51 protein-coding genes (2 of these 51 only partly in view) are annotated in these 57,671 nt (G+C 71.6%); 43 read left to right on the forward strand and 8 right to left on the reverse strand.

The genetic code is table 11. From position 1 onward, the window contains the following. Positions 1-1,301 carry the final stretch of a DNA polymerase I gene (gene polA, locus ACYVK5_RS08425; protein WP_460703775.1) on the forward strand. Its footprint begins 1,435 nt before the window's first position, so 1,301 of the gene's 2,736 nt are visible here — the last part of the coding sequence; its start codon lies beyond the left edge, outside the window; it ends in the stop codon at positions 1,299-1,301. A gap of 37 nt (positions 1,302-1,338) precedes the next feature. On the opposite strand, the gene ACYVK5_RS08430 is transcribed toward polA, so the two are convergent. Beyond that, positions 1,339-2,256 (reverse strand): class I SAM-dependent methyltransferase, encoded by a 918-nt coding sequence (locus ACYVK5_RS08430; RefSeq protein WP_460703958.1) that lies wholly within the window; start codon positions 2,254-2,256, stop codon positions 1,339-1,341. A gap of 237 nt (positions 2,257-2,493) precedes the next feature. Here ACYVK5_RS08430 and ACYVK5_RS08435 point away from each other — a divergent pair, with 237 nt between their 5' ends. The 10 genes from ACYVK5_RS08435 (at position 2,494) to ACYVK5_RS08480 (ending at position 16,154) form a co-directional block, all read left to right on the forward strand. Beyond that, positions 2,494-4,140 (forward strand): ABC transporter substrate-binding protein, encoded by a 1,647-nt coding sequence (locus tag ACYVK5_RS08435; RefSeq protein WP_460703777.1) that lies wholly within the window; start codon positions 2,494-2,496, stop codon positions 4,138-4,140. A 204-nt stretch (positions 4,141-4,344) separates the two neighbouring features. After that, on the forward strand, positions 4,345-5,352 hold the full coding sequence (locus tag ACYVK5_RS08440; protein WP_460703779.1) for an ABC transporter permease: 1,008 nt from the start codon (positions 4,345-4,347) through the stop codon (positions 5,350-5,352). Between the two features lie 56 nt (positions 5,353-5,408). Continuing rightward, complete coding sequence (locus ACYVK5_RS08445) at positions 5,409-6,335, forward strand: ABC transporter permease (protein ID WP_460703960.1); 927 nt, start codon at positions 5,409-5,411, stop codon at positions 6,333-6,335. Further along, positions 6,332-8,083, forward strand: coding sequence for a dipeptide ABC transporter ATP-binding protein (locus tag ACYVK5_RS08450; protein WP_460703781.1), 1,752 nt, complete (start codon positions 6,332-6,334; stop codon positions 8,081-8,083). The genes ACYVK5_RS08445 and ACYVK5_RS08450 overlap by 4 nt, the downstream gene beginning before the upstream one ends. Positions 8,084-8,253: 170 nt before the next feature. Continuing rightward, complete coding sequence (gene rpsA, locus ACYVK5_RS08455) at positions 8,254-9,735, forward strand: 30S ribosomal protein S1 (RefSeq protein ID WP_460703783.1); 1,482 nt, start codon at positions 8,254-8,256, stop codon at positions 9,733-9,735. Positions 9,736-9,999: 264 nt separating this feature from the next. Further along, positions 10,000-11,232: a cytochrome P450 family protein gene (locus ACYVK5_RS08460; protein ID WP_460703785.1), complete on the forward strand. Its 1,233-nt coding sequence runs from the start codon at positions 10,000-10,002 to the stop codon at positions 11,230-11,232. Positions 11,233-11,407: 175 nt separating this feature from the next. Continuing rightward, complete coding sequence (gene coaE, locus ACYVK5_RS08465) at positions 11,408-12,073, forward strand: dephospho-CoA kinase (protein WP_460703787.1); 666 nt, start codon at positions 11,408-11,410, stop codon at positions 12,071-12,073. Beyond that, positions 12,070-12,747, forward strand: a complete 678-nt coding sequence (locus ACYVK5_RS08470; protein ID WP_460703789.1) for a pyroglutamyl-peptidase I — start codon at positions 12,070-12,072, stop codon at positions 12,745-12,747. Before coaE ends, ACYVK5_RS08470 begins: the two co-directional genes overlap by 4 nt. A gap of 50 nt (positions 12,748-12,797) precedes the next feature. Next, a complete protein-coding gene (gene uvrB / locus ACYVK5_RS08475) occupies positions 12,798-14,909 on the forward strand; it encodes an excinuclease ABC subunit UvrB (RefSeq protein WP_460703791.1) in 2,112 nt (703 codons plus the stop codon). Between the two features lie 243 nt (positions 14,910-15,152). Continuing rightward, complete coding sequence (locus ACYVK5_RS08480) at positions 15,153-16,154, forward strand: TerC family protein (RefSeq protein WP_460703793.1); 1,002 nt, start codon at positions 15,153-15,155, stop codon at positions 16,152-16,154. Positions 16,155-16,190: 36 nt separating this feature from the next. Here ACYVK5_RS08480 and ACYVK5_RS08485 read toward each other — a convergent pair whose 3' ends face one another. Beyond that, positions 16,191-16,931, reverse strand: coding sequence for an MBL fold metallo-hydrolase (locus ACYVK5_RS08485; RefSeq protein WP_460703795.1), 741 nt, complete (start codon positions 16,929-16,931; stop codon positions 16,191-16,193). A gap of 216 nt (positions 16,932-17,147) precedes the next feature. Here ACYVK5_RS08485 and ACYVK5_RS08490 point away from each other — a divergent pair, with 216 nt between their 5' ends. The 3 genes from ACYVK5_RS08490 (at position 17,148) to uvrA (ending at position 20,862) form a co-directional block, all read left to right on the forward strand. Then, positions 17,148-17,384, forward strand: coding sequence for a hypothetical protein (locus ACYVK5_RS08490; RefSeq protein ID WP_460703797.1), 237 nt, complete (start codon positions 17,148-17,150; stop codon positions 17,382-17,384). 154 nt (positions 17,385-17,538) lie between these two features. Continuing rightward, a complete protein-coding gene (locus tag ACYVK5_RS08495) occupies positions 17,539-17,844 on the forward strand; it encodes a YciI family protein (RefSeq protein WP_460703799.1) in 306 nt (101 codons plus the stop codon). Positions 17,845-17,919: 75 nt separating this feature from the next. After that, a complete protein-coding gene (uvrA, locus tag ACYVK5_RS08500) occupies positions 17,920-20,862 on the forward strand; it encodes an excinuclease ABC subunit UvrA (RefSeq protein WP_460703801.1) in 2,943 nt (980 codons plus the stop codon). A gap of 42 nt (positions 20,863-20,904) precedes the next feature. Here the strand turns inward: uvrA and ACYVK5_RS08505 are convergent, their stop codons facing one another. Continuing rightward, positions 20,905-21,780 carry a hypothetical protein gene (locus ACYVK5_RS08505; RefSeq protein WP_460703803.1) on the reverse strand — a complete coding sequence of 292 codons (876 nt, stop codon included), beginning with the start codon at positions 21,778-21,780 and terminating at the stop codon, positions 20,905-20,907. A gap of 469 nt (positions 21,781-22,249) precedes the next feature. On the opposite strand from ACYVK5_RS08505, the gene ACYVK5_RS08510 reads away from it, so the two are divergent. The 20 genes from ACYVK5_RS08510 (at position 22,250) to ACYVK5_RS08605 (ending at position 41,902) form a co-directional block, all read left to right on the forward strand. Beyond that, on the forward strand, positions 22,250-23,341 hold the full coding sequence (locus ACYVK5_RS08510) for a C2 family cysteine protease (RefSeq protein ID WP_460703805.1): 1,092 nt from the start codon (positions 22,250-22,252) through the stop codon (positions 23,339-23,341). A 32-nt stretch (positions 23,342-23,373) separates the two neighbouring features. Then, positions 23,374-23,673 carry a hypothetical protein gene (locus ACYVK5_RS08515; protein WP_460703807.1) on the forward strand — a complete coding sequence of 100 codons (300 nt, stop codon included), beginning with the start codon at positions 23,374-23,376 and terminating at the stop codon, positions 23,671-23,673. A gap of 46 nt (positions 23,674-23,719) precedes the next feature. Continuing rightward, positions 23,720-24,211, forward strand: coding sequence for an OsmC family protein (locus ACYVK5_RS08520; RefSeq protein ID WP_460703809.1), 492 nt, complete (start codon positions 23,720-23,722; stop codon positions 24,209-24,211). Positions 24,212-24,253: 42 nt separating this feature from the next. Then, positions 24,254-24,400, forward strand: a complete 147-nt coding sequence (locus tag ACYVK5_RS08525) for a hypothetical protein (RefSeq protein WP_460703811.1) — start codon at positions 24,254-24,256, stop codon at positions 24,398-24,400. Between the two features lie 58 nt (positions 24,401-24,458). Continuing rightward, positions 24,459-25,922 carry a FecCD family ABC transporter permease gene (locus ACYVK5_RS08530; protein ID WP_460703813.1) on the forward strand — a complete coding sequence of 488 codons (1,464 nt, stop codon included), beginning with the start codon at positions 24,459-24,461 and terminating at the stop codon, positions 25,920-25,922. Beyond that, entirely contained in the window at positions 25,919-26,992 is a 1,074-nt protein-coding gene (locus ACYVK5_RS08535; protein ID WP_460703815.1) for a FecCD family ABC transporter permease, read from the forward strand. Before ACYVK5_RS08530 ends, ACYVK5_RS08535 begins: the two co-directional genes overlap by 4 nt. Continuing rightward, a complete protein-coding gene (locus ACYVK5_RS08540) occupies positions 26,989-27,801 on the forward strand; it encodes an ABC transporter ATP-binding protein (RefSeq protein ID WP_460703817.1) in 813 nt (270 codons plus the stop codon). The genes ACYVK5_RS08535 and ACYVK5_RS08540 overlap by 4 nt, the downstream gene beginning before the upstream one ends. 196 nt (positions 27,802-27,997) lie before the next feature. Beyond that, the gene (locus ACYVK5_RS08545) at positions 27,998-28,795 is read left to right on the forward strand and encodes a siderophore-interacting protein (RefSeq protein ID WP_460703819.1); all 798 of its coding nucleotides are present in this window, start codon (positions 27,998-28,000) and stop codon (positions 28,793-28,795) included. A gap of 263 nt (positions 28,796-29,058) precedes the next feature. Beyond that, on the forward strand, positions 29,059-30,069 hold the full coding sequence (locus ACYVK5_RS08550) for an iron-siderophore ABC transporter substrate-binding protein (protein WP_460703821.1): 1,011 nt from the start codon (positions 29,059-29,061) through the stop codon (positions 30,067-30,069). Positions 30,070-30,208: 139 nt separating this feature from the next. Further along, on the forward strand, positions 30,209-31,024 hold the full coding sequence (locus ACYVK5_RS08555) for a helix-turn-helix domain-containing protein (protein ID WP_460703824.1): 816 nt from the start codon (positions 30,209-30,211) through the stop codon (positions 31,022-31,024). 110 nt (positions 31,025-31,134) lie between these two features. Further along, a complete protein-coding gene (locus tag ACYVK5_RS08560) occupies positions 31,135-32,142 on the forward strand; it encodes an ABC transporter substrate-binding protein (protein ID WP_460703826.1) in 1,008 nt (335 codons plus the stop codon). A 145-nt stretch (positions 32,143-32,287) separates the two neighbouring features. Then, positions 32,288-34,402, forward strand: a complete 2,115-nt coding sequence (gene uvrC / locus ACYVK5_RS08565) for an excinuclease ABC subunit UvrC (protein ID WP_460703828.1) — start codon at positions 32,288-32,290, stop codon at positions 34,400-34,402. A 28-nt stretch (positions 34,403-34,430) separates the two neighbouring features. Then, positions 34,431-35,366 carry an RNase adapter RapZ gene (gene rapZ, locus ACYVK5_RS08570; RefSeq protein ID WP_460703830.1) on the forward strand — a complete coding sequence of 312 codons (936 nt, stop codon included), beginning with the start codon at positions 34,431-34,433 and terminating at the stop codon, positions 35,364-35,366. Positions 35,367-35,384: 18 nt separating this feature from the next. Beyond that, a complete protein-coding gene (locus ACYVK5_RS08575) occupies positions 35,385-36,365 on the forward strand; it encodes a gluconeogenesis factor YvcK family protein (RefSeq protein WP_460703832.1) in 981 nt (326 codons plus the stop codon). Between the two features lie 111 nt (positions 36,366-36,476). Further along, positions 36,477-37,457: a DNA-binding protein WhiA gene (whiA, locus tag ACYVK5_RS08580; protein WP_460703834.1), complete on the forward strand. Its 981-nt coding sequence runs from the start codon at positions 36,477-36,479 to the stop codon at positions 37,455-37,457. Positions 37,458-37,827: 370 nt separating this feature from the next. Next, positions 37,828-38,832: a type I glyceraldehyde-3-phosphate dehydrogenase gene (gap, locus tag ACYVK5_RS08585; RefSeq protein WP_460703836.1), complete on the forward strand. Its 1,005-nt coding sequence runs from the start codon at positions 37,828-37,830 to the stop codon at positions 38,830-38,832. Between the two features lie 175 nt (positions 38,833-39,007). Continuing rightward, a complete protein-coding gene (locus ACYVK5_RS08590) occupies positions 39,008-40,204 on the forward strand; it encodes a phosphoglycerate kinase (RefSeq protein WP_460703838.1) in 1,197 nt (398 codons plus the stop codon). Between the two features lie 42 nt (positions 40,205-40,246). Beyond that, the gene (gene tpiA, locus ACYVK5_RS08595) at positions 40,247-41,041 is read left to right on the forward strand and encodes a triose-phosphate isomerase (protein ID WP_460703840.1); all 795 of its coding nucleotides are present in this window, start codon (positions 40,247-40,249) and stop codon (positions 41,039-41,041) included. A gap of 198 nt (positions 41,042-41,239) precedes the next feature. Further along, positions 41,240-41,482, forward strand: a complete 243-nt coding sequence (secG, locus tag ACYVK5_RS08600; protein ID WP_460703842.1) for a preprotein translocase subunit SecG — start codon at positions 41,240-41,242, stop codon at positions 41,480-41,482. A gap of 60 nt (positions 41,483-41,542) precedes the next feature. Then, complete coding sequence (locus ACYVK5_RS08605; RefSeq protein ID WP_460703844.1) at positions 41,543-41,902, forward strand: RNA polymerase-binding protein RbpA; 360 nt, start codon at positions 41,543-41,545, stop codon at positions 41,900-41,902. Positions 41,903-42,003: 101 nt separating this feature from the next. Here ACYVK5_RS08605 and ACYVK5_RS08610 read toward each other — a convergent pair whose 3' ends face one another. The 5 genes from ACYVK5_RS08610 to tkt all read right to left on the reverse strand — a co-directional run bounded on the left by ACYVK5_RS08610 (position 42,004) and on the right by tkt (position 48,827). Continuing rightward, positions 42,004-42,894 (reverse strand): 6-phosphogluconolactonase, encoded by an 891-nt coding sequence (locus ACYVK5_RS08610; RefSeq protein ID WP_460703846.1) that lies wholly within the window; start codon positions 42,892-42,894, stop codon positions 42,004-42,006. Further along, entirely contained in the window at positions 42,891-43,820 is a 930-nt protein-coding gene (locus ACYVK5_RS08615; protein ID WP_460703848.1) for a glucose-6-phosphate dehydrogenase assembly protein OpcA, read from the reverse strand. Before ACYVK5_RS08615 ends, ACYVK5_RS08610 begins: the two co-directional genes overlap by 4 nt. Before the next feature lie 89 nt (positions 43,821-43,909). Continuing rightward, positions 43,910-45,466: a glucose-6-phosphate dehydrogenase gene (zwf, locus tag ACYVK5_RS08620; protein ID WP_460703850.1), complete on the reverse strand. Its 1,557-nt coding sequence runs from the start codon at positions 45,464-45,466 to the stop codon at positions 43,910-43,912. 90 nt (positions 45,467-45,556) lie between these two features. Beyond that, positions 45,557-46,666 (reverse strand): transaldolase, encoded by a 1,110-nt coding sequence (gene tal / locus ACYVK5_RS08625; RefSeq protein WP_460703852.1) that lies wholly within the window; start codon positions 46,664-46,666, stop codon positions 45,557-45,559. Between the two features lie 52 nt (positions 46,667-46,718). Next, entirely contained in the window at positions 46,719-48,827 is a 2,109-nt protein-coding gene (gene tkt / locus ACYVK5_RS08630; RefSeq protein WP_460703854.1) for a transketolase, read from the reverse strand. Positions 48,828-49,130: 303 nt separating this feature from the next. Between tkt and ACYVK5_RS08635 the strand changes: the two genes are divergently transcribed. The 9 genes from ACYVK5_RS08635 to der all read left to right on the forward strand — a co-directional run. After that, positions 49,131-50,159: a heme o synthase gene (locus tag ACYVK5_RS08635; protein ID WP_460703856.1), complete on the forward strand. Its 1,029-nt coding sequence runs from the start codon at positions 49,131-49,133 to the stop codon at positions 50,157-50,159. Between the two features lie 25 nt (positions 50,160-50,184). Further along, on the forward strand, positions 50,185-51,054 hold the full coding sequence (locus ACYVK5_RS08640) for an HpcH/HpaI aldolase/citrate lyase family protein (protein WP_460703858.1): 870 nt from the start codon (positions 50,185-50,187) through the stop codon (positions 51,052-51,054). 60 nt (positions 51,055-51,114) lie between these two features. After that, positions 51,115-52,056 carry a site-specific tyrosine recombinase XerD gene (locus tag ACYVK5_RS08645; RefSeq protein WP_460703860.1) on the forward strand — a complete coding sequence of 314 codons (942 nt, stop codon included), beginning with the start codon at positions 51,115-51,117 and terminating at the stop codon, positions 52,054-52,056. Positions 52,057-52,182: 126 nt separating this feature from the next. Further along, on the forward strand, positions 52,183-53,094 hold the full coding sequence (locus ACYVK5_RS08650; RefSeq protein WP_460703962.1) for a ParA family protein: 912 nt from the start codon (positions 52,183-52,185) through the stop codon (positions 53,092-53,094). Then, complete coding sequence (locus ACYVK5_RS08655; RefSeq protein WP_460703862.1) at positions 53,078-54,073, forward strand: segregation and condensation protein A; 996 nt, start codon at positions 53,078-53,080, stop codon at positions 54,071-54,073. The genes ACYVK5_RS08650 and ACYVK5_RS08655 overlap by 17 nt, the downstream gene beginning before the upstream one ends. Next, entirely contained in the window at positions 54,070-54,726 is a 657-nt protein-coding gene (scpB, locus tag ACYVK5_RS08660; RefSeq protein ID WP_460703864.1) for an SMC-Scp complex subunit ScpB, read from the forward strand. The genes ACYVK5_RS08655 and scpB overlap by 4 nt, the downstream gene beginning before the upstream one ends. A 113-nt stretch (positions 54,727-54,839) precedes the next feature. After that, complete coding sequence (locus ACYVK5_RS08665) at positions 54,840-55,751, forward strand: pseudouridine synthase (protein ID WP_460703867.1); 912 nt, start codon at positions 54,840-54,842, stop codon at positions 55,749-55,751. Between the two features lie 94 nt (positions 55,752-55,845). Continuing rightward, positions 55,846-56,583, forward strand: coding sequence for a (d)CMP kinase (cmk, locus tag ACYVK5_RS08670; protein WP_460703868.1), 738 nt, complete (start codon positions 55,846-55,848; stop codon positions 56,581-56,583). A gap of 24 nt (positions 56,584-56,607) precedes the next feature. After that, a protein-coding gene (gene der, locus ACYVK5_RS08675) for a ribosome biogenesis GTPase Der (protein WP_460703870.1) crosses the window boundary here: on the forward strand, positions 56,608-57,671 show its 5' portion. Its footprint extends 475 nt past the window's final position; 1,064 of the gene's 1,539 nt are visible here — the first part of the coding sequence; it begins with the start codon at positions 56,608-56,610; its stop codon lies off the right edge, out of view.

Raw genomic sequence — 57,671 nt, forward strand, 5'->3', positions numbered from 1 at the left:
AGGTGGAGGCGGCGCGCGCCGCCGCCGTCGGCGACCTGGCCGGGGTGCTCGCCGGTGAGCTGACGGATCGCGGGGCGTCGCACCTGCTGGCCGACGTCGAGCTGCCGCTGTCGCGGGTCCTGGCGTCCATGGAGCACGCCGGGATCGCGGCCGACGTCGACCACCTGACGGACCTGGAGAAGCACTTCGCGGCCGGCGTCGCCGACGCCGCCGCGGCGGCGTTCGACGTGATCGGGCGGGAGGTGAACCTCGGCAGCCCCAAGCAGCTGCAGGAGGTGCTCTTCGACCAGCTCGCGATGCCGAAGACGAAGAAGATCAAGACCGGCTGGACCACGGACGCGGCGGCGCTGCAGGATCTGTTCGCCCGGACGCAGCACCCGTTCCTGGAGCACCTGCTCGCCCACCGCGACGTCACTCGCCTGCGCACCACGGTCGAGGGACTGCTGCGGACCGTCGCGCCGGACGGGCGGATCCACACGACGTTCCACCAGACCATCGCCGCGACGGGCCGGCTCAGTTCGGTCGACCCGAACCTGCAGAACATTCCCGTCCGGACGGAGGCGGGCCGGCGCATCCGGCGGGCGTTCGTCGTGGGCCCGGGGTACGAGACCCTGCTGACGGCGGACTACAGCCAGATCGAGATGCGGATCATGGCGCACCTGTCCGGCGACGAGGGCCTGATCAGCGCCTTCCGCACGGGGGAGGACCTGCACCGCTACGTGGGGTCGCGCGTGTTCCAGGTGGCCCCCGAGGACGTCACGGCGGAGATGCGCGCCAAGGTCAAGGCCATGAGCTACGGCCTGGCGTACGGCCTGAGCGCGTTCGGGCTGTCGCAGCAGCTCGGCATCTCGACGGGCGAGGCACAGAGCCTCATGGACGACTACTTCGAGCGGTTCGGCGGCGTGCGGGACTACCTCACCGGCGTCGTCGAGGAGGCGCGCGCCACGGGATGGACCGCGACGGTGCTGGGGCGGCGGCGCTACCTGCCGGACCTCACCAGCGACAACCGGCAGCGCCGTCAGATGGCGGAGCGGATGGCGCTCAACGCCCCCATCCAGGGGTCGGCGGCAGACATCATCAAGCTCGCCATGCTGGGCGTGCGGCGCGAGATCGATGCCCAGGGCCTCGAGTCCCGCGTCCTGCTGCAGGTGCACGACGAGCTCGTGGTGGAGGTCGCCCCGGGCGAGCGCGCCGCGATGGAGGGGCTCCTGCGCGCGCAGATGGGCGCGGCCTTCGAGCTGGACGTCCCCCTGGAGGTCTCGGTGGGTGCGGGCCAGAACTGGCACGACGCGGCGCACTGACGGCGCCGGGCGGGGGTCCGCGCGTCCGGTGCGGGTCTCAGTCCTTGCGGGTGACGAAGACGGCCGTGCCCGGGAGGTACCGGCCGCGTTCCGGGCCCCAGCCGCCCCACACCTCGGTGTTCCAGGCGGGCCACTCCGGCTCGACCAGGTCGACGAGGCGCAGCCCGGCCGCCGCGACGTCGCGCACGTGGTCGCCGGTCGTCCGGTGGTACTCGGCGTAGGCGACCCGTCCGGCGTCGTCGGTCTCGACGTACGGGCGGCGGTCGAAGTAGGAGCGCGTCGCGGTGAGCCCGCCCGCCGTCGGGTCGTCGGGGAACGCCCAGCGCAGCGGGTGCGTCACCGAGAACACCCAGCGGCCGCCCGGACGCAGGACACGGGCGGCCTCGGCGTGCACCCGCCCGGCGTCGGGCACGAACGGGATCGCCCCGAACGAGGTGAAGACGACGTCGAAGCTCCCGTCCGCGAACGGGAGCGCGCGGGCGTCGGCCTGCACCCTGGGCACTCTGTCCCCGCCGACGCCGATCACGAGGTTCCCGTCACCGTCACGAGGTTGTCGCGCGTCGGCCGGGAGGGGGGACAGGGAACCTCGTGCACGCGCCGGAGACCGCGTGCTCGTCGCCCGGCTCGGCGTCGGCGAAACGCTCCGCGCCCTGCCCTCGGCGAGCATGTGCCAGGAGATGTCGGTCGCCACCACGCGCGCGCCCTGCCCGGCGAGCCAGCCGGAGCACTGCGCCGCGCCGGCGCCGATCTCCAGGACGTCGCGACCGGCGACGTCGCCCAGGAGGCCGGCCTCGGCCTCGGTGAGGCCCTCGGGACCCCAGCGGAGCTCGTCCGCGAGGAAGCCGTCATGGTCGTCGAGGTACTCGCCGGCGTTGGCGTCCCACCAGCCGCGTGAGGCCGCGCCGCCCTCGTGGTCGGGCACGTCGCGGTATCCGTAGTCGCGCACGGAGGACATCCTCTCGCGACCGCCCGCCAGGCGCGCCACCTGCGCCGCGGCGACGGGCGCCGGCACGGACCTCGCCGAAGGCGGGGGATGGTCCCATAGCATGCCCCCGCCGGTCACGAATCGATCACGATATGGACAACTGGCATACAGCGAAACACCCGCGCAACCCGGGTGTACCTAGAGTCGGGCGCACACCACGCAGCGGCGCGCGTAACCTGCTCGCCGCGTCCGATGGAAGGAGACGCCATGCGTCTGGGTTCACTGCGCCGGCTGGGGGCGCCTGTCGCGCTCGCGGCTGCCGGCGCCGTCGCGCTGTCCGGTTGCGTCGCGAGCGAGCGCGACGACGAGGGTTCCGGCGGTGACGGCACGAAGGACACGTTCGTGTTCGCCGCGTCGGCCGAGCCTGCCACGCTCGACCCCGCCTTCGCCTCCGACGGCGAGTCGTTCCGGGTCGCGCGGCAGATCTTCGAGGGGCTGGTCGGTGTCGCGCCCGGCACCGCGGAGCCCGAGCCGCTGCTCGCGGAGAGCTGGGACATCAGCGACGACGGTCTGGAGTACACCTTCCACCTGCTGGAGGGCGTGACGTTCCACGACGGCACGGACTTCGACGCCGAGGCCGTGTGCGCCAACTTCGACCGCTGGTACGACTGGACCGGCCTCGCCGCCCACGAGAACCTCTCGTACTACTACAAGGTCGTGTTCGGCGGCCCGGGCGACGACAGCAAGTACGACTCCTGCGAGGCGGCCGACGCCGGCACCGCCGTCGTCACGCTGAACGCCCCGGTCCCGGAGCTGATCGCCGCGCTGTCGCTCCCGTCGCTGTCCATGCAGTCGCCGACGGCGCTCGAGGAGTACGGCGCCGACGACGTGCAGGGCACCGAGGACGCGCCGCAGCTGACCGACTACGGCCAGGAGCACCCCGTCGGCACCGGCCCGTACCAGTTCGTCGAGTGGGCGTCCGGCGAGAGCGTCACGCTCGAGGCCTACGACGACTACCGCGACGAGATCGCCGACGTGAAGCGCATCATCTTCACGACGATCGCGGACGGCACCGCGCGCCGCCAGGCGCTCGAGGCCGGTGACATCGACGGGTACGACCTCGTCGCCCCGGCCGACGTGGACGCGCTGGACGAGGCGGGCTTCACGCTGCACAACCGCCCCGCCTTCAACATCCTGTACCTCGGCATGAACCAGGCCGCCGAGCCGCTGGACGACCCGCTCGTGCGGCAGGCGATCGCTCACGCGATCGACAAGGAGGGCCTGGCGGAGGCCACACTGCCCGCGGGTACCGAGGTCGCGACCCAGTTCATCCCGTCCACGGTGTCGGGCTACTCCGACGACGTCGCCACCTACGACTACGACCCCGAGCTGGCGATGGACCTGCTCGCCGACGCGGGTGCCGAGGACCTGGAGGTCGAGTTCAACTACCCGACCGAGGTCTCGCGTCCGTACATGCCGGACCCCGCCGCGATCTTCGAGGCCATCTCCGCGGACCTCGAGGAGGTCGGCATCACGGTCACGGCGACGGCCGAGCCGTGGAGCCCGACGTACATCGACACCATCCAGGGCGGCGAGAACCACGGCCTGCACCTGCTGGGCTGGACGGGCGACTACAACGACACCTACAACTTCATCGGGACGTTCTTCGGCTCGGAGTCCCTGGAGTGGGGCTTCGACGAGTCCGAGGTGTTCGAGGCGATCGACGACGCCCGCAACGCGCCGGTCGACGAGCAGGAGGCTGCCTTCGAGCACGCGAACGAGGTCCTCATGGACTTCCTGCCCGGCGTGCCGATCGCGAGCCCGGTGCCGACCCTGGTCGTCGCCCCGAACGTGATCGACTACCCGATCTCCCCGGTGCAGGACGAGGTGTACAGCAGCATCACGTTCGAGTGAGCGTGACATCTCACGGCCTCCACAGGCCGTAACATCGATGCCCGTGCCCGCGGCCGACCGTCGCCGGGTACGGGCATCCATGTGCCACGGAACGAACCGAAGGACCATTGGCATCGACGTGCGGTGCAGCGCAGGGTGCGGGCCGAGGAACGAGGCACGCGCCCGGAGCGGAACCGCAGGAGATGGCGCGAAGAAAGCGATCACATGCTCAGACTCGTCGGGCAGCGGCTGCTGCTCCTGATACCGCTCCTCCTGGGGCTCTCGGTACTGCTGTTCGCCTGGGTGCGGGCGCTGCCGGGCGGGCCGGTCACGGCCATGCTGGGTGAGCGGTACACGCCGGAGGCGGCGGCCGCGATCGAGGCCGAGATGGGGCTCGACCAGCCCCTGATCGTCCAGTACGGCAAATACCTGCTCCGCCTCCTGCAGGGCGACTTCGGGACGTCGCTGCGCAGCGGCCGTCCCGTGCTGGAGGAGTTCATCAACCGCTTCCCCGCGACGATCGAGCTGACCGTGGTCGCCCTGATCTTCGCGATCGGGGTCGGCATCCCGCTCGGCTACCTCGCGGCGCGCCGCTCGGGCACCGTCATCGACCACACCGCCGTGGTCGTGTCGCTGATCGGCGTGACGGTGCCGGTGTTCTTCCTCGCCTTCATCCTCAAGTACTTCTTCGCCGTGGAGCTGGGCTGGTTCCCGACCAGTGGCCGGATGACCCCGACGATGGTGGCCACACATCCCACGAACTTCTACGTCCTGGACGGGATACTCACCGCCGAGTGGGACGCCGCCTGGGACGCGCTGGTACACCTGATCCTGCCGGGCATCGCGCTGGGCACCATCCCGCTGGCGATCATCGCCCGCATGACCCGCGCCGCGGTGTCCGAGGTGCAGAACGCGGACTACGTGCGCACGGCCCGCGCCAAGGGCATCAAGCCCGCACGCCTGCGCACCGAGCACATCCTGCGCAACGCCATGCTGCCCGTGATGACCACTATCGGGCTCCAGGTGGGACTGCTGCTGTCGGGCGCGGTGCTCACCGAGACGGTCTTCGCGTTCGCCGGCATCGGCAGCTTCCTCGCCGAAGCGGTGTTCAACGCCGACTACCCGGTGCTGCAGGGCTTCGTCCTGCTCATCGCCGTGACGTATGCCCTGGTGAACCTGCTCGTCGACGTGTCGTACGGGCTGATCGACCCGCGCCTGAGGAGGCAGCAGTGAGCGCCAACGAGCTTCCCCCCACCTCGGGGCCCGGCGGCGGCGCGGCGAACGCGCCCCTGCACGAACCGGCGTCGATCCACGGCGACGACGGCGGCACGTCCGGCGCCGACCACTCCGGCGAGGGCGTGTGGCGGCGCGCCTGGCGCACGCTGCGCAGGAACCCCGTGGCGATCGCCGGGTTCGCCATCGTGGCGGCGTTCGTGATCGTGGCCGTCCTCGCGCCGCTGATCGCGCCCTACGGCCCGCACGAACTGCCCGGGCGCTCGGAGATCCGGCCCACGTCCATCCCCGGGCCGTCGGCCGAGTACTGGCTCGGCCTGGACCGGTACGGCGGCGACGTGTTCTCCAAGCTGATCTGGGGCGCTCGCGCCTCCCTGCTGGTCGGCGTCGTCTCGACGCTCTTCGGCCTGACCGGCGGCATGTTCATCGGCCTGCTCGCGGGCTGGTTCGGCGGCAAGGTCGACTTCGCCGCCATGCGCCTGGTCGACCTCATGCTGTCGGTGCCCTCCCTGCTGCTGGCCGTCTCGATCGCCGCGATCGCGGGCCAGTCGCAGATGTCGGTGATCGTGGCCATCGGCGTCGTCCAGGTACCGATCTTCGCCCGGCTGCTGCGCGGGTCGATGCTCGCCCAGCGCGGGCAGGACTACGTGCTGGCGGCCTCCGCGCTCGGCCTGACGCGGCGCTCGGTGACGATGAGCCACGTGCTGCCGAACTCGGTGGGACCGGTCATCGTGCAGGCCACGCTGACCCTCGCGACGGCGGTCATCGAGGCCGCGGCGCTGTCCTTCCTGGGCCTGGGCGGCGGCGAGCCGTCCACGGCGGAGTGGGGCCGGATGCTGACGGCGGCCCAGCAGGAGCTCGCGGTCGCACCGCGCCTGGCGATCCTGCCCGGCGTCTGCATCGCGATCACCGCCCTCGGCTTCACCCTCGTGGGCGAGAGCCTGCGCGAGGCCCTCGACCCGCGGAACAGGACCCGGCGATGAGCGACGAGAAGGACACGATGAACGAACCCACCGCCGCGGCGGACACCGGCCCCGGCGCGGACGCGGCCGACGTCGTGCTGCGGATCGAGGACCTGGCCGTCGACTTCCGTACCGAGGGCGGCGCGGCACGCGTCGTGCGCGACGCGAACCTGACCGTCCGCCGTGGCGAGACGGTGGCGATCGTCGGCGAGTCCGGGTCGGGCAAGACGACCCTCGCGATGGCCGTCCTCGGGCTGCTCGCGAGCAACGGCTCCGTGGCCGAGGGGCACATCTGGTTCCAGGGCGAGGACCTCGGTCAGGCCGGCTCGCAGCGCCTGGCGCGCCTGCGCGGCACCGACCTGGGTCTGGTCCCGCAGGATCCGATGACCAACCTCGACCCGGTGATGCGGATCGGGCGGCAGATCGACGAGGGCCTCATCGACAACGGCCTGCGGACGCGCCGCAACGCGCGCGTCCGCACGGTCGAGTTGCTCGACGAGGTGGGGCTGCCCGACGCCGGCCGCCGCGCCTCGCAGTACCCGCACGAGTTCTCCGGCGGCATGCGGCAGCGCGCGCTCATCGCGATGGGCCTGTCGGGCCGCCCGTCGCTGCTGGTCGCGGACGAGCCGACGTCGGCCCTCGACGTCACGGTGCAGCGGGGCATCCTCGACCAGCTGTCCGACCTGACCCACGAGCTCGGCACCGCCGTGCTGCTCATCACGCACGACCTCGGCCTGGCCGCCGAGCGGGCCGACAAGGTCGTGGTCATGTACCGCGGCGAGATCGTGGAGCAGGGGCCGGCGCGCGACGTGCTGATGAACCCGCGGCACGAGTACACGCGGCGGCTCATGGCGTCGGCGCCGTCGCTGGCGTCGCGACGTATCGAGATCGCGCGCGAACGCGGGCTGGACGACGTCCTCGACCAGACGCTGCTGGCGCACGAGGACGGCGGCGCGGGCGGCGCCGGCGCGCCGCTCGTCAGCGTGCGGGACGTCACGAAGGTGTTCCGCATCCGCGGGCAGGGCCTGCTGGGGCGCGGCAAGGACTTCACGGCCGTGGACGGCGTGAGCCTCGACGTCCCGCGCGGCTCGACCGTCGCGGTGGTGGGCGAGTCCGGCTCGGGCAAGTCCACGCTGGCGCGGATGATCCTCGACATCGAGACGCCGACCGCCGGCACGATCCACTTCGACGGCCGGCCCGCCGGCGGGACGAACCAGGCCGAGCGGATCGCCTACCGGCGCCGCGTCCAGCCCGTGTTCCAGGACCCGTACTCGTCGCTCGACCCGATGTACTCCGTGTTCCGGGCCATCGAGGAGCCCCTGCGGGCGCACCGCTTCGGCGACCCGGACGCACGCCGGGAGCGGGTCGAGGAACTCGCCGAGCAGGTGGCGCTCGGCAAGGGCCTGTTGCGGCGGTTCCCGTCGGAGCTGTCGGGCGGCCAGCGCCAGCGCGTGGCGATCGCCCGGGCCCTGGCGCTCAAGCCGGAGCTCGTGGTCTGCGACGAGGCGGTCTCCGCGCTCGACGTCGTCGTGCAGGCACAGATCCTGCGGCTGCTCGCCGAGCTGCAGGCGGAACTGGGCCTGACGTACCTGTTCATCACGCACGACCTCGCCGTGGTGCGGCAGATCGCCGACCGCGTGCTCGTGATGCAGGACGGCAGGCTGGTGGAGGAGGGCACCGTGGACGAGGTGTTCGACTCGCCGCGAACGGAGTACACCCGGACCCTGCTCGACGCGATCCCCGGCAAGGACCTGGAGCTCGCGCTCTGAACCGCCGGGCGTTCTCGCACCCCGCCGGGGCGGCCGGCCTCTCGCGTTGACCGCCCCCGCCTGCCATGGCTAGGATGTTCGGCGGTGCCGTGCGCCCACTCATGGGCGCCGCACACCATCATCTGTCCTTGTCCGCACTACGTCATGTCCGCATCGGAGCATCGAACTCAATGACCATCTCCACCACGAAGTCTGCGCCTCAGGTCGCCGTCAACGACATCGGCACCGAGGACGACTTTCTTGCCGCCGTCGACGCCACCATCAAGTACTTCAACGATGGTGACATCGTCGAAGGCACGATCGTCAAGGTGGACCGTGACGAGGTTCTCCTCGACATCGGTTACAAGACCGAGGGCGTCATCCCTTCCCGGGAGCTCTCGATCAAGCACGACGTCGACCCCGGCGAGGTCGTCGCCGTCGGTGACGACGTCGAGGCCCTGGTCCTCCAGAAGGAGGACAAGGAAGGCCGCCTGATCCTGTCCAAGAAGCGCGCCCAGTACGAGCGCGCCTGGGGCACGATCGAGAAGATCAAGGAGGAGGACGGCGTCGTCACCGGCACCGTCATCGAGGTCGTCAAGGGTGGCCTCATCCTCGACATCGGCCTCCGCGGCTTCCTCCCCGCCTCCCTCGTGGAGATGCGTCGCGTCCGCGACCTCCAGCCGTACGTCGGCAAGGAGATCGAGGCGAAGATCATCGAGCTCGACAAGAACCGCAACAACGTGGTCCTGTCGCGCCGCGCCTGGCTGGAGCAGACCCAGTCCGAGGTGCGCTCCACCTTCCTGCAGACCCTGCAGAAGGGCCAGGTGCGCCCCGGCACGGTCTCCTCGATCGTCAACTTCGGTGCGTTCGTCGACCTGGGCGGCGTGGACGGCCTCGTGCACGTCTCCGAGCTCTCCTGGAAGCACATCGACCACCCGTCCGAGGTCGTCGAGGTGGGCCAGGAGGTCACCGTCGAGGTGCTCGACGTCGACTTCGACCGCGAGCGTGTCTCCCTGTCGCTGAAGGCGACGCAGGAGGACCCGTGGCAGACCTTCGCGCGCACCCACGCCATCGGCCAGGTCGTGCCCGGTAAGGTCACCAAGATCGTCCCGTTCGGTGCGTTCGTGCGCGTCGAGGACGGCATCGAGGGCCTCGTGCACATCTCCGAGCTGGCCGTGCGCCACGTGGAGCTCGCCGAGCAGGTCGTGGCGGTCGGCGCCGAGGTCTTCGTCAAGGTCATCGACATCGACCTGGAGCGCCGCCGGATCTCGCTGTCGCTCAAGCAGGCCAACGAGGGCGTGGACCCGGAGTCCGAGGACTTCGACCCCGCGCTGTACGGCATGGCCGCCGAGTACGACGAGCAGGGGAACTACAAGTACCCCGAGGGCTTCGACCCCGAGACCAACGAGTGGCTCGAGGGCTTCGAGACGCAGCGCGAGGCCTGGGAGGCCGAGTACGCCAAGGCGCACGCCCGCTGGGAGGCGCACCGCAAGCAGGTCGCCGAGGCGCTCGCCGCGGACACCGACACCGCCACCGAGGCTCCGGCCCCGGCGGCCGCGTCGTCGTCCTCGTCCTCGTCCTACTCGTCGACTCCGGTCGAGGAGGAGGGCCCCGGGACGCTCGCCTCGGACGAGGCGCTCGCCGCGCTTCGCGAGAAGCTGACCGGCAACTGACCTGAGCCCGTCCGACGGCCCGCCGCCCCTCCGGGGGTCGGCGGGCCGTCGTCGTCCACCCAGGGCGGCGGCTTCCTCAGGCCGCGTCGGGTTCTGGACCGGCCCGCTGTGGGGCTCACGTCGCATAGTCCTCACGGACCACGGGCGTATTACGCGTTCCCCGCTACTTGTGATAAAAACCCAAGATCGGCGTCTATGCAGGTCGCCCATATCTTGATGGATGAGTCGATGGACAACTCGATGAATGGCGACGAGTGGAGGGTCATGTCTGACCGGGAACCGCAGCGGAGCGGAGGTCGGGTAGCACTGGTCGACCTGACCGGCGCGGAGGACATGGCCGCGGCACTGCGGAAGCTGCAGGACGAGTGGGGGCCCGTCGCGCCGGTGGATCTCGAACCCGGGGTTCCCGGTTGGCTCGTGCTGGGGCATGCCGAGGTCATGGCGGTGATGCGTAGAGAGAGCCTCTTCGCCCGCGACCCGCGGCACTGGAGAGAGCAGCTACCGCCGGAGTCGAACCTGCACGCCATCCTGTCTCCGACCGGACGGCGGAACCTGTACTTCGCGGACGGCGCGGAGCACCGGCGGCTGCGGCTCCCGGTGGACGAGGCGTTCTCGAGCATGGACGAGGTGCGCACCGCGGCCTTGGTCCGCGGCGTCTGCGACGGGCTGATCGACTCGTTCGCAACCCGGGGCAACGCCGACCTGATCGGCGAGTACGCGGCGGCGGTGTCATTTCTGGCCGTGTCCGGCATGTTCGGGTTCGACGAGGGACAGGGCTTCGCGCTGGTGCGCTGCGCGATGGGGATCTTCGGCCACGGGGGTGACCCCGTCGCGGCTCTCGAGACGATGGACCGGATCGTGCTGGACCACGTCGCCGCGACTCGGGCGCAGCCGGGACAGAACCTCACGGCCCGCTTCATCGAGCACCCGGCATTCGAGGACGACATCGAGATCGGGCACACCATGGTGGTGGCGATCTGCGCGGCCAACGAGATGTTGATCACCTGGATCGCGGCGACGCTGCGCCGCATGCTGACCGACCCCCGGTACACCGGCCGGGTCACCGGCGTGCGCCGCGGTCTGGACGACGCGATGGACGAGACACTGTGGCGTGAGCCGCCCGTCGCGAATCTGCCGGCCCGGTACGCCGTGACGGACTGCACACTCGGCCAGGCCCGCATCAAGGCCGGTGACGCGATCGTGATGGGCGTGGCCGCGGCGAACAACGACCCGCGCGTGCGAGCGGCGGACGAGCCGTTCGAGGCGGGCAACCAGTCGCACCTGGCGTTCGGCGTCGGACCGCATGCGTGCCCCGCCAAGCGGCCGGGGCGGCTCCTGGTGAAGATCGCCGTGGAGAGCCTCATGAAGCGCCTGGACCTGCGGCTGACCGACCCCGAGGTCACGTGGGCGCCCTCACCGTGGTCGCGTTACCCCGCCACGCTGCCCGTTGCCTTCACTCCCGAGCGCACCGCGGCCCGCACGGCGGCCCGCGTCTGACGGCGGCTCGTCCGGTCGCCGGCTGACCGGCCCGGTGGCCCACCGAGGTCGACGTGCTGAGCTTCGAGGCACTGGTCATCGCCGCCCGTGGTACCCGGCCCGATCCTCGATCGGTCATATCGTGGGCGATCGCGCAACCAGGGCGGAACGTCCGGGCGTCAGGCAGGATAGGGGTATGTTCCGAATCGGCCTCACCGGCGGGATCGCCGCCGGCAAGTCGGTCGCCACACGTCGCCTCGCCGATCTCGGGGCCGTCGTCGTCGACCACGACCAGCTCGCCCGCACCGCCGTCGCCCCGGGGTCCGTCGGACTCGAGGAGATCGCCGAGGCCTTCGGCACCGAGGTGATCGGGGCCGACGGCAGCCTGGACCGCCCCGCGCTCGGCCGCCTGGTGTTCGCCGACGACGACGCACGGGAACGCCTCAACGCGATCGTGCACCCCGAGGTACACCGGCTGTCCGCCGAGCACGAGGCGGAGGCGGCGGCGCGGGACCCCCGAGCCGTCGTCGTGCACGACATCCCTCTGCTCGTCGAGACCGGGCAGGCGGAGGCGTTCCATCTCGTCGTCGTGGTGCATGCGCCGGCCGAGCAGCGGCTGGAGCGCCTCGTCGAGGGGCGGGGCATGGACGCGGAGGAGGCGCGCGGCCGCATCGCGGCACAGGCGAGCGACGAGGACCGGCTCGCCGCGGCCGACGTCGTGCTCGACGGCACGGGGCGCGAGGAAGACCTGAACGCACAGGTCGACGCCCTGTGGGAGCGAGCCCAGCGCGAGGTCGCGCAGGAGGCCGAGGCCGAGGCCGACGACGCGGCCCTGCACGACAGCCGGGCGGCGGGCGCATGAGGGCGCTCGTTACGGGGTTCGAACCGTTCGGCGGCGACGGCGTGAACGCGTCGGCCGAGGCGGTGACACGGCTCGCGGCGACCTGGGAGGCGGAGAGCGGACGCGCGGAGACCGGGGGAGCGGCGCTGGACACGCTGCTGCTGCCCGTCACGTTCGGCGGGGCGTTCGCTCCGGTGCGGGAGGCGATGCTGGCCGCGCGGGAGGAGGGCGCACCGTACGACGTCGTCGTCGGTGTCGGGCTGGCCGCGCAGACCGACGTGATCCGTCTGGAGCGGGTCGCGATCAACGTGGCCGACGCGCGCATCCCCGACAACGCCGGTCACGTCCCCGCCGACGAGCCGCTCGTCGACGCGGGGCCCGCCGCCCACTTCACCGGCTTGCCCGTGAAGGCGGCGCTGGCCGCGCTGCGGGAGGCCGGGATCCCGGCGACCGTCTCCAACACCGCTGGGACGTTCGTCTGCAACGCCCTGTTCTACGCGGTGCGCGAGGCGTTCGGCGACGGCGTGACGGGATTCGTGCATGTGCCGCGGATGACGGAGGAGGCGGTTGATGGTGACCCGGGGCTGCCACTGGACACCCTGGCCGCCGCCCTGCGGATCGTGCTGACCACGTCCCTCGCCGCGGCGCGCGGGGAGCCGCAGGAGACGGCGGTCGCAGCCGGGGCGGAGCACTGAGCCCGACGGCTCGGGAGAACACTGTCAGACAGTCGAACTACCGTAGGACCATGCGCCCCGTCACCGATCTGCAACGGACCGTCGCCCCCATCGAGGTCGTCTCCGAGTACCAGCCCGCCGGAGACCAGCCGTCGGCGATCGCCGAGCTCACCGAGCGGATCCAGGCGGGGGAGAAGGATGTCGTCCTGCTCGGCGCCACCGGGACGGGCAAGAGCGCGACGACCGCGTGGCTGATCGAGAAGCTGCAACGGCCCACGCTCATCATGGCGCCGAACAAGACGCTCGCCGCGCAGCTCACGAGCGAGTTCCGCGAGCTGCTCCCGAACAACGCGGTGGAGTACTTCGTCTCGTACTACGACTATTACCAGCCCGAGGCGTACATCGCGCAGTCGGACACCTACATCGAGAAGGACTCGTCGATCAACGACGAGGTGGAGCGGCTGCGGCACAGCGCGACGTCGTCGCTGCTGACGCGGCGGGACGTGGTCGTGGTGGCGTCGGTGTCGTGCATCTACGGCCTGGGCACGCCGCAGGAGTACGTGGACCGCATGGTGCGGCTCGACATCGGCGACGTCGTGGACCGCGACGAGTTGCTGCGCAAGTTCGTCACCATGCAGTACACCCGGAACGACACCGCGTTCACCCGCGGCACGTTCCGGGTGCGGGGCGACACCGTGGAGATCATCCCGGTGTACGAGGAGCTCGCGGTGCGTATCGAGATGTTCGGCGACGAGATCGAGTCGATCCAGACCCTGCACCCGCTGACCGGTGACGTCGTGCGGAGCGAGCAGAGCGTCCACCTCTTCCCGGCCACGCACTACGTGGCCGGGCCGGAGCGGATGGAGCGGGCGATCACCGGGATCGAGGCGGAGCTCGGCGAGCGGCTCGCGGAGCTGGAGGGGCAGAACAAGCTGCTGGAGGCGCAGCGGCTGCGCATGCGCACCACCTACGACATCGAGATGATGCGGCAGATCGGCACCTGCAGCGGTATCGAGAACTACTCGATGCACATCGACGGGCGCGCGCCCGGCACCGCGCCGAACACCCTGCTCGACTACTTCCCCGAGGACTTCCTGCTGGTCATCGACGAGTCGCACCAGACGGTGCCGCAGATCGGGGCGATGTTCGAGGGCGACATGTCGCGCAAGCGGTCCCTCGTGGACCACGGCTTCCGGCTGCCCAGCGCCATGGACAACCGGCCGCTGCGGTGGGAGGAGTTCACCGAGCGCATCGGGCAGACGGTGTACCTGTCGGCGACCCCCGGGGACTACGAGCGAGCGCTGTCGGACGGCGTCGTGGAGCAGGTCATCCGGCCGACCGGCCTCGTGGACCCGCAGGTCGTGGTCAAGCCGACCACCGGCCAGATCGACGATCTGCTCGGCGAGATCCGCGACCGCGTGGAGAAGGACGAGCGCGTGCTCGTGACCACGCTCACCAAGAAGATGGCGGAGGACCTCACCGACTACTTCCTGGAGCGCGGCGTCCGCGTGCAGTACCTGCACTCCGAGGTGGACACGCTGCGCCGGGTCGAGCTGCTGCGCGAGCTGCGGCTGGGCGAGTTCGACGTGCTGGTCGGCATCAACCTGCTGCGGGAGGGCCTCGACCTGCCCGAGGTGTCCCTGGTCGCGATCCTGGACGCGGACAAGGAGGGCTTCCTGCGCTCCGGCCGGTCCCTCATCCAGACCATCGGCCGCGCGGCCCGCAACGTGTCCGGCCAGGTGCACATGTACGCCGACAAGATCACCCCGGCCATGCGGCAGGCGCTGGACGAGACGGACCGTCGCCGGGCCAAGCAGATCGCGTACAACGAGGCGAACGGCATCGACCCGACCCCGCTGCGCAAGAAGATCGCGGACGTCACCGACATGCTGGCCCGGGAGGACATCGACACCCAGGAGCTGCTGGCCGGTGGCTACCGGAAGGCCGCGGGCGGGGGCGCTCGCGGCAGGGCGCCGGTTCCTGGCGCGCCGAAGGAGGGCGCGGCCACGGGCAACCGGCTCGCGGGCGCGGCGGCGAGCGAGCTGGCCGAGCTCATCCAGGAGCTCACGGAGCAGATGCACGGCGCCGCGGCCGAGCTCCAGTTCGAGGTCGCCGCGCGCCTGCGCGACGAGATCTCGGGCCTGAAGAAGGAGCTGCGGCAGATGCAGGCCGCGACGGCGTGAGCCCCGCCCGCCGCGCGACGGGAACGAGAGCCAGCTCACGTTTCGCGTGAAGGCAATGGTCGCGTACACTTTCCGGCAGGAGGGGAGTATCCCGGAACGGTTCGTTTCGTCAGTACGGGTGACAACGATGTCGCCCCGGGCGGACCGGCTCGCTCAGCAGATCGCCTGTCACATGACGGCGGTGTGTTCGCGGGTAGGGAGAGACCTCCGGTGTCTGACGCTGTCCACCGGAGGTTGAATCTCATGAACGTGTCTGTCTGGGCCTGGGGCCTGACCGTCCTCGCGATCATCGCCTTGATCGCTGTCGACTACTTCGGCCATGTCCGCAAGTCCCACTTCCCGTCCATCGCCGAAGCGGGGCGCTGGTCGCTCGTGTACGTCCTGATCGCGCTCGGGTTCGGCGGGATCGTGTGGTGGGCGTGGGGTCCGCAGTACGGCGGGGAGTACTTCGCCGGCTGGGTCACCGAGAAGTCGCTGAGCGTGGACAACCTGTTCGTGTTCGTGCTCATCCTCGCCAGCTTCAAGGTGCCGCGGGAGTACCAGCAGAAGGTGCTGCTGGTCGGCATCACGATCGCGCTCGTCATGCGGACCGTGTTCATCATGCTCGGCGCCACCCTGGTGGCGCACTTCAGCTGGGTGTTCTACCTGTTCGGCATCTTCCTCCTGTGGACCGCGTGGTCGCAGGCCAAGGGCGGCGGCGACGACGAGGAGTACCACGAGAACGGCCTGCTGCGTCTGGTGCGCCGGGTCTTCCCGGTCACGGACTCGTACGTCGGGGACCGGATGGCCGCCAGGGTCGACGGGCGCCGGATGATCACCCCGATGCTCGTCGTCATGATCGCGATCGGCTCCGCGGACCTCCTGTTCGCCGTGGACTCCATCCCGGCGATCTTCGGCCTCACGCAGGAGGCGTACCTCGTCTTCACGGCCAACGCGTTCGCGCTGCTCGGGCTGCGGCAGCTGTTCTTCCTCATCGACGGCCTGCTGGACAAGCTCGTCTACCTCAACTACGGCCTCGCCGTGATCCTGGGCTTCATCGGGATCAAGCTCGTCAACCACGCACTGCACCTCAACGAGGTCCCGTTCATCAACGGCGGCCACGAGGTCGACCTGATCCCGGACATCCCGACGTCGTTCTCGCTGATCTTCATCGTCGTCGTGCTGGCGATCACGACCGTCGCGTCCCTCCTCAAGGACCGCAGCGACCGGCGCGCCGCCGAGCTCGAGGAGAGCCGCAAGGCGTGAGCCGGCCGGCGACGCCCGGCCCGCCGGGCGTCGCCGTCACCGGCCTCGTTCGCGCCACTCGCCGAGGTGCGGACGCTCCGCGCCGAGCGTCGTGTCGAGTCCGTGGCCCGGGTAGACCCAGGTGTCGTCCCGGTACCGGTCGAAGATCCGGGTGGTGACGTCGCCCAGCAGGGTCGCGAAGCGGTTCGGGTCGTCGTGCGTGTTCCCCAGGCCGCCCGGGAACAGCGCGTCGCCGGTGAACAGGTGGGTCCGCCCGGTGACGGCGCCGTGGAAGGAAACGTTGTCGGGCTCGGTGTAGGCCAGCGCGATCGAGCCCGGCGTGTGCCCGCGCAGGTGGATCACGGCGAGCGTGATCGCCCCGAAGGTGATGGTGTCGCCGTCGGACACGGTGATGTCGATCGGGGTGCCGGTGTCGTGGGCGATGGCGGCGGCGTCGTCCGCGCCCGCCACCGTCCGCGCGCCCGTGACGGCGACGATGTCGGCCAGCGCCCCGAAATGGTCGGCGTGCCGGTGCGTCGTGACGACGAGATCGAGCGGGGGGCCGGCGTCGAGCGGGCCGTCGCCCGGCCCGTCGCCCTCGGACATGTCGATCAGGTCCATGAGCGACTGGGGGTCGGCGGCAGCGTCGATCAGGAGCTGTGCGCCGGTCGCATGGCAGGTCAGGAGGTATGCGTTGCTGTCCATGGGACCCACGGACATCTTGTGGATCGCGATGTCGTCCAGCAGGCGGACCTCGGGATCGCAGCCCGTGACAACATCACCGGTGTAGGGCGCCATGAACGGAGTCTGCCAGGGTTCCGGTCGTCCGCGCACCTGGAGGTGCTGCATCCGGTGTGCGCCTTTCCTCCCGCGGGCCCGTGACCGGGCGCGCGGCGCCCGCACCGGGACGTCCGGTATCCGGCGGATGTTGCATATCGGGGCGGATCACGACATCCTGCGGGCGGCCGGTTCTCACCCGGCCGGAGACACGACCGCAACGACGAAAGGCAAGCCTTGAGCCTGAACCTCGACAACCTCGTCGACAAGGACTTCCGCGGCAAGAGCATCAACGAGATCCTCGCCGCCCCGCCGTCGGCTCTGCTCGGCCTGAGCCCCAAGCACGACGAGGCGCTCGCCGCGCTCAAGATCAAGAGCGTCGCCGACCTGGGCAAGTGGCAGCACGCCGTGAACGCCCAGGCGCTCGTGACGCTGGCGCACGCCGAGGTGGCGGAGACCGCGGCGGACGCGTGACCCGCTCGCTCCGCCGCGTGTGCCCGGGCAGGCCCGGGCGCACCGCGTGAGGCGCCGGCGCCCGCCCCCGGGAGGCCGGGGGCGGGCGCCGGTGTCGCCCCTCCGCGGCGGACGACCGGCGTCGTCAGCGGCCCGACCCGGCAGAATGACCCGTATGACGACCTACGCCGTGACCTACGTGTACGCCGACGACGCCGCCGCGCTGGACGCGCACCGCGCGGACCACCGCGCCTTCCTGCGAGGCCTGCACGAGGCCGGGACGCTCCGGGCGTCGGGCCCGCAGCCCGCGGCCACCTCCGAGGACGGTACGACGACGCCCGGCGGCGCGCTCCTCGTCCTGGAGGCGGACTCGCCGGCGGCGGTACTCGGGATGCTCGACGAGGATCCGTTCCGGAAGGAAGGCCTGGTCACAGCGCGCTCCGTCCGCGAGTGGACGGTCGTGATCGGCGGATTCGCCTGAGGAGACGGGCGGCCGCTCACGAACGTGTCGTAGAACACGCGTGCGAATGTCAGACTCTCGGCCTAGGATGCTCGCGTGAGCAATCGGCTGGTCGTATCTGGTGCGCGTGAGCACAACCTCAAGAACGCAGACCTGGATCTCCCCAGGGACGCGCTGATCGTCTTCACGGGCCTGTCCGGGTCCGGGAAGTCCTCGCTCGCCTTCGACACGATCTTCGCCGAGGGCCAGCGCCGCTACGTCGAGTCGCTGAGCGCGTACGCCCGCCAGTTCCTCGGCCAGATGGACAAACCCGACGTCGACTTCATCGAGGGCCTGAGCCCCGCGGTGTCGATCGACCAGAAGTCCACGAACCGGAACCCGCGCTCGACGGTCGGGACCATCACCGAGGTGTATGACTACCTGCGCCTCCTCTTCTCCCGGGCGGGCACGCCCCACTGCCCGGTGTGCGGCGAGGAGATCCGGTCCCAGACACCGCAGCAGATCGTCGACCGCGTGCTCGAACTGCCCGAGGGGACGCGCTACCAGGTGCTCGCGCCCGTCGTGCGCGGCCGTAAGGGCGAGTACGCCGACCTGTTCAAGGAGCTCGGCGCCAAGGGCTTCTCCCGTGCCCGGGTCGACGGCGAGGTGGTCCAGCTCACGGAGCCGCCGTCGCTGGAGAAGAAGCTCAAGCACGACATCGAGGTCGTCGTCGACCGGCTCGTCGCGCGCGAGGGCGTGCAGCGGCGGCTCACCGACTCCGTCGAGACGGCACTCGGGCTGGCCGGCGGCCTTGTCATGATCGACCTGGTCGACCTCGACGCGGACGATCCCGACCGGTTCCGCAAGTACTCCGAGAAGCGCTCGTGCCCCAACGACCACCCGCTCGCGCTCGACGAGATCGAGCCGCGCACCTTCTCGTTCAACGCCCCCTACGGCGCGTGCCCCGAGTGCACCGGCATCGGCTTCCGCCTGGAGGTGGACCCGGACCTCGTCGTGCCGGACGAGGAGAGGTCCCTGCGCGACGGCGCCGTCGTGCCGTGGGCGCAGACCTCCAGCGAGTACTTCGAGCGGGTGCTGACGGCGCTCGCGGAGGAGATGAAGTTCGACATGGACGCGCCCTGGCGCGCGCTGCCGGAGCGCGCGCGGGAGGCCGTGCTGCACGGGCGCAACCACGAGGTGCAGGTGCGGTACCGCAACCGCTGGGGCCGGGAGCGGCAGTACTCGACCGGCTTCGAGGGCGTCATCACGTTCCTGGAGCGGCGGCACCGGGAGACGGACTCCGACTGGTCCAAGGAGAAGTACGAGGCCTTCATGCGGGAGGTGCCGTGCCCCGTGTGCGACGGTGCGCGCCTCAAGCCCGAGGTCCTGGCCGTGAAGGTGGGCGGCCGGTCGATCGCGGAGGTGTGCCGCCTGCCGATCGCCGCCGCGGCGGAGTTCCTCAAGGGCCTCGAGCTGGGGGAGCGCGAGCGGCAGATCGCGGCCGAGGTGCTCAAGGAGATCCACGCGCGGCTCGGCTTCCTGCTCGACGTCGGGCTGCACTACCTCACCCTCGAACGCCCCGCCGGCACGCTGTCGGGCGGGGAGGCGCAGCGGATCCGCCTCGCCACGCAGATCGGGTCGGGTCTGGTGGGCGTGCTGTACGTGCTGGACGAGCCGTCGATCGGGCTGCACCAGCGCGACAACCGGCGGCTCGTCGACACGCTGACCCGGCTGCGGGACCTGGGCAACACGCTGATCGTCGTCGAGCACGACGAGGACACGATCCGCTCGGCGGACTGGATCGTCGACGTGGGGCCGGGCGCGGGGGAGCATGGCGGGCGCGTGGTCCACTCGGGCGACCTGGCCGGCCTGCTGGAGTCGGCCGAGTCCGTGACGGGCGCGTACCTGTCGGGGAAGCGGGAGATCCCCGTCCCGGCCGTGCGGCGGCCCGTGGACCCGGGCCGCAGGCTCACGGTGATCGGCGCGCGCGAGAACAACCTGCGGGACATCGACGTGTCGTTCCCGCTGGGGATCTTCACGGCGGTCACGGGCGTGTCCGGGTCGGGCAAGTCGACGCTGGTGAACTCGATCCTGCACACGGTGCTCGCGAACGAGCTCAACGGGGCGCGGCAGGTGGCCGGCCGGCACACGCGGGTCACGGGCATGGACCACCTCGACAAGGTGGTGCACGTGGACCAGGGGCCGATCGGGCGCACGCCGCGGTCCAACCCGGCCACCTACACGGGCGTGTGGGACCGGGTGCGCAAGCTGTTCGCGGAGACCACCGAGGCGAAGGTGCGCGGCTACGGGCCGGGGCGCTTCTCGTTCAACGTCAAGGGCGGGCGCTGCGAGGCGTGTACCGGCGACGGGACGATCAAGATCGAGATGAACTTCCTGCCCGACGTGTACGTGCCGTGCGAGGTGTGCCACGGCGCCCGCTACAACCGCGAGACCCTCGAGGTGCACTTCAAGGGCAGGACCGTCGCCGACGTGCTCGACATGCCGATCGAGGAGGCCGCCGGGTTCTTCGAGGCGTTCCCCGCGATCTCGCGCTACATGAAGACGCTGGTCGACGTTGGCCTGGGGTACGTCCGGCTCGGGCAGCCCGCACCGACCCTGTCCGGCGGGGAGGCGCAGCGCGTGAAGCTGGCCACCGAGCTGCAGAAGCGGTCCACGGGCCGCACGATCTACGTGCTCGACGAGCCGACCACCGGCCTGCACTTCGAGGACATCCGCAAGCTGCTCGGCGTGCTGCAGTCGCTGGTGGACAAGGGCAACTCGGTGATCGTCATCGAGCACAACCTCGATGTCGTCAAGAACGCCGACTGGGTCGTCGACATGGGTCCGGAGGGTGGCTCCGGCGGCGGCATGGTCGTGGCCGAGGGGACGCCGGAAGCGGTGTCCCAGGTGCCGGAGTCGCACACGGGGACCTTCCTCGCGGAGATCCTCGACGGCACGGTGCTCGTGGGCGCACCGGCGAACGGGGAGTCGCAGGCCGCGAAGGTCACGGGCACCGCGAAGACCAAGGCGCGACGACGCAAGGCCGCCGTCGCGGGGTGAGGGGCGCGGGCGGTGGTGCGCCCACGAGTGCCGTGCCGTCGGTCAGACCACGTCGTAGTCGACCCAGATGTGGACCGCCGTCCGCTCCTCGGCCGTGCGCACCCTGCCGCTGAACGCCTGCGAGGCGAGGCGGGGCTTGGTCGGCTCGATCTCGACCGTGCACGTCTGCCCGGCCATCGCCAGGTGCTCCGCCTTCAGCCGGAACGCGCCGCACCGCCAGCGGGAGTCCGGGCCGGCGGCCAGGTCGAGCACCCGGTGGAACACCTCGAACGAGGCGTAGCTGGCCATCGAGACGGGCAGGGCGGGGAAGCCGTCGAAGTGTCCGCGGCACATCTCGGCCCGGACGTCGAGCTTCGCGTTGCCGCACTGCTCGTGCACGGACACGTCGCTGACGGGCATCGGGGCTGCGTACGGGTTCTCGGGGGAGTCGGCGTCGGTCTCGGCGGGCGGGCCCATGACGCGGCGGAACACCGCGGCCGCCATCACCTTGTACTGCACGTCCATCCGGGCGATGAGGGCCCCGGCGGAGTCGCGCAGCTCCGTGTGGACGACGACCTGCCGGCGGTTGCGCCCCTGGACCACCGCGGTCCCGATCAGCGGGCCGGGAGCGGGTGTCTCGCCGGCCGGGTACATGCGTCCCACGGTGCGGTGCGCGAGGTAGTAGTGGCGCCCGGCGACCGGGCTGCTCGTGGCCGCGGCGGACAGGCCGAGGACGGCCAGGTGGCGGCCGACCTCTCCGACGCCGATGACCTGGGTCTGGCGTCCGGGTGGTGCCTGGATGGGGACGACAGCGGTGACACGCCCGGGCGTGACACTGTGAAGGTCTTCGAGGGCGTAGTACGGTCGGGTGACACAGATCAGCGGTGCGATGTCGTCGTAGGTGGCCGTGGCGTTTGTGGCGTTTGCGCTGGTCGGCACGGAGATCACCCCTGGGGTTCGCCTCGTGTGGGTAACTGCCACTAAGACTCGCATATCCGGCAAAGAGGGCCTAGACCCTCGAACCGTTTGATGTCGCGAGCTCCCTCTCCGCAGGCCGTTCCGCCGGGGGCTGCCCCATCCGTCGAGTGCCAGAAAAATGTGCCAAGCATGCCGCCTCCGGCATACGGTTTCCGGGCGGAAACTGGCTAGATCGTTGACCCTTCGTGACCTTGGCCGCCTGGCTCCGGCGTCGCGGCGAACGACCGGCCAGTGCCACGGAGCCCCCGCCGGCGCGCAGCACCGTGTGACAAACAGCACAACCCCGGCTGGAGGCGCCTCGCGACCAGGGCGGAGGCTGTCTGCCGGTCGATCCGCGACGTCGGCGCCGTGGGCGAAGTGCCCCTCCCTGCTGGTCGTGACGCTCCCCGCGGTGCTCTACAGTGGCCCCCGACAAGGGAGGATGCCGGGGATGTCGGAGATATACGGCGCGGATATCGAGGCGCTGCGAGTGCTGGGAAACACGATGGTCCGGCACGGTGACGTGCTCGAGGCCGCCGTCGGCAGGGTCACGGACGCGGTGACCGCGGCGGACTGGTTCGGCCCGGACCACGAGATGTTCGCCGACGAGTGGCGCACGGTCCACGCCGCGGCCCTGCGCGCGGCCGCGCAGAATCTGTCGGAGGCCGGGCAGCGGGCCATCGAGAACGCGGACGACCAGGAGCAGACGAGCGACTCGTACGACGGCGGCGGTGTCCCCGGCACTGCCCGCGGCCCGGCGCCCGAGGGCACGGACCAGAGCTCGCCCGACGGCCAGGGCGACAAGGCGGCCGGCGACCTCGGCGACATGGAGGACGCAGGGGAGGTGTCCCTCGACGATCAGGCGATCGACGCGAGCGAGATCGATCAGGGCAGTCTCGCCGACTGCTGGTTCCTCGCCTCGGCGGGCGCCATCGCCGAGCAGAACCCGGAGTGGATCCGGGAGCACATCGAGTACGACGCGGAGGACGGCACCTACACCGTGACGTTCTACGAGAACGGCGAGCCCGTGGAGATCACCGTGGACTCGAACGTGTACGAGGACGCCGCCGGGGCCCCGAACGGCGACCCGTCGTGGATCTCCATCTACGAGAAGGCCGCCGTGGAGTTCCTGGGCGGCGAGTACGACGACATCGAGTACGACAACCCCGCCAGGGCGCTGGAGATGATGACGGGCCAGGACACGTCGAGCGACTCGCTCGACCCGTTCTGGGCGTGGCAGGACCCGCCGAGCCTGGAGTCCATCGGCGAGCGCCTGGACAACGGCGAACCGGTCGTGGCCTCCAGCCCGGACGGCGGCGGCTGGTTCGGTGATCCGCCACCGGACCAGGAGGTGGTGCAGAACCACGTCTACACCGTGGAGAGCGTCTCGTCCGACGGCAAGACGGTCACCCTGGTCAACCCGTGGGGCCCGGCCGGTGGCACGGGCGGCGACGGGGAGCACAAGCCGGGGACGATCACCATGACCGCGGACGAGTTCTATGAGAACTTCGAGACGGTGACCTACGGCGGGTCGATGTCGTGACCGACGCCGGCGAGCGAGTGGAAGGAACGGCCATGCCCGACGACACGGGAACGAAGCCGGGGGCGGGTCCCGTCTTCCGGGTGAAGCAGAGCGCCCAGACGCGGATCGGTGCCACGCGTATCGGCGTCATGATCGCCGGTCCCCGCGACGGCGTGCCGACGGCACGTCTCCTCGTCCGGTCCGACGACGGGCAGCGGGCCACGGTCGACGTCGAGACCGGCGGGCGCGTGGACCTGTTCGGCGAGGGCGAGCTGGAACTCGTCGGCGTGGAGGGCGGGCGGACCCCGAAGGAGAAGAGCGCGGTCACGGTCCGCCACATCGCGCCGGCGTGACCGCGAGGCGTGGCCCACGTCACTCCTCGCGGCTATGGTGTGCACCATGAGCGGAGCCACTCATGACTATGCCGTCGACGTGACCTGGACCGGTGCGGGGGAGGCCGGGACGTCGTCGTACACCGCCTACTCGCGTGACCATGACGTGGTGCTGCCGCACAAGCCGGCGCTGCCGGGCACGGCGGACCCGGCGTTCCGCGGGGATCCGGGCCGGTACAGCCCGGAGGAGCTGTTCGTGGCCAGCCTGAGCCAGTGCCACATGCTGTGGTTCCTGCACCTGGCAGCCGTCAGCGGGCTCGTGGTGCGCGAGTACACGGACTCGGCGACCGGCACGATGCGTGTCGAATCCCGCGGGGAGGGGCAGTTCACCGATGTGACGCTGCGCCCGAGGATCGTGGCCGACGACGGCGAGATGGCCACGGACGAGCAGGTCGAGGCGCTCCATTTCCGTGCTCACGACATGTGTTTCCTGGCCCGTTCGGTGAACTTCCCGGTGCTGGTCGAGCCGGTGCCCCTCGCGGCCATCGAACACTCGTGAGGACCGTGTCGGTGGCCTGACCTGATCGTCGCGTCGGTCATGATGTCCACCTTGGTCGTGGGCCCGTTCTACCTCGCCGGCGGGCTCGGGCTCGCACCGGCGGGCATCGGCCTGGTCATGACCAGCGGGCCCGTCTCGATGATCGTGGGCGTCCTCATCCTGGCAAGCCTTCCCCGAAGGACGCGCTGACGGTGGGTGGGCACCACGCAGCACCCGGCTAGTTCTGAGGCAACGCTAACCTAAGCCGGTGTCTCTCACCGACCTGGCCGCCAGCGGCTCCGGCGCCGACCCGCGGGCCGACCACACCAGGGTCGAGATCCCGCGGGGTCCGGCCCCCTGGGCGCTGCGCCTGCTCGCCGCGGTGCTCGACGTCGCCGTGGTCGCCACGCCCGCGGTGATCGGAGCCCTGATCGTCCACTCGTTGCGTGACGTCAACGGCGGCGGACAGATGGACCGGCTCGTCTTCGGGTCGTTCGCCGCTGCCGCGACGGTCGCGACCTACGTCTGGAACCTCGGCTTCGCGCAGGGCCGCACCGGCTCCTCGGTCGGCAAGACATGGTGCGGCCTGGTCGCGCGAGGACCGAGCGGGCAGCCGCTCGGTGTACGGGCCGGTCTGCTCCCGTTCACGACCCGCGAGGTGGTGCGGCGCCAGACCGCGGTGAACGAGGGCTTCACCGAGTGCACCCAGGACATCTCCTCGACATCGCTGCGGGTGCGGCGCCTCACCGGCCTGGCCGCCTGCGCGGTCCTCCTCGCCGTCGTGGCGCTGGCCAGCCTCGCCGTTGGCGCACGGCCCCTGGGCCTGGCGGAGATCGGACAGGCGGTGACGCCGCCGTACGACGTCGGCGTCACCGATCCCGAGATCATCGTGCGGAGCCTCCGGCTCCCACGCACGCTGCTCGCCCTGGTCGTCGGAATGGCGCTGGGCATCGCCGGCGCGATGATCCAGGGCCACTCCCGCAACCCCCTGGCCGATCCGGGGATTCTCGGGGTGAGCGCTGGGGCAGCCTGCGCCGTCGTCCTCGCCATCCTGTTCCTCGGGGTGGGGTCTGCCGCCGGCTACGTGTGGTTCGCGCTCATCGGCTCGTTCGTCACCAGCGTCGTCGTGTTCGCGCTCGCCTCGATGGGCGCCCGCGCGCTGTCGCCCGCGTCGCTGATCCTCGGCGGCGCGGCGGTGGCGGCCTTCCTCTCCTCGATCACGTCCGCCGTGGTGCTGCTGGACCAGCGGACCCTGGACTCCTACCGGTTCTGGGTGGTCGGGTCGGTCGCCGGGCGAGGGCTGGACGTCCTGTTGCCCCTGCTGCCGTTCTTCGCGGCCGGACTCCTGCTCGCACTGGCCGGTGCTCCGGGCCTCAACCTGCTCGGGCTCGGTGAGGATGCCGCCCGGGCCCTCGGCGCGAACATCCCGCTCCACCGAGTTCTCGGCGTAGTGGCGATCACGCTGCTGGCCGGGACCGCGACCGCGGCCTGCGGCCCGATCGGTTTCGTCGGCCTGGTGGTGCCGCACATCGCGCGGACCGTCACCGGGCCTGACTACCGTTGGATCCTCCCGTACTCCGCGCTGATCGGTGCGACGCTGCTGATCGTCTGCGATGTGATCGGCCGGGTCGTGGCCCGGCCGGGCGAACTGCAGGTCGGCATCGTTCTCGCCCTGGTGGGTGGCCCTTTCTTCATCGCCCTGGTGCGGCGGCGGAAGCTGGTGACCCTGTGAGGGCGGCACTCGATGAGCGGGCGGCGACGGCGGGGCGCCGCAGCGTTCGCCTCGGGCCGGTGTCGGCGGTGTGGCGGCTGCGGCCGGTCGTGGCGAACCTGGTGCTCGCGATGATCGTCTTCGTCCTGTTCTGCGCGAACATCGGCCAGGGGGACTACCCGATCAGCATTCCCGGCGTGGTGGAGGTGCTGCTCGGCCAGGGCGCCCAGGTGGAGCGCTTCATCGTGCTGGACCTGCGGCTGCCGCGCGCCCTGGTCGGAGTGCTCGTAGGCGTGGGCCTGGGGATGTCGGGTGCCATCACGCAGTCGATCACCCGCAACCCGCTGGCGAGCCCCGACATCCTCGGGATCACCGCCGGAGCAGGTGCCGGCGCGGTCGCCGTCATCGTCCTCGGCGGCTCCACGGCCTTCGGCGCCACCCTCGGGGTGCCGGCGGCCGCGATGGTCGGTGGACTGCTCACGGCCGCCGTGATCTATCTGCTCGCCTGGCGCCGCGGTGTCGAGGGGTATCGGCTGATCCTGGTGGGGATCGCCGTCAACGCCGTTCTCATGGCGCTCATCACCTGGATGCTCGTCGTCGGCGACATCGGGGAGGTCTCACGCGCGACCGTGTGGCTCAACGGCTCCCTGAACGCCCGCGACTGGACCCACGTCTGGACCGCGGCCCTCGCGGTCGGCGTGATCGGCGCCATCGCGCTGGTATCGACATTCTCGCTGTCCGCGCTGAAGCTCGGCGAGGAGACGGCGCGCGCCCTCGGGGTACGGGTCCAGTTGAGCCAGGCGGTGCTGCTGATCGCGTCGGTGCTGCTGGCCGCGATGTGCGTCACCGCCGCCGGCCCGATCGGCTTCGTCGCCTTCGTCGCACCTCAGCTCGCCCTGCGCCTCGCCGACACGGCGGGGCCCCCGATGCTTGCCTCCGGGGCGACGGGCGCGGTCCTGGTGGTGGGTGGCGACTACATCGCCCGCGTCCTGCTGCCGGTGGAACTGCCGGTCGGTGTGATCACCACCGCGATCGGCGGCCCGTTCCTGATGTATCTGATCATCCGCACGAACCGAAGGCTTTCCCGATGACGTCGCATGATCTGTCCGCGCATGACCTCACCCTGGGGTACGGCGACCGCCTGGTGGTCGAAGGCCTCACCACCGCGATCCCGGACGGTGCGATCACCACGATCATCGGGCCCAACGGCTGCGGCAAGTCCACACTGCTGCGGGCGATCGCGCGGCTGCTGCGGCCGAGGTCCGGTCAGGTCCTCCTGGACGGCAAAGCCATCACCTCGATGCGTACCCGCGACGTCGCCAAGGTGCTCGGAATGCTCCCGCAGTCACCGGTCGCGCCCGAAGGCCTTGCGGTGGCGGATCTCGTGGCCAAGGGCCGCCATCCCCATCAGGCATGGTGGCGGCAGTGGTCCGGGGACGACGAGTCGGAGGTGGAGGCCGCCCTGCGCCTGACCGGCATGCAGGCCCTCGCGGGCCGCCCGGTCGACGAGCTGTCGGGCGGCCAGCGGCAGCGGGCATGGATCTCGATGGCCCTGGCACAGGAGACCGACATCCTCCTCCTGGACGAACCGACCACCTACCTTGACCTCGCACACCAGGTGGAGGTGCTGGACCTCGTCGACACACTGCAGTCCGAACTGGGCCGGACGGTGGTGATGGTGCTGCACGACCTGAACCTCGCCGTCCGCTACAGCGACCACCTGATCGTGATGCGCGACGGCGCGATCGTCGCACAGGGCGCACCAGAGGATCTCGTGACCGTCGAACTGCTCCGTGACGTCTTCGGCCTGGAGAGCCAGGTGCTGGTGGACCCGGCATCCGGACGCCCGCTGATCGTGCCACTGGGGACACGGCGTACCGCTCCGGTCGAACAACACTGAAGCGGTCCGCCGCGACCCCTGCGCGACCTCGAATCGCCCTGGCCGCCAGGCGGATCAGGAATATAGGTTAGGCTGGCCTAAACAAGTGCCGTCATGTGTATGTGGTGCGTTCGTCTGGCGGGAGAGGCCGCCGACGGCGTCGACGAAGCGCTCAGCGAGCTGAGCCGGACGAGGAGTAAGCGTGTACGGAGAGGTCGTGACGACCCAGCTGCTCAGCCCACAGCTGGTGAGGGTGGTGCTCGGCGGCAGCGGGCTCGACGGGTTCGAGCCGTCGGAGTGCTCCGACGCCTACGTCAACTGCTTCTTCCTGCCCGACGAAGCGTCGTACGGCGTGCCGTTCGACGGCGACGCGGTGCGGGGGCTGTCCCGCGAGCAGCGGCCGTTCCCGCGCCGGATCACCGTGCGAGCCTGGGACGCGGCACGCCGCGAGCTGACGCTCGACATCGCGGCCCACGGCGACGTCGGGTACGCGGGCAGGTGGGCGTTGCGGGCCCGGCCCGGTGACCGGCTGCAGTTCCGCGGTCCCGCCGGCGGTTATGTGCCGCACCCTGAGGCGGACTCCTACCTGTTCGTCGGTGACGAGAGCGCGCTGCCCGCGATCGCGGTCTGCGCGGAGTCCGTCCCACCCGGTAAGCCGGTGACGGTTGTCGTGGAGGTCGCGGACAGGGCCGGCGAGATCGAGCTGACCTCACCGGGCGTGCTGGACGTGCACTGGGTGCACCGCGCGGGGCGAGCCGACCTCGACCACCTGCTCGCCGACGCCGTCGCCGGCCTGCCCCGCCCCGAGGGGGTTGTCACCGCCTTCGTGCACGGCGAGGCCGTCGCCGTCCGGGCAGTTCGCCGGTTCCTGCTCGCGGAGGGCGTCGTCGGCCTCGACCACCTCTCGTGCTCGCCGTACTGGCGCCGCGGATACGAGGACGAGCAGTGGCGCGCCGTCAAGGGTGCATGGGTGCGTGAGATGAACACCGAGACCTTCGTCCCCGCCACGGCCTGATCAGGCATCGATATCAGGAGTCGATCGCGTCGAACTGCGGCCTGTCGGTCCCGGTGATGACAGCCGCGTCCGGCAGGGCCGCGACGTAGGCACGGGGCGTGGCGCCGGTCGCCGGCCGGAAGGCGCGGACAAAGGCGCTGGGCGTCGCACAACCCACGCTGTGCCCGACGGCGCTGGCCGATCGGCCGTCGCGCGGCAGCGGGGCGCTCCGCCACCGCAGCGCCGGCGCCCGCTACCAAGACACGAAAGCCAAGGAACATCTCATGACACTCCTCGACACCCGACGACGCGGGCCCGCGCCCGCCGCCGTGGCACTGGCCGTGACCCTGGCGCTGTCCGCCTGCGCCGGTGGCGGCGAGCCCGCCGCCACCGGCGCCGCCACGCCGACCACCCACGAGATCGAGGACTACTTCGGCACGGTCGAGATCCCCGCCGATCCGCAACGCGTCGTCGCCGCCGACCCCGTGAGCCTGAACCTCATGCTCGCCCTCGGCGTGCAGCCCGTCGCCGCGTCCTTCAACCCGAACTCCATCCCCGAACATCTCGGCGGCCAGGCCGACGGCATCGTCAACATCGCCGGCGCGGGAGGCGGGTTCGAGCCTGATCTCGAGGCAGCGCTCGCGCAGGAACCGGACCTGATCGTCGTCGCCGCCGGCTACACCGGCGAGGGCGACGAGGCATGGAACAAGCAGACCTACGATCAGGCGACCGCCAGCGGCGTGCCGACCTTCGGCTTCGCCTATGACGACGGGGTCTCGCTCGACGACGTGCGCAACGGCGTGACCGAGGTCGCCGGCGCACTCGGAAAGGCCGAAGAGGGCGAACGACTGCTCGCGAACCTGGAGGAGCGCATGGCCGGCCTCGCCGACCGCGTCGAGGCCGCCGGCCTCTCCGGCAAGCCGGTCTCGGCGGTCCGGCTGAGCGACGGCGGCAACTACTCCATCCGGGTCGGCACCGGTGAGAGCATCGTCTTCCGCGCCCTCGGGGTCGCTCAGCCGGAGGGCCAGCGGGATCCCAGCATGTTCCGCATCGAGCTCAGCGAGGAGAACCTCGACCTGCTGGAGGCCGCCGACACGATCTTCGTGTACGTCGACGACAACGCCGCCGCGGAGCGGGAGGAGTTCATCTCCTCGCCCCTGTGGCCCACGCTGCCGGCCGTCGAGGCCGGTCGCGTGCACTGGGTGAACTCCGGGGTGTGGAACTCCTCCGACCCCGTCGGCCTCGGGAAGATCCTCGACGACATCGAGACGTCCTTCATCGAACCCGCCGAGTAGTGCCGGTGGGGCCCGTGTGCACGCATCACGGGCCCCGTGGGAGCATCTCGCGGCTACGATCGTCGGATCGGCTGCGGCCTGGCGCGAGGGAGGCGGTGTGGCGATCGATGCACGGCAGGCGCCCCGCAGGGCGAGGTTCGTGACCCGCCGAGCGGACCCGGCGCAGACGGAGATGCCCTCCGACCGGCCGAGGATCGTGCCCGACCCGTACTTGTTCGGCAGCATCATGTTCGAGGCGGAGAGCGCGACGGGGTGGGGCCGCCACGAGCACGAGCGCGAGCACCAGCTGGTGTGGCCGGTTTCCGGTGTCCTCACGGTGCAGGCATCCGGAAGCGTGTGGCACGTGTACCCCGGGCAGGGCGCCTGGTTCCGTGCGGGGGATTCCCATGCCGTGTCCACACGCGGCGCGGCGCGATTCGGCATTACCTACCTGCGCGATGACGTGGAACGTTTCCAGCCGTCCGTGACCGGGGGTACGACGGTGGTGCCCGCACTGCGCGAGCTCCTGGTCCACATGAACCGCGAACGGCTGGACCTCACCGCGCAGTTGCGGCTGCAGGACGCCTGCGTCGAACTCATGAGGCCCGCACGCGAGCCCTTGATCGCGGTGCCCGTTCCCGATGACCCGCGGCTCGAGCCGATGGTGACCACCCTCCTCGACGACTGCACCGACCCGCGTTCGCTCGAGGAATGGGCTGCGACACTGCGGCTGAGCGCCCGGACCGTCACTCGCGCGATGACCGCGTCCGTCGGGATGACGTTCGGTCAGTGGCGCCGCCTCCTGCGGATCAGGGATGCCCAGGCACTCCTCGCCGACGGCGAGTCCGTGACGGCGACCGCATGGCTGGTCGGCTACCTGTCGACAAGTGCCTTCGTGGCGGCGTTTCGTACCGTGACCGGCCGGACGCCGTCCGAAGTAGGGCCGACCGGGCAGGCGTCCCTCGCGCGGCTCTGACCGTTTCCCGGCACCTCGTGTCCGATCCGCGACAGCGACGTCGCACGGGAGGCCCTTAAGGTAAGCCTGTCCTTACTTACTTGGGGCACGCCCAACCCGAAGGATCCCTCGTGAGAATCACACTGCATGCACGCCGCGGCCTCGCGGCAGTCGCCCTCGTCGTCGCCGCGACCTTGACCGCCTGCTCCGGCGGGACGAACGGCGTCCCCGACGCGGGCCCGTCCGCGACGACCGCGGGCATCGCCGCGGCATTCCCCACCGCCATCGAGCACGCCTTCGGCGAGACGACGATCGACGCCGAACCGGCGCGCGTAGTAACGATCGGCTGGGGCGATCTCGACAACGCGCTCGCCCTCGGCGTCACGCCCGTCGGCTACTACGCACCAGGCGCCATGACCGATGAGCTCATGCCGTGGGCGGAGGAACTCGTCGACGGCGCCCGCCCCGAGTATCTCGGCCCGGAGGCCGAGCTGGACCTTGAGCGGGTCGCCGCTCTCGAGCCCGACCTGATCCTCTCCGTCCAGGGCCACCGCCTCGACGAGGATGTCTACGGCCTGCTCTCCGCCATCGCTCCGACCGTCGTCCACCCCGCCGGGGAGGAGTCCGCCTGGCGGATCGGGCGCGACGCGGCAACCCGGCAGATCGCCGCCTCGCTCGGCCGGCCGGCCGAGGGGGAGCAACTGCTCGACGACCTGAACGCGCAGCTCGCCGCGACGCGCGAGGCATACCCCGGGCTCGAGGGGGAGACGGGTGTCGTCGTCCTGCCGGGTGACGGCGTGTACTACGCATACAACACGGCCGACGGCCGGGGCGAGTTCCTCGCGTCGCTCGGCCTCGTCCTTCCCGACGCCGTCGAGGAGACATCAGGGACCGACTCGATCTACCTGGAGCTATCGCCGGAGGAGGTCGGGCTGGTCGACGGCGACGTCGTCGTCTTCGTCACCGCGGCACCCCAGGACGATCCCGTCGCGACGAACGCACTGTTCGAGCAGTTCGACGCTCGGTTCGTGTCGTTCTCCGACGCGGACCGATGGTCGATCACACTCAACACGCCGCCGTCGATCTCCTACGCCCTCGATCACCTCGTCCCCGCGATCGCCGACACGATCGACGGCTGATCCACCCCTCGGATGAGGGCCGAGCTGCCGTGCCTGGTCCTCATCCGCACCGGCCCCGCTCGCGAGAGCCGCGGCGTAGGACGCGTCGGCCCGGCCGGTCCCGGCCGGGAGAACACTGTCAGACACCTGGCCTAGTGTTCAGGGCATGGCAGATCCGGCCACCTACCGTCCCAAGCCCGGCGAGATCCCGACGTCCCCGGGCGTGTACCGCTTCCGTGACGAGCACGGGCGCGTGATCTACGTCGGCAAGGCGAAGAACCTGCGCCAGCGCCTGTCGAGCTACTTCCAGGATCTCGCGAACCTCCACCACCGCACGCGCACCATGGTGACCACCGCGGCGTCGGTCGAGTGGACGGTCGTGAGCACGGAGGTGGAGGCGCTCGCGCTCGAGTACACGTGGATCCAGCAGTACGATCCGCGGTTCAACGTGAAGTACCGGGACGACAAGTCGTACCCGTACCTGGCGGTCACGCTGGGTGAGGAGATTCCCCGCGCGCAGGTGATGCGCGGGGCCAAGCGCAAGGGCACGCGGTACTTCGGTCCGTACGGTCACGCCTGGGCGATCCGCGAGACGCTGGACCAGGTGCTGCGGGTGTTCCCCATCCGCACGTGCTCGGCCGGCGTCTACCGGCGTGCCGCCCGGTCGGGACGGCCCTGCCTGCTCGGCTACATCGACAAGTGCTCGGCGCCGTGCGTGGGGCGGATCAGTCCCGAGGACCATCGCGACCTGGCGCTCGACTTCTGCGACTTCATGTCCGGCGAGACCAAGCGGTTCGAGAAGCGGCTGACGAACCAGATGACCGAGGCCGCCGAGGCCATGGAGTACGAGCGGGCCGCCAGACTGCGCGACGACATCGAGGCGCTGCGCCGCGCCACCGAGAAGAACGCCGTGGTGCTCGGCGACGGCACCGACGCGGACGTCTTCGCGCTGGCCGGGGACGAGCTGGAGGCGGCGGTGCAGGTGTTCCACGTGCGCGGCGGGCGCATCCGCGGTCAGCGGGGCTGGATCGTGGAGAAGGTCGAGGACATCACCGACGCGGAGCTAGTGGAGCATCTCCTGCAGCAGGTCTACGGCGCCGTCGCGGAGCTCGGCGACGCGGCTTCCGGCGACGGTGCACGTGGCGGAGAGGACGGGCCGGGCGACGGTCCGCGTGCGCGGCAGGGCCGGACGGACGGCGACGTCGCGGACCGCGACGCGGCGCGCGACGCCGTGCCGCGCGAGGTCCTGGTCCCCGTCCTGCCGCCGGACCCCGGCCAGGTCACGGCATGGCTGACCGAGCTGCGCGGCGCGCGTGTCGATCTGCGGGTGCCGCAGCGCGGCGACAAGAAGGAACTCGCCGCAACCGTCCTGCGGAACGCCGAGCACTCCCTGGTGCTGCACAAGACGCGCCGCGCCGGCGACCTCACCACGCGCAGCCAGGCGCTCCAGGAGATCCAGGAGGCGCTCGACCTGGACAGCGCCCCGCTGCGCATCGAGTGCTACGACGTCTCCCACACCGGCGGCACCTACCAGTCGGCGTCCATGGTCGTGTTCGAGGACGGCCTGCCCCGCAAGAGCGAGTACCGCACGTTCAGCGTCCGCGGGCCCGACGGCGACGGCGCGCGGGACGACACCGCCGCCATGCACGAGGTCATCACCCGGCGCTTCAGGCGCTACCTCTCCGACCGTCTCAAGGCCGGCGACGTCGAGCTCGCGTCCGGTGAGGTCGACCCCGAGGACGCCGCGAGCCCCGAGGACGCGAAGCGGTTCGCCTACCCCCCGAGCCTCGTCGTGGTCGACGGCGGCCCGCCCCAGGTCGCCGCCGCCGCGCGCGCACTGGCCGAGCTCGGTGTCACCGACGTCGCGCTGTGCGGTCTCGCGAAGCGGCTCGAGGAGGTGTGGGTCCCCGGCGACGACTACCCCGTCATCCTGCGGCGCTCGTCCGAGGGCCTCTACCTGCTCCAGCGCGTCCGCGACGAGGCCCACAGGTTCGCGATCCAGGCGCACCGCAAGCGGCGCAGCAAAGGCATGGTCGCGTCCGTGCTCGACGACGTTCCCGGGCTCGGTCCCGCCCGCAAGAAGGCCCTCCTGGCCCACTTCGGCTCGGTCAAGAAGCTGCGCGCCGCCAGTGCCGAGGAGATCGCGACCGTGCGGGGCATGGGTGAGGCGACGGCGGCCGCCGTCGTGCGGGCGCTGGCCCCGGCCGCCGGCACACCGGACGGCGGGGAGGAGGGCGCACGGGGCGGCGCGGTCTCGTCCGGCGAGGCGGAGCGGCGGTAGCGGCGCCCGGACTGGCATGCTGGGCAACATGAACGAACCGTCCCCGACGACCGCACCGTCGGGCATCGCGGCGATCGACGCGGATGCGGACCCCGCGCCCGTCGATCCCCAGCCCGAAGTCCTCATCATCACCGGCATGTCCGGTGCCGGCAGGTCGCACGCCGCCGCCGTCGTGGAGGACCTCGGCTGGTACGTGGTGGACAACCTGCCGCCGATGATGCTCGTCCCGCTGGTGGACCTGATGAGCAAGGGGTCGACGATCGACTGCGTCGCGGCGGTCGTCGACGTCCGCGGCCGGGAGTTCTTCAGCGAGCTCGACAAGGTGCTCGCGCACATGAGCGAGCGCGACGTCGCGTACCGGATCCTGTTCCTCGAGGCGTCGGACGAGGTGCTGGTGCGGCGTTTCGAGCAGGTCCGCCGTCCGCACCCGTTGCAGGGGGACGGCCGGATCCTCGACGGCATCAGCGCCGAGCGTTCCCTCCTGGCCACGATCAAGGAACGCGCCGACATCGCCATCGACACCTCCGACCTGTCCGTGCACGACCTGTCCCGCGAGATCCGGCGGTCCATCGCCGACCCCGCGCAGGAGACGCTGCGCATCACACTGCTCTCGTTCGGATTCAAATACGGCATCCCGCTGGACGCGGACCACGTGGTGGACGTACGGTTCCTGGCCAACCCCTACTGGATCACCGAGCTGCGCCATCTGACCGGCCATGATGCTCCGGTGCGGGACTACGTGCTCGCCCGGCCCGGAGCGGCCGAGTTCGTGGACCGGTACGTCTCGGCCCTCGAACCCGTCCTCGCGGGCTACCTCGAGGAGGAGAAGCGCTACGCGACGATCGCCGTGGGCTGCACGGGCGGCAAGCACCGCTCGGTCGCGATGGCCGATGCCGTCGCGGAACGCCTGCGCGCGTCCGGGCACCGCGTGCGGGTCTCGGCACGTGACCTCGGACGTGAGTAAGAGCGCGGGAAGGTGCTGATGAGGCCAGAGTGGAGCAAGAACCCGGCGGTCGTGGCACTCGGTGGGGGACACGGCCTGTCGGCCTCGCTGTCCGCCCTGCGTCTCATGTCCGACCGGCTCACCGCCGTCGTCACGGTGGCCGACGACGGCGGGTCCTCCGGGCGGCTGCGCGACGAGCTCTCGGTCCTGCCGCCGGGCGACCTGCGCATGGCGCTGGCGGCGCTGTGCGACGACTCCGAGTGGGGCAGGACCTGGAGCGCCATGCTGCAGCACCGGTTCCGGTCCGACGGCGACCTGGACAACCACGCGGTGGGCAACCTGCTCATCGTGGCGCTGTGGGAACTGCTCGGCGACCCGGTGGCGGGGCTGGACTGGGTGGGCAAGCTGCTCGGCGCGCGGGGGCGGGTGCTGCCGATGGCGTCCGTGCCCCTCGTCGTGGAGGCGGACGTGCGACGGGAGCCGCACGAGACCGGGCCGGGCCGGCCCGCCGTCGAGACCGTGGTGGGGCAGAGCCGCGTGGCGGTCACGGACGGCCGCATCGAGCAGCTCCGGCTCCTGCCGTCGGACCCGCCGGCGAGCAGCGAGGCGGTCGAGGCGGTGATGGAGGCGGACTGGATCGTGCTGGGGCCGGGCTCCTGGTACTCGTCGGTGCTGGTGCATCTGCTGGTGCCGGACCTGGCGCGGGCGCTGCACGACACGACGGCACGCAAGTGCGTGACGCTCAACCTGTCGGCGGACGGCGGGGAGACGGCGGGACTGACCGCCGTCGACCACCTGGAGGCCCTGCACAAGCACGCGCCCGGGCTGCGGATCGATGCCGTGGTGGCGGACCCGTCGGCGGTCGAGGACGTGTCGGAACTGCAGGATGCCGCCGCACGGATGGGCGCCGGCCTGCTGATGCGGCAGGTGCGACGTGGCGACGGCACGGCGCGCCACGACGCGCTGCGGCTGGCTGCGGCATACCGGGACGTGTTCGAGGACGTCTTCGGGGACGTGTAGGCGCCGCATGCGGCGGCTCCGGACGAGACCTCCAACACGCCGGGACATTTCACGCGGTCCTCCGCGATTCTCCTCGTGGCAAGTACGCCTGTCCGTGGCAGGATGGCGGCCATGGCGCTCACGGGACAGGTCAAGGAGGAGCTCGCACGCGTGCGGGTGGCGAAGACGTCGTGCCGTAAGGCCGAGGTGTCCGCGACGCTGCGGTTCTCCGGTGGGCTGCACATCATCTCGGGCCGGGTGGTGATCGAGGCGGAGCTCGACAACGAGTCGGCCGCGACCAGGCTGCGCCAGGCGATCCAGGAGCTGTACGGGCACGCCAGCGAGCTGATCGTGGTCCAGGCCGGCGGTATCCGGAAGTCGTCGCGGTTCGTGGTCCGGGTGGTGCGCGACGGCGAGTCGCTGGCCCGGCAGACGGGCCTGCTCGACGCGCGGGGGCGGCCGGTGCGCGGCCTGGCGCCGGAGGTGGTGTCGTCGGGCGTGGCCGAGGCCGAGTCGGTGTGGCGGGGCGCGTTCCTGGCGCACGGGTCGCTGACCGAGCCGGGCCGGTCCATGTCGCTGGAGGTCACCAGCCCGGGGCCGGAGGCGGCCCTCGCCCTGGTCGGCGCGGCGCGGCGGCTGGGTGTGCCGGCCAAGTCGCGCGAGGTGCGCGGCGTCGACCGGGTGGTGGTCCGGGACGGCGACGCCATCGCCACGATGCTGCGCCGGATCGGCGCGCCCGAGACGCTCAAGGTGTGGGAGGAGCGGCGTGCGCGGCGCGAGGTGCGCGGCACGGCGAACCGCCTCGCGAACTTCGACGACGCCAACCTGCGCCGCTCGGCCAGGGCCGCGGTCGCCGCCGGCGCGCGCGTGCAGCGCGCCTTCGAGATTCTCGGCGACGAGGTGCCGGACCACCTGAGGCAGGCCGGCGAGCTGCGGCTCGCGCACAAGCAGGCGTCCCTCGAGGAGCTCGGCAGGCTCGCCGACCCGCAGCTGTCCAAGGACGCGGTGGCGGGCCGGATCCGCCGCCTGCTGTCGACCGCCGACAAGCGCGCGGCCGAGCTCGGCATCCCGGACACGGAGGCCGGCCTGAGCCCGGACCTCCTGGACATCTGAACGACGCGTCCCGGCCTCCCGGGCGTCCTCCGGATCCCGCGGCAAGCGCCTTCCGTCAGGGCGCGGATCCCCGGGACCAGCCGATCTGTGAGATCCGACAAAACAGCGCGTCTCAGGTAGTCCGGCTCGGGTCACGCCCGTCCCCACATCGGGTATAGGCTCGGTCGCGTCAGGTGACGACGGTGTGACCTCCACGTTTCGGCTCAGGTCACCACCTGCCCTCGTGGAGGGCGCCGCCAAGCAGCGGCTTTGCGCTGACCACTGGACAACGGCACCGCCCGTCAAGCCCCATCCAGGCAGGGCGCGGTGGAGCCCGCAAGGAATTCGAACCGTGTGCGTCGGGAACGCCGGCGCGCCTGAGGAGGGCATCGTGACCATCCGCGTCGGCATCAACGGCTTCGGCCGTATCGGACGTAACTTCTACCGCGCGCTCATCGCGTCGGGAGCGGACATCGAGGTCGTGGGCGTCAACGACCTGACCGACAACAAGACACTCGCTCACCTGCTCAAGTACGACACCGTGCTGGGCCGGTTCCCGCTGGACGTCGACTTCGACGACGAGAACATCATCGTCGACGGCAAGCCGATCAAGGCGATGGCCGAGCGCGACCCGGCGAACCTCCCCTGGGGCGAGCTGGGCGCGGACATCGTCATCGAGTCCACGGGCTTCTTCACGGACGCGACGAAGGCCAAGGCGCACATCGACGGCGGCGCGAAGAAGGTCATCATCTCGGCCCCGGCCAAGAACGAGGACGCCACGTTCGTCATGGGCGTGAACAACGAGCTGTACGACCCCGCGTCGCACCACATCGTCTCGAACGCCTCGTGCACCACGAACTGCCTCGCCCCGCTGGCGAAGGCCCTGAACGACTCGATCGGCATCGAGCGTGGCCTCATGACCACGATCCACGCCTACACCGGCGACCAGAACCTGCAGGACGGCCCGCACAAGGACCTGCGCCGCGCCCGCGCGGCCGCGACGAACATCGTGCCGACCTCGACCGGTGCCGCCAAGGCCGTGTCCCTGGTGCTCCCGGAGCTCAAGGGCAAGCTGGACGGCTACGCCCTGCGTGTGCCGACCATCACCGGCTCGGCCACCGACCTCACCTTCACCGCCTCCAAGGAGGTCACGGTGGACGAGGTCAACGCTGCCGTGAAGGCCGCCGCCGAGGGCACGCTCAAGGGCGTCCTGTCCTACGTCGAGGACGAGATCGTCTCGAGCGACATCGTCACCGACCCGCACCAGAGCATCTTCGACTCGAAGCTCACGAAGGTGATCGGCGACCAGGTCAAGGTCGTCTCCTGGTACGACAACGAGTGGGGCTACAGCAACAGCCTCGTCGCCCTGACGACCTTCGTCGGCGAGAAGCTCTGACCGACGCCTGACCCCGGGCGGCCGCAGCGCGGGCCGGAGGCAGGGCTCGCCGGGACCGAACGGTCCCGGCCGGCCCGGCCCCGGCCGTGGCGGCCTCCGGGGTCGCGTTCTGTCCGGCGAGACCCCTCGCACCGCCGTAGGGCACACCCGCACTGCCAGAAGGGCTCTGAGCACCATGAAGACCATCGACTCCCTGGGCGACCTGCGCGGCAAGCGCGTGCTCGTCCGCTCCGACTTCAACGTGCCGCTCGACGGCACCACCATCACGGACGACGGCCGCATCCGCGCCGCGCTGCCCACCCTGCGGCGGCTGGCCGACGCCGGCGCCCGCGTCGTCGTGACCGCCCACCTCGGCCGGCCCAAGGGCGAGCCGAAGCCCGAGTTCTCCCTCGCGCCGGTCGCCGCGCGCCTGGGCGAACTGCTCGGCGCCGACGTGGCCCTCGCCGAGGACGTCACCGGGCCGTCCGCGCGGAAGGTCGTCGGCGACCTCGCCGACGGCCAGGTCGCCCTGCTGGAGAACGTCCGCTTCGACGCGCGCGAGACCTCCAAGGACGACGCCGAGCGCGCCGCCCTCGCCGGCGAGCTCGCCGCGCTCGCGGACGCGTTCGTGTCCGACGGGTTCGGCGTCGTGCACCGCAAGCAGGCGTCCGTGTACGACGTCGCGCAGATCCTCCCGGCCGCGGCCGGCGAGCTGGTGCTGAAGGAGGTCGAGTCCCTGTCCCGCGCGACGGGCGACCCGGAGCGCCCGTACGCCGTCGTGCTCGGCGGCTCGAAGGTGAGCGACAAGCTCGGCGTGATCGCCAACCTGCTCACCAAGGCGGACCGCCTGCTCATCGGCGGCGGAATGGTCTTCACGTTCCTCGCGGCCAAGGGCCTGGAGGTCGGGACCTCGCTGCTGGAGAAGGACCAGATCGACGCCGTCAAGGGTTACCTGGCCACCGCCGAGGAGAACGGCGTGGAGATCGTGCTGCCGGTCGACATCGTCGTCGCGGACGCCTTCGACGCCCCGGCCCCGGCCGGCGTCGTGCCCGCGGATGCCATCCCGGCGGACAAGATCGGCCTCGACATCGGTCCGGCGTCGGGCGAGCTCTTCGCCGCGAAGCTGGCCGACACCCGGACCATCGCCTGGAACGGCCCCATGGGCGTGTTCGAGCGTGCCGACTACGCGGCCGGCACCCGGACCGTGGCGCAGGGGATCGTGGACGCGACCGCGAAGGGCGCGTTCTCCATCGTGGGTGGCGGTGACTCCGCGGCGGCCGTGCGCGCGCTCGGCTTCGACGAGGCGGGCTTCAGCCACATCTCCACGGGCGGCGGCGCGAGCCTCGAACTGCTCGAGGGCAAGGAACTGCCGGGCCTGACGGTCCTGGCCTGATCGAACGACGCCGGCCCGATCGAACAACGCGGAAGAGGAATCATGGCAGAGAACCGCACGCCGCTCATGGCGGGCAACTGGAAGATGAACCTGGACCACCAGCAGGCGATCAGCACGGTCCAGAAGCTGGCGTGGACGCTGAAGGACGCCAAGCACGACTACGGCTCGGTCGAGGTGGCGGTGCTCCCGCCGTTCACGGACCTGCGTTCCGTGCAGACGCTGGTCGACGCGGACAAGCTCGACATCCGCTACGGCGGCCAGGACCTGTCGCAGCACGAGTCCGGCGCGTTCACGGGCGAGATCTCCGGCCCGATGCTGGCCAGGCTCGGCTGCAGCTACGTGGCCGTGGGCCACTCGGAGCGCCGGCAGCACCACGCCGAGTCCGACGAGCTGGTGGCCGCCAAGACGGCCGCCGCCCTGAAGAACGGCCTGTCGCCGATCCTGTGCGTGGGGGAGGGCCTGGACGTGCGGCACTCCGGAGCCCAGGTCTCGTACACGCTCGCGCAGGTCGACGCCGCGCTGAACGGCCTGTCGGCCGAGCAGGTCGCGAAGGTGGTCATCGCGTACGAGCCGGTCTGGGCGATCGGCACGGGTGAGGTCGCCACGCCCCAGGACGCGCAGGAGGTCTGCGGCGCGATCCGCGCACGCCTCGCCGAGCTGTACGACGCCGGACTCGCGGGCGCGGTGCGCGTCCTGTACGGCGGCTCGGTGAAGTCGGGCAACGTCGCGCAGATCATGGCGCAGCCCGACATCGACGGCGCGCTCGTGGGCGGCGCCAGCCTGGACCCGGAGGAGTTCGGCAAGATCGTGCGCTACCAGTCGCACGTGACCGTGTGACGACACCCACCGACACTCCACAGTCGGCTCGTGCGACCGCCAGTCGTCGTATGAGAGACTCGGAGCCGGTGAACGACCCCCCAGTTCAGCTTTCTGACCTGGGGGTTCGTTCTCCGGGGTAACCCTCGCTTACCCTTGATCCCGATCCGCCGCCGGAGTGATCTCCGGCACACCGACCGATGAGGACGTGAAGTTTTCGTGGACGTGCTCCGCATCATCCTGCAGGTTCTGCTGGTGCTCAGCAGTGCCTTCCTGACCATGCTCGTCCTGCTTCACAAGGGCAGGGGTGGCGGTCTCTCCGACATGTTCGGTGGCGGTATCTCCATGGGCGCCGGGTCCTCCGGCGTCGCCGAGCGCAACCTGAACCGCATCACGATCGCCTTCGCGCTCGTGTGGACCGTGGTCATCGTGCTGCTCGGCCTGGTTCAGAAGGTCAGCTGACCCGAGCGGTTACGACGCGCGGGCGGTCGGCCACCCAACCTCACGGAGGGGACGAGGAACGTGGCATCTGGCGGGCATGCGATCAGGGGTAGCCGGGTAGGCGCCGGCCCCATGGGCGAGACCGAGCGGGGCGAGGCTGCCCCCCGTGTGCGGGTCTCCTACTGGTGTGCGAACGGGCACGAGACGGCACCGAGCTTCTCCGTCGGTGAGGACGTGGAGGCGCCGGTGCACTGGGACTGCCCGCAGTGCGGGTATCCGGCGGGGATGGACCCGGCGAACCCGCCGTCGCCGGTCAGGAACGAGCCGTACAAGACGCACCTGGCCTACGTGAAGGAACGCCGCTCGGAGGAGGACGGAGCGGCTCTCCTCGCCGAGGCACTGGAAGCGCTCCACACCCGCCGCGGCCGCATCGCGAGCTGAGGCGACACACCGAGCTGACGCAACACACCGACGCGCCGAGGCAAGGTCCACGCGTGGACCTTGCCTCGGTCTCGTGCTCGATCGTGACGGCCGCTGCCTGCCTACCCTCCGGCCGCCGCGGCGTCCAGGAGCCAGAGGGTGCGGGACCGGCCCACGGCGCCGGCAGCCGGGACGTCGGTCACCGCGCCCGGGACACCGTCCGTCGTCGTGCCCAGCGCCGCCGCGGCCTGGGCCGCCTTCTCCGCGCCCGCCGCGACGATCCAGACCTCGCGCGCCGCGCGGATGGCATCGAACGTCAGCGAGACGCGCTCCGGCGGGGGCTTGGGAGAGTTGTGCACGCCCACCGCGACGCCCCCGGCGGCCAGCCCTTCGTGTCCCGGGAACAACGAGGCGACATGCCCGTCCGGTCCCATACCCAGAAGCAGCACGTCGAACGCGGGCACGACGACTCCCGTCGACGAGCCTGAGCCCGCGCCCGGCTCCGCCCCGGCCGCAGCCGCCCCGGCCACGGCGTCCGACGTCGTCCCGTCACCCGCGAACCGCGCCAGCTCCGCCGCGTACGCGGCGGCGCCCTCCTCGGGTGAGCCGACGGCGGACGGGCCCGGCATGGCGTGCACGTTCTCGCCCGGCAGCCCGTGGCCGGCGACCAGCGCGTCGAGCAGCGCCTCGCGGGCCTGGGTCTCGTTGCGGTCCGGGTCGCCGTCGGGCAGGAACCGCTCGTCGCCCCACCACAGGTGTACGCCGCTCCAGTCCACGGCCGTGACGAGCGGCGACACGGCGGCACGCGCGAGCGTGCGGATGCCGACGGTGCCGCCCGTGAGCACGACGTGCACCGGTGAGCGCACCGACTGCACGTCGAGGATGCGGGTGAGCAGTCGCGCGGCCGCCGCCTCGGCCAGGACGCCGGCGTCGGGGTGCACGACGACGAGCCGCGCGGCCGGCGGCGCACCGGCCCGCGCCGCGACCGGCGTCGTCCCCGGGCCGTCGCTCATGCCGCGCTCTCCACCCGGACCAGGGGCAGGCCCTTGGCCAGGACCTGTTCGTAGACCTCGTCGGGGTCGAGGCGGCGCAGCTCCTCGATGAGGGCCTCGTTGAGCTTGCGGATCGGCAGCGAGATACGCCGCTCCGGCTTGCCGGGCTGGGTGATCGTGACGACCCGGCCGTCGGGCCGGTCCAGCACGATGTCGCCGTCCTTGCGCTCCAGGACGACCCGGGTGATCGCCTCGGCGCCCGCGACGGGCGCGACCGTGGCGGGCGCGCCGAGACGCTCGCCGAGCCAGGCCGCGAGCAGGTGCAGCGACGTGTGCCGGACCTCGCCCTCGACGCGCACGCCGTGCACGGACTCGAACGGGGGCTGCTCGACGGCGGCGGCGATGAGCGCCCGCCACAGCGTCACGCGGGCCCAGGCCAGGTCGGTGTCGCCGGGCCGGGACACGCCGGGGAGCGTGTGCAGCATCGCTACCGGGTCCTCGACGGCGGTGGTGTCGGTGATCCGGCGGTGCGCCATGGCGCCGACCGGGTCGGCGCCCGGCTCGGCGGGCGCCTCACGCGGCCACCAGGCCACGATGGGGGCGTCGGGCAGGAGGAGCGGCATCACGAGGGTGTCGCAGCGCTCCAGCAGCGGACCGGAGGCCCGCAGCACCACGACCTCCGACGCGCCGGCGTCGCCGCCCACGCGGATCTGGGCGTCCAGACGGGCGTCGGCGCCGTCGCGGGCGGGCGCCACGACGATGACGCGGCACGGGTGCTCCCGGCTGGCGTCGTTGGTGGTGGCCACCGCCTCCTCGACGTCCTGCTCGTCGGCGAGGACCACCAGGGTCAGCACGCGGCCCAGGGCGACGGCGCCGCCCTCGTCGCGCAGCCGGACCAGCCGCCGGTTGACGTCGTTGGTGGTGGTGCCTGGCATGTCAATTATCACGGTCCCCGCCCTTCGAGGTGGTGCCTTCGCGTTCCGGCGACGTCATTCTCCCCGCCCTTCGAGGTGGTGCCTGCGCGCTCCGGAGACGATCACGGTCGCCTCCAGGCCCGGCCGTCGCGGGCCAGCATCTCGTCCGCCGACGGCGGTCCCCACGTCCCGGACGCGTACTGCTCCGGCTGGCCCTGCTTCGCCCAGTAGGCGGTGATCGGGTCGAGCACCTTCCAGGAGAGCTCCACCTCCTGGTGCGTGGGGAACAGCGGCGGGTCGCCCAGCAGCACGTCGAGGATGAGCCGCTCGTACGCCTCCGGCGAGGACTCGGTGAACGAGTGCCCGTAGCCGAAGTCCATCGTGACGTCGCGCACCTGCATCGCCGTGCCCGGCACCTTGGCGCCGAACCGCATCGTGACGCCCTCGTCGGGCTGCACGCGGATCACCAGGGCGTTGTTCCCCAGCTCCGACGTGAGGGACGACTCGAACGGCAGGTGCGGCGCCTTCTTGAAGACCACCGCCACCTCGGTGACGCGGCGGCCCAGCCGCTTGCCGCTGCGCAGGTAGAACGGGACGCCCGCCCAGCGGCGGTTGTCCACGTCCACCTTGATGGCGGCGTACGTCTCCGTGGTGGAGTCCGGCGCGATGCCGTCCTCCTGCAGGAAGCCGTTGACCTCCTCGCCGCCCTGCCACGCCGGCGCGTACTGCCCGCGCGCGGTGTGCCGGCCCAGCGACTTCGGCAGCCGCAGCGACGACAGCACCTTGATCTTCTCGGCGCGCAGCTCGGCGGCGTCGAACGTGACCGGCTCCTCCATCGCGACCAGGGCGAGGAGCTGCAGCAGGTGGTTCTGGATGACGTCGCGGGCGGCGCCGATCCCGTCGTAGTAGCCCGCGCGGCCGCCGATGCCGATGTCCTCGGCCATGGTGATCTGCACGTGGTCCACGTAGTTCGCGTTCCAGATCGGCTCGAACATCTGGTTGGCGAACCGCAGCGCCAGGATGTTCTGGACCGTCTCCTTGCCGAGGTAGTGGTCGATGCGGAACACCGAGTCGGGGGAGAAGACCTCGGAGACGACGGCGTCAAGCTCGCGCGCACTCGCCAGGTCGTGGCCGAACGGCTTCTCGATGACGACGCGCCGCCACGCCTCGCCGTCGGACAGGTCCGTGTCGGGGGCCGACAGCCCGTGCTTCGCCAGCTGCCGGCACACCAGGGGGAACGCGCTCGGCGGCACGGACAGGTAGAAGGCGTGGTTCCCGCCGGTGCCCCGCTCGGCGTCCAGGGTCTCGACCGTCTCGCGCAGGCGCTCGAACGCGTCGTCGTCGTCGAAGGAGCCCTCGACGAACCGGATGCCCTCCGCGAGCTGACGCCAGGTGGCCTCGCGGAAGGGGGTGCGCGCGTGCTCCTTGACCGCGTCGTGCACGATCTGGGCGAAATCCTGGTCCGACCACTCCCGGCGGGCGAAGCCCGTCAGCGCGAAGCCGGGCGGCAGCAGGCCGCGGTTGGCGAGGTCGTACACCGCGGGCATGAGCTTCTTGCGCGACAGGTCGCCCGTGACCCCGAAGATGACCAGACCGCAGGGTCCCGCGATGCGGGGCAGGCGCAGATCGATGGGGTCACGGAGCGGGTTGTGTTCGGCACTGATCCTTGCTGGTCGCAACGACGTCCTCCGAGATCGTTCGTGTGTATCGCGACGCCGGCCCACGGCCGCCGCCGCGCGGCGGGCCCGGGGGCCCGCCGCGTCCTGCGGTCAGCCCGCGCTGTCGAGGCCGGCCTGGGTGGTGGCCAGCAGCTCGTCCCAGCTCTTCTCGAACTTGACCACGCCTTCGTCCTCCAGGAGCTGCGTGACCTCGGCCATGGAGATGCCGTGGGCCTCGATCGCGGCGATGGTCGCCGCCGCGGTCCCGGCGGTGCCGGTGACCGTGTCGGCGAGCACGATGCCGTGGTCGGCGAACGCGTCCAGGGTCTTCTCCGGCATCGTGTTGACGACGCCGTCGACGACGAGCTCGTCCACGTACATGGTGTCGCGGTAGTCCGGGTTCTTCACGCCGGTGGACGCCCACAGCGGGCGCTGCGGGTGGGCCCCCGCGGCCGCGAGGGCGGACCAGCGCGCACCGGCGAAGACCTCCTCGTAGGCCGCGTAGGCGAGGCGGGCGTTCGCGATGGCGGCCTGGCCGCGCAGCGCGAGGGCGTCCTCCGAGCCGACGGCGTCGAGGCGCTTGTCGACCTCCGAGTCCACACGGGAGACGAAGAACGACGCCACCGAGCCGATGGGGGACAGGTCGTGCCCGTTCGCCCTCGCCGCCTCCAGGCCTGCGAGGAACGCGTCCATGACGGCCTTGTACCGCTCGATCGAGAAGATCAGCGTGACGTTCACGCTGATGCCCTCGGCGAGCGTCGCGGTGATGGCGGGCAGGCCCTCGACCGTGGCCGGGATCTTGATCATGACGTTCGGCCGGTCCACCGTGGCCCACAGGCGCTTCGCGACCGCGATCGTGGCCTCGGTGTCGCGGGCCAGGCGCGGGTCCACCTCGATGGACACCCGGCCGTCGACCGTGCCCGAGCGGTCGTACACGCCGCGCAGCACGTCGGCCGCGGCACGCACGTCGTCGGTGGTGATCCGCTCGACCGCGGCCTCGACGTCCGTCCCGGCCAGCTCGGCGAGGGCGGCGTCGTACGCGTCGCCCTGGGACAGCGCGCCGGCGAAGATCGTCGGGTTCGTGGTGACGCCCACGACGTCCCTGGTCCCGATCAGCTCCGCGAGGTTGCCGGTGTCCAGCCGCTCGCGCGACAGGTCGTCCAGCCAGATGGCCACGCCCGCCTCGGACAGCCGCTTGGTGGGGTTCGCCTGCTCAGTCATGTGCCGTGCTCCTCTCTCGTTCGTACGCTCGGATGCCCGGGGTCCGGACGACTCAGGCCCCCGCGGCGGCGATCGAGTCCTTCGCGGCCTGGGCCACGGCCTCGGCCGTGATGCCGTACTCCGTGAAGAGCGTCTGGTAGTCGGCCGAGGCGCCGTAGTGCTCGAGCGAGACGGAACGACCGGCGTCGCCCACGAACTCGCGCCAGCCCTGCGCGATACCGGCCTCGACCGACACGCGTGCCTTCACGGCGGCCGGGAGCACCTGCTCGCGGTAGGTCTCGTCCTGCTTCGCGAACCACTCCACCGACGGCATCGACACGACGCGCGCCCGCACGCCGTCCGCGGCGAGGATCTCGCGCGCCCGCACCGCGAGCTGCACCTCGGAGCCGGTGCCGATGAGGATCACGTCGGGCGTGCCCTCGGTGTCCAGCAGGGTGTAGCCGCCCTTGAGGGTTCCCTCGGCGCCGGCGAAGCCGTCCGTGCCGCGCGGGAACGTCGGCACGTTCTGGCGGGTGAGCACGATCCCGGACGGGTTCTGCGTGTTCTCCAGGATGCCGCGCCAGGCCCACGCGGTCTCGTTGGCGTCCGCGGGGCGCACGACGTCCAGGTGCGGGATGGCGCGCAGCGCCGCGAGGTGCTCGACCGGCTGGTGCGTGGGGCCGTCCTCGCCGAGCCCGATCGAGTCGTGCGTCCACACGAACGTCGTCGGGATCTCCATGAGGGCCGCCAGGCGGACCGACGCGCGCATGTAGTCCGCGAACTGGAGGAACGTGCCGCCGTACGGGCGGGTCAGGCCGTGCAGCACGATGCCGTTGAGGATCGCGCCCATGCTGTGCTCGCGGATGCCGAAGTGCAGCGTGCGGCCGTACGGGTTGCCGGGGAACTTCTTCGTGGCGTGCTCCGCCGGGACGAACGACGGCTCGCCGTCCATCGTCGTGTTGTTCGAGCCCGCGAGGTCGGCGGAACCGCCCCACAGCTCGGGCAGCACGTCCTTCAGGGCGGTCAGGACCTTGCCCGACGCCGCACGCGTGGCCAGGCCCTTCTCGGTGTCCGCCGCGAACTCGGGCAGCTCGCCGGCCCATCCCTCGGGCAGCTCGCGCTTCGTGAGGCGGTCCAGCAGCGCGGCGCTCTCGGGCCGGGCCGCACGCCAGGACGTGTACGCCTCCTCCCACGCCTTGCGCTCGCCGGCCTGGTGCTCGGCGACGGCGCGGGTGTGCGCCAGCACGTCGTCGTCGATGTGGAAGGACGCCTCGGGGTCGAGACCGAGCTCCCGCTTCAGGCCCGCCAGCTCCTCGCCGCCGAGCTTCGAGCCGTGGATGCCGCCCGTGTTCTGCTTGCCGGGGGACGGCCAGCCGATGATGGTGCGCAGCGCGATGATCGACGGCTTGCCGGTCTCCGCCTTGGCCGCGTCGATGGCGGCCGCCAGCCCCTCGACGTCCTCGGCGTAGCCGGTGCCGCCCGAGGTCCAGTCCACCTTCTGCGTGTGCCAGCCGTACGCGGCGTAGCGCCCCAGGACGTCCTCGGTGAACGCGATGTCGGTGTCGTCCTCGATCGAGATCTTGTTGTCGTCCCAGATCAGGATCAGGTTGCCGAGCTGCTGGTGGCCCGCGAGCGACGACGCCTCGCTGGTGACGCCCTCCTGGAGGTCGCCGTCGGACGCGATGACGTACACGTGGTGATCGAACGGCGACGTCCCGGGCGCCGCCTCCGGGTCGAGCAGACCCCGCTCGCGACGGGCCGCGAACGCCATGCCGACGGCCGAGGCCAGGCCCTGACCGAGCGGGCCGGTGGTGATCTCCACGCCCTCGGTGTGGCGGTACTCCGGGTGGCCCGGCGTCTTGGAGCCCCAGCTGCGCAGCGCGGCGATGTCCTCCATCTCCAGGCCGTAGCCGGCCAGGAAGAGCTGGAGGTAGATCGTCAGGGAGGAATGGCCGGCGCTCAGCACGAACCGGTCCCGGCCCACCCACGCCGGATCGGCCGGGTCGTGGCGCATCGTCTTCTGGAACAGCAGATAGGCGGCGGGAGCCAGGGAGATCGCCGTGCCGGGGTGCCCGTTGCCGACCTTCTCCACGGCATCGGCCGCGAGCGCCTTGATCGACGTCACCGCGCGCTGGTCGAGCTCGGACCAGTCGAACGGGGACAGGGTGGGGTCGAACGTCATCTCGAATCCTCTTCTCACCGCCGGCGCAGGCAGCCGCGCGGGTCGTACGTGCGGCGGCGGCTTCGTGACCGGCCGCCGTGGATACCGCACTCACCCTATAACCGCACCCAGACACTCGCGTCGAGCTGTCCGCTCCGTGTACGCCGGCCGCCGGCCGCGGGTGCGCGCGCTCGCGGTGCGGGGCGGTGCCGGCCCGTCGCGAACGTCACATCGCGGCCCGTCGCGGGGGAGGAGCGCCCGGCCTCGCGGGCGTCGTACCATGAGCACGCCCTGTCCCCCTCGTCGGAACGGAACGTCCATCTCGTGAGCACAGCATCGCCGTCGTCCATGGACAGAGCGCCTGCGGCCACGGCCGGGACACCGGCGCCGGGCCGTGCCCCGGCGGGCGACGAGGCCGGCGACGTGCGGGAGGGCCTGGCCAACTACGACCGCCGCCCCGGCGGCCGGTTCCTGCGGCGGGCGGGCGCGTATGTCGCGCTGACGAAGCCGCGCGTGATCGAGCTGCTGCTGGTCACCACCATTCCCACGATGATCCTGGCGGAGGGCGGCTGGCCGTCGGTGGGGCTGATGGCGGCCACGCTGGTCGGCGGGGCCCTCGCGGCGGGGAGTGCGAACGCGTTCAACATGTACCTGGACCGGGACATCGACCGGCTGATGAACCGGACGAAGCGCCGGCCGCTGGTGACCGGTGAGATCTCGCCGCGTGCGGGCCTGGTGTTCTCGTGGGTGCTGTGCGGGTTGTCGCTGGCGTGGTTCGCGCTGGTGGTGAACCTCGCGGCGGCGTGGCTGACGGCGGCCGCGATCGCGATCTACGTGGTCGGGTACACGATGATCCTCAAGCGGCGGACGCCGCAGAACATCGTGTGGGGCGGCATCGCGGGCTGCATGCCGGTGTTCATCGGCTGGGCGGCCGTGACGGGGGGCCTGAGCTGGTCGGCGGTGGCGCTGTTCGGCGTGATCTTCTTCTGGACGCCGCCGCACTACTGGCCGTTGTCGATCAAGTTCAAGCGGGACTACGCGGCGGCTGACGTGCCGATGCTGCCCGTGGTGTCCGACGAGCGCCGGGTGGCCGCGGAGATGGTCGGCTACACGTTCGCGATGATCGCCTGTTCCCTGGTGCTGGTGCCGCTGGCGGGTATGTCGTGGGTCTACACGGCGGTGGCCGCGGGTCTGGGTGCGTGGTTCCTGGCCTCCACGATCCTCATGCTGCGGCGCGCGAAGCAGGGTGCCACGGGCAAGCGGCTCGGTGCGATGAAGGTCTTCCACGCCTCGATCACGTATCTGTCGGTGCTGTTCCTCGCGGTCGCGGTGGACGTCTTCCTGCCCTTCTGACTGGCATAGCATCGACCCTGTGACCGTGACCGACTCCACTGACCTCACCGCCCGCCGCGCCTCCCGCGAGAAGACCCGCGTCGCACCCGACTACGCGCGCTCGTGGCTGCTGCTCTCGGCGATGCGGACCGACGCGTTCGACCATGCCCAGCTCTCCCGCGCCGATCAGATCCTCCTCGACTGCGAGGACGCGATCGACGACAGCCTGAAGGACGAGGCGCGGATGCGCGTCATCGAGTGGCTGCGCGGTGGCGGGTCCGGCTGGGTCCGGATCAACGACCGCACGTCGAGCGCGTGGGCCGACGACGTGGCCCAGCTGCGCGACGTGGAGGGGCTCGCGGGCGTCATGCTCGCCAAGACCGAGTCGGCGGACGACGTCATCGACACGGCTCAGCGTCTGGGCGGCGAGGTGCCCGTGATCCCGCTCGTGGAGTCCGCCCTCGGTATCGAGGAGTCGGTGAACATCGCCCGCGCGCGGGGGACGTTCCGGCTCGCGTTCGGCTCGGGCGACTACCGCCGCGACACGGGCGCGGCGAACGAGCCGATCGCGATGGCGTACCCGCGCACCCGGCTCGTGCTGGCGAGCCGGATCGGCGGGCTGCCCGGTCCGGTGGACGGCCCGACGGTCGGTTCCGCGCACGCGCTGCTGCGCGAGCAGTCGGCCGACGCCGTGGTGCTGGGCATGACCGGGAAGCTCTGCCTGGACCTCGAGCAGCCCGGGGTCATCAACGAGTGCTTCAGCCCGTCGCCGGCCGACGTCGCCTGGGCGGTCGACTTCCTCGCCGAGTTCGAGGCCGCCGGCAGCGTGATCCGCGACGGCTCCGACAAGCCCCGGCTGGCCCGGGCCCAGGTGATCCGCAGCCGGGCGGAGCTGTTCAACATCAACCCGTCGTGACCGGGTCAAATCACGGCGTGCCATGGTGGCGGGCGGGGCGGTCGGGGGCATGATGGGGCCGTGTCCAGCCTGACGGAGGCCGACGGTTCGCTCGGCGGGCCGCTCCGCGACTACCTCGCCCACCTGCGGGTCGAGCGCGGGCTGTCCGCCAACACCGTCGCCGCCTACGCCCGCGACCTCACGCGCTACGTCACCCACCTGAACGGGCTGGGCCGCGCGCGCGTCGGCGAGGTCACCCAGGCGGACGTGCTCGCCCACGTGGACGCGATCCGGCGGGGGAGCGACGGTGGCGCCCCGCTGTCGGCGTCGTCCACGGCGCGGGCGCTGGCCGCGGTCCGCGGCTGGCACCGCTTCGCGCACGCGGAGGGCCTGGCCGACGCCGACCCCACCACCGAGGTGCACGCGCCCACCCGGATGCGGCGGCTGCCGCACGCCCTGGGCGTGGACGACGTGGCACGCCTGCTCGACGCCGCCGGCCTCGGCGAGGGTCCCGTCCCGCTGCGCGACCGCGCGCTGCTGGAACTGCTGTACGCGACCGGCGGCCGGATCTCGGAGATCGTCGGCCTCGACGTGGACGACGTCGGCGAGGCGCCCGTCGTGCGGCTGCACGGCAAGGGCGACAAGGAGCGCGTGGTGCCGGTCGGGTCGTTCGCCCGGGAGGCCGTCGAGGCCTACCTGGTGCGTGCCCGGCCCGACCTGGCGTCCGCGGCCCGGCAGCGCAGCGCGCCCGCCCTGTTCCTCAACACCCGGGGCGCGCGGATGTCGCGGCAGTCGGCCTGGGCCGCGCTCCAGGCCGCGGCCGGCCGCGCCGGGCTGAACGGCGTCTCGCCGCACACGCTGCGGCACTCCTACGCGACGCACCTGCTGGCCGGGGGCGCGGACGTGCGCGTGGTGCAGGAACTGCTGGGCCACGCGTCCGTGACGACCACGCAGATCTACACGATGGTCACCCCGGACGCCCTCCGCGAGGTCTACGCGGCCACCCACCCCCGCGCGCGCTGAGCCGCCGGCGCGGGGAGACGCGGGGAATCTCGGGCGCGCCGGGGTTTCGGCGAGTTCCTGGCATGAGCCTGGTATAGCGTGACGGGCGTGAGCGAGGCACCCAGCCGAACGGAGGGAGCGGGCGAGATGACGGACACGCTGGTCGACGTCGGTCCCGCGCCCGGTGATCCGCCCGGCGGGCGGCCCGATCCCGACGCCCCCCGGGACGTGGTGGGGCGGGTGATGCCCGTCTTCCCCGAGCCGCCGCGGCTGACGAGCCACGGCCCGGCCCGCATCATCGCGATGTGCAACCAGAAGGGCGGCGTCGGCAAGACCACCACGACCATCAACCTGGGCGCCTGCCTGGCCGAGCACGGCCGCAAGGTGCTCCTCGTGGACTTCGACCCGCAGGGCGCGGCGTCCGTCGGGATCGGCGTCAACCCGCACGAGCTCGACGTCACGATCTACAACGTGCTCATGGAACGCGGCGTGCGCATCGAGGACGCCCTGATCGAGTCGGGCATCGACGGGCTCGACGTGCTCCCGGCGAACATCGACCTGTCCGCGGCCGAGGTCCAGCTCGTGGGAGAGGTCGCGCGGGAGTCCGTGCTGTCGCGGGCGCTGCGCCCGATCGTCGACGACTACGACGTCATCCTCATCGACTGCCAGCCGTCCCTCGGGCTGCTCACCGTCAACGCGCTGACCGCCGCGCACGGCGTGCTCATCCCGCTGGAGTGCGAATTCTTCGCGCTGCGCGGCGTCGCGCTGCTGGTCGAGACCATCGAGAAGGTGCGGGACCGGCTGAACCCGGCCCTGGAGATCGACGGTATCCTTCCCACCATGTACGACTCGCGCACCCTCCACTCCCGGGAGGTCGTGGCCCGGGTGCACGAGGCCTTCGGCGACACGCTGCTGCACTCCGTGATCGGACGCACCGTGAAGTTCCCCGACGCCACCGTCGCCGCCGAGCCGATCACCGCCTACGCGCCGGGCCACCCCGGCGCGTCCGCCTATCGCCAGCTCGCCCGGGAGCTCGTGGCCCGTGGCCACGCCGCCTGAGGTCCTGGAGGCACCCGGCGACATCCTGTCCGACGGCGATCCGGCCTCCAGCGACGAAGCCGTACCCGGACCGGAGGGCCGGCAGGAGGCCGCCCCGCACGACGACGGCCCCGTCCCGAAGCGCACCGCCGGCGGCTTCGAGGTCCACCTCGACAACTTCACCGGCCCGTTCGACCTGCTCCTGAGCCTCATCACCAAGCGCGAGATGGACGTCACCGAGGTGGCGCTCGCGGCCGTGACCGACGAGTTCGTGGCGCACATCCGCGCCGCGGAGGAGGCGGCGCGGGAAGCCGCCGACCGCGGGGACGACCACCCGTCGTGGGACCTGGGCGTGGCCTCGGAGTTCCTCGTCGTCGCGGCGACACTGCTCGACATCAAGGCCGCCCGGCTGCTGCCCGGCGTCATCGAGGAGGACCTCGAGGACCTGGAGCTGCTGGAGGCGCGCGACCTGCTGTTCGCGCGGCTGCTGCAGTACCGCGCCTACAAGGAGATCTCGGCGCTCCTCGCCGAGCGGATGGCGACGGCGGCGCGGCGCGTGCCACGCCTCGCGCCACTGGAGCCGCATCTCACGGCGCTGCTGCCGGAACTGAAGTGGACCCTGGACGGGGCACGGCTCGCCGCGCTGGCCGCGAAGGCCCTGCAGCCGAAGCCGCCCCCCGAGGTCTCCCTCACCCACCTGCACGCCCCGGCGGTCAGCGTGCGGGAGGAGGCGGGCACGATCGTGCTCCGCCTGCGGGCCGAGCACGTGCTGACGTTCCGCGCGCTCACCGCCGGGGTCGAGCGCATCGTGGTCGTGGCGCGGTTCCTCGCCCTGCTGGAACTGTTCCGGGACCGCCTGGTCAGCTTCGAGCAGGTCACCTCGCTCGGCGAGCTGACGGTCCGCTGGGCGGCCGGACCCGGCGACGGCGGGAAGTACCTCGACCCCGACGCCGGCCCCAGCGAGTTCGACGAGGACGACATGCCGGAGGAGGAGACATGACCGACGTGCAGGAGAGAACCGACGAGGTCGCGACGGGCCCGGCCCGGACCGGACCCGGCGACGCGGTGCCCGAGGAACTGCCCGTCGTCGACGTCGAGGAGCTCCCCGGCGGGGCACGCGCCGCGCTGGAGGCCGTGCTCATGGTCGCCGACGCACCCGTCCCGGAGGAGCGGCTCGCCGCGACGCTCGGCCTGCCGCAGCGCGAGGTGCGGGACCTGCTGGAGGAGATCGCCGACGAGTACCGCGGCGAGCTCGGCGGCCGCCCGCGCGGGTTCGAGCTGCGCCGCGGCGCCGAAGGATGGCGGATCTACTCCTCGACCGCCCACGGCGACGTCGTCGGCCGGTTCGTGCTCGACGGGCAGACCGCGAAACTGAGCCAGGCCGCGCTGGAGACGCTCGCCGTGATCGCCTACCGGCAGCCCGTCACGCGCGGGCAGGTCAGCGCGGTGCGCGGGGTCAACGTCGACGGCGTGGTGCGCACGCTGCTCACGCGCGGGCTCATCGCCGAGATCGAGCAGGACCCGGCTACGGGTGCGGTTCTGTTCGGAACCACGGGATACTTCCTGGAGCGGATGGGTTACGACTCGCTCGACGAACTGCCCCCGCTCGCCCCGCACCTCCCGGACCTGGACACGCTAGAGGGCCTGGACTGAGGGGCGCGCCGGATGATCGGTCCGTTCGCGAGTGATCGGCAGTTCGAACTACCGATCGCTCACGCGAGTGCCGACCGGGACCGGCGTCACCACCGAACTACCGAGAAGGAACGATGAACCAGCACAGCCGCGGCGGGAGCCGCCGCAACAACGAGAACCGTGCCGCAGGGAACCGGGCCGGGCAGGGGCGCTCGCAGGGGCGTCGCCAGCCCGGTGCCCGGCCGGGCACCCAGGACCGGCCCGGCGCCGGCCGCCGTCGTCCCCCGTCCTCCGAGCCGCCGCGTGACGTGCACGTCGCCGACGGCGTCCGGCTGCAGAAGGTGCTCGCGCAGGCGGGCTTCGGGTCGCGGCGGGCGTGCGAGGAGCTGATCGAGCGCGGCCACGTCGAGGTCGAGGGCGTGCTGGTGACCGAGCTGGGCGTGCGGGTCGACCCCGTGAAGTCCGTCATCCACGTGGACGGGCTGCGCGTGCAGCTCGACCAGGACAAGATCACGCTCGCGCTGCACAAGCCGCACGGCGTCGTGTCCACCATGCACGACCCGGAGGGCCGCCCGACCGTCGCCGAGCTGGTGCGGAACCGCGAGGAACGCCTGTTCCACGTCGGCCGCCTGGACGCGGACAGCGAGGGGCTGCTGCTGCTCACGAACGACGGCGAACTGGCGAACCGGCTCTCGCACCCCCGGTACGAGATCCCGAAGACGTACGTGGTGACGGTCGAGGGCGGCCAGGTCTACCCGCGGATCATCCGGGACCTGACGCGCGGCGTCGAGCTCGACGACGGGACGGCGCGGCTGGACTCGGTCAAGGTGCTGCAGGAGGTCCCGGACGCCACGCTGCTCGAGGTGGTGCTGCACGAGGGCCGCAACCGGATCGTGCGCCGGATGTTCGACGCGGTGGAGCGTCCGGTGACGCGGCTGGTGCGCACGCGGATCGGGCCGATCCGGCTCGGGGACCTGAAGCCGGGGCGGACCCGGGTGCTGGGCCGGGTCGAGCTCGGGCAGCTGATGTCGGACGTCGAGATGTGACGTGCGGACGTGACGCCGAGGCGTGACGCGACGTGACGACGACCGGAGCGGGTCGTCGTGAGAGGACCAGATGGAACAGAAGGAGACCACCCCCGTGAGCACCCCCACCCCCGCGCCGGTCGTCGTCGCCGTGGACGGCCCGTCCGGGTCGGGCAAGTCGAGCGTGTCGAAGGCCGTCGCCGCCCGGCTCGGCCTGGCGTACCTGGACACGGGCGCCATGTACCGCGCGGCGACCGTGTGGTGCACGAGCCGCGGCACCGACCTGTCCGACGTCGCGCGGGTCGCCGCGGACGTCGCCGCCATGCCGCTGGACATGGGCGTGGACCCGCGGCGGCCCGGCGTGACGCTGGACGGGCGTGACGTCGCGGAGGAGATCCGGACGACGGCGGTGTCCGCGGCGGTCTCGAAGGTGGCGACGAACCTCGCCGTGCGGGCCGAGCTGAAGCGGCGCCAGCGCGAGGCGATCGACGCCGAGCGCACCGGCGGGTTCTCCGGCGGGCGGGGGATCCTCGCGGAGGGCCGGGACATCACCACGGTGGTGGCGCCCGACGCCGACGTGCGGATCCTGCTGACCGCCAGCGAGGAGGCGCGCCTGCGCCGCCGCGCGCTGGACGTGCACGGGGCGGCCGACGCGTCGGCCGTGGAGGCGACGAGGGACCAGGTGCTGCGGCGCGACCGGGACGACTCCACGGTGTCGCAGTTCGCGGTCGCGGCCGACGGCGTCGTGACGGTGGACTCCTCCGACCTGGACCTCGAGCAGACCGTGGAAGCGGTGCTGACGGTGGTCGCCAAGGTCACAGGCAGCACGACGGCTGGCGCGCCGTCGGCCTGACCGTTCTCCTGAGAGAATATGCGAATGACCGACGACCTGCGCCTGGCCGAACACCCGCACGAGGCCGGCGAGCCCGACGACGCCACCGCGCCCGGCGTCGTCCCCGGGACTCCGGAGATCGAGGAGACCGAGGACGACGTCGCGCGCGAGCGCGCGCTGCGGGCCGGGCTCGAGGAGTTCGAGCTCGAGGAGGAGGACGCCGCGCTCCTCGACTCCGAGTGGGCCGACGAGGAGCCCGAGCCCGAGGAGATCCTGCCGGTGCTGGCGGTGGTCGGGCGGCCGAACGTCGGCAAGTCGACGCTGGTGAACCGGATCCTGGGGCGGCGCGAGGCGGTCGTGGAGGACCAGCCCGGCGTGACCCGGGACCGGGTCTCGTACCCGGCGGAGTGGGCCGGGCGCCGGTTCACGCTCGTGGACACGGGCGGCTGGGAGGTCGACGTCGCGGGCATCGAGGAGAAGGTGGCGTCGCAGGCCGAGGTGGCGGTGTCGCTCGCCGACGCCGTCATGTTCGTGGTGGACGCCCAGGTGGGCGCGACGTCGACGGACGAGCGCGTCGTCGAGATGCTGCGCCGGTCCGGCAAGCCGGTGGTGCTGTGCGCCAACAAGGTGGACGGCGCCGCGGGCGAGGCCGACGCGGCGTACCTGTGGGCGCTCGGGCTGGGGGAGCCGCACCCGGTGTCCGGCCTGCACGGCCGCGGCACGGGCGACCTGCTCGACGCCGCGATGACCGCGCTGCCCGAGGTGTCGGAGCACGGCGAGGCGCGGCCGGTCGGCCCGCGGCGGGTGGCGCTCGTGGGGCGGCCCAACGTGGGCAAGTCGTCGCTGCTGAACAAGATCGCCCGCGAGGACCGCGTGGTGGTGCACGACGTGGCCGGCACGACGCGCGACCCGGTCGACGAGCTGATCGAGATCAAGGGCGTGCCGTACTGGTTCGTGGACACCGCCGGTATCCGGCGGCGGCAGCACCTGACCAAGGGGGCGGACTTCTACGCCGGCCTGCGCACGCAGGCCGCCATCGACAAGGCGGAGGTCGCCGTCGTCCTGCTGGACGCGTCCGAGCAGCTGACCGAGCAGGACCAGCGGATCCT

This window comes from Myceligenerans halotolerans (assembly GCF_054782975.1).

Excerpts from the sequence above, each read along its gene's own strand:
- whiA (WP_460703834.1), top strand. The coding sequence starts at position 36,477 with ATGGCGCTCACGGGACAGGTCAAGGAGGAGCTCGCACGCGTGCGGGTG.
- ACYVK5_RS08450 (WP_460703781.1), top strand. The coding sequence starts at position 6,332 with ATGAGCGACGAGAAGGACACGATGAACGAACCCACCGCCGCGGCGGAC.
- rpsA (WP_460703783.1), top strand. The coding sequence starts at position 8,254 with ATGACCATCTCCACCACGAAGTCTGCGCCTCAGGTCGCCGTCAACGAC.
- ACYVK5_RS08485 (WP_460703795.1), bottom strand. The coding sequence starts at position 16,931 with ATGGCGCCCTACACCGGTGATGTTGTCACGGGCTGCGATCCCGAGGTC.
- ACYVK5_RS08590 (WP_460703838.1), top strand. The coding sequence starts at position 39,008 with ATGAAGACCATCGACTCCCTGGGCGACCTGCGCGGCAAGCGCGTGCTC.
- scpB (WP_460703864.1), top strand. The coding sequence starts at position 54,070 with ATGACCGACGTGCAGGAGAGAACCGACGAGGTCGCGACGGGCCCGGCC.
- ACYVK5_RS08440 (WP_460703779.1), top strand. The coding sequence starts at position 4,345 with ATGCTCAGACTCGTCGGGCAGCGGCTGCTGCTCCTGATACCGCTCCTC.
- tkt (WP_460703854.1), bottom strand. The coding sequence starts at position 48,827 with ATGACGTTCGACCCCACCCTGTCCCCGTTCGACTGGTCCGAGCTCGAC.
- ACYVK5_RS08515 (WP_460703807.1), top strand. The coding sequence starts at position 23,374 with ATGCCCGACGACACGGGAACGAAGCCGGGGGCGGGTCCCGTCTTCCGG.
- ACYVK5_RS08550 (WP_460703821.1), top strand. The coding sequence starts at position 29,059 with ATGACACTCCTCGACACCCGACGACGCGGGCCCGCGCCCGCCGCCGTG.
- rapZ (WP_460703830.1), top strand. The coding sequence starts at position 34,431 with ATGAACGAACCGTCCCCGACGACCGCACCGTCGGGCATCGCGGCGATC.
- tal (WP_460703852.1), bottom strand. The coding sequence starts at position 46,666 with ATGACTGAGCAGGCGAACCCCACCAAGCGGCTGTCCGAGGCGGGCGTG.
- ACYVK5_RS08665 (WP_460703867.1), top strand. The coding sequence starts at position 54,840 with ATGAACCAGCACAGCCGCGGCGGGAGCCGCCGCAACAACGAGAACCGT.
- ACYVK5_RS08610 (WP_460703846.1), bottom strand. The coding sequence starts at position 42,894 with ATGAGCGACGGCCCGGGGACGACGCCGGTCGCGGCGCGGGCCGGTGCG.
- tpiA (WP_460703840.1), top strand. The coding sequence starts at position 40,247 with ATGGCAGAGAACCGCACGCCGCTCATGGCGGGCAACTGGAAGATGAAC.
- ACYVK5_RS08460 (WP_460703785.1), top strand. The coding sequence starts at position 10,000 with ATGTCTGACCGGGAACCGCAGCGGAGCGGAGGTCGGGTAGCACTGGTC.
- ACYVK5_RS08650 (WP_460703962.1), top strand. The coding sequence starts at position 52,183 with ATGACGGACACGCTGGTCGACGTCGGTCCCGCGCCCGGTGATCCGCCC.
- ACYVK5_RS08525 (WP_460703811.1), top strand. The coding sequence starts at position 24,254 with ATGTCCACCTTGGTCGTGGGCCCGTTCTACCTCGCCGGCGGGCTCGGG.
- ACYVK5_RS08520 (WP_460703809.1), top strand. The coding sequence starts at position 23,720 with ATGAGCGGAGCCACTCATGACTATGCCGTCGACGTGACCTGGACCGGT.
- ACYVK5_RS08430 (WP_460703958.1), bottom strand. The coding sequence starts at position 2,256 with ATGTCCTCCGTGCGCGACTACGGATACCGCGACGTGCCCGACCACGAG.
- ACYVK5_RS08540 (WP_460703817.1), top strand. The coding sequence starts at position 26,989 with ATGACGTCGCATGATCTGTCCGCGCATGACCTCACCCTGGGGTACGGC.
- ACYVK5_RS08575 (WP_460703832.1), top strand. The coding sequence starts at position 35,385 with ATGAGGCCAGAGTGGAGCAAGAACCCGGCGGTCGTGGCACTCGGTGGG.
- coaE (WP_460703787.1), top strand. The coding sequence starts at position 11,408 with ATGTTCCGAATCGGCCTCACCGGCGGGATCGCCGCCGGCAAGTCGGTC.
- ACYVK5_RS08510 (WP_460703805.1), top strand. The coding sequence starts at position 22,250 with ATGTCGGAGATATACGGCGCGGATATCGAGGCGCTGCGAGTGCTGGGA.
- ACYVK5_RS08480 (WP_460703793.1), top strand. The coding sequence starts at position 15,153 with ATGAACGTGTCTGTCTGGGCCTGGGGCCTGACCGTCCTCGCGATCATC.
- ACYVK5_RS08470 (WP_460703789.1), top strand. The coding sequence starts at position 12,070 with ATGAGGGCGCTCGTTACGGGGTTCGAACCGTTCGGCGGCGACGGCGTG.
- uvrC (WP_460703828.1), top strand. The coding sequence starts at position 32,288 with ATGGCAGATCCGGCCACCTACCGTCCCAAGCCCGGCGAGATCCCGACG.
- ACYVK5_RS08435 (WP_460703777.1), top strand. The coding sequence starts at position 2,494 with ATGCGTCTGGGTTCACTGCGCCGGCTGGGGGCGCCTGTCGCGCTCGCG.
- uvrB (WP_460703791.1), top strand. The coding sequence starts at position 12,798 with ATGCGCCCCGTCACCGATCTGCAACGGACCGTCGCCCCCATCGAGGTC.
- ACYVK5_RS08495 (WP_460703799.1), top strand. The coding sequence starts at position 17,539 with ATGACGACCTACGCCGTGACCTACGTGTACGCCGACGACGCCGCCGCG.